This window comes from Halocatena pleomorpha, assembly GCF_003862495.1.
Lineage (GTDB): Archaea > Halobacteriota > Halobacteria > Halobacteriales > Haloarculaceae > Halocatena > Halocatena pleomorpha.
Map to the genome: position 1 here is coordinate 1 of NZ_RRCH01000031.1, position 56,474 is coordinate 56,474.

General features: G+C 58.8%; 59 protein-coding genes and 1 other RNA gene (1 of these 60 running past the window's edge). 24 read left to right on the forward strand and 36 right to left on the reverse strand.

Annotated elements, in window-relative coordinates:
• Nucleotides 1–483: 483 nt before the first annotated feature.
• The 3 genes from EIK79_RS14155 to EIK79_RS14165 form a co-directional block, all read right to left on the reverse strand.
• Nucleotides 484–1,374 carry an SDR family oxidoreductase gene (locus tag EIK79_RS14155; protein WP_124955798.1) on the reverse strand — a complete coding sequence of 297 codons (891 nt, stop codon included), beginning with the start codon at nt 1,372–1,374 and terminating at the stop codon, nt 484–486.
• The gene (locus tag EIK79_RS14160; protein WP_124955800.1) at nt 1,371–1,796 is read right to left on the reverse strand and encodes a DUF5791 family protein; all 426 of its coding nucleotides are present in this window, start codon (nt 1,794–1,796) and stop codon (nt 1,371–1,373) included. The genes EIK79_RS14155 and EIK79_RS14160 overlap by 4 nt, the downstream gene beginning before the upstream one ends.
• A 66-nt stretch (nt 1,797–1,862) precedes the next feature.
• Nucleotides 1,863–2,948 carry an NAD-dependent epimerase/dehydratase family protein gene (locus tag EIK79_RS14165; protein WP_124955802.1) on the reverse strand — a complete coding sequence of 362 codons (1,086 nt, stop codon included), beginning with the start codon at nt 2,946–2,948 and terminating at the stop codon, nt 1,863–1,865.
• Nucleotides 2,949–3,009: 61 nt separating this feature from the next.
• On the opposite strand from EIK79_RS14165, the gene EIK79_RS14170 reads away from it, so the two are divergent.
• Genes EIK79_RS14170 through EIK79_RS14180 form a run of 3 tightly spaced genes read left to right on the forward strand, consistent with a single transcriptional unit; the run spans nt 3,010 to nt 5,641 of the window.
• Nucleotides 3,010–3,918, forward strand: coding sequence for a UbiA prenyltransferase family protein (locus tag EIK79_RS14170; RefSeq protein WP_124955804.1), 909 nt, complete (start codon nt 3,010–3,012; stop codon nt 3,916–3,918).
• Complete coding sequence (locus tag EIK79_RS14175) at nt 3,918–4,610, forward strand: PHP domain-containing protein (RefSeq protein ID WP_124955806.1); 693 nt, start codon at nt 3,918–3,920, stop codon at nt 4,608–4,610. Before EIK79_RS14170 ends, EIK79_RS14175 begins: the two co-directional genes overlap by 1 nt.
• The gene (locus tag EIK79_RS14180) at nt 4,607–5,641 is read left to right on the forward strand and encodes a lysylphosphatidylglycerol synthase transmembrane domain-containing protein (protein WP_124955808.1); all 1,035 of its coding nucleotides are present in this window, start codon (nt 4,607–4,609) and stop codon (nt 5,639–5,641) included. Before EIK79_RS14175 ends, EIK79_RS14180 begins: the two co-directional genes overlap by 4 nt.
• 5 nt (nt 5,642–5,646) lie before the next feature.
• Here the strand turns inward: EIK79_RS14180 and EIK79_RS14185 are convergent, their stop codons facing one another.
• The 4 genes from EIK79_RS14185 to EIK79_RS14195 form a co-directional block, all read right to left on the reverse strand.
• Nucleotides 5,647–7,482 carry a hypothetical protein gene (locus EIK79_RS14185; RefSeq protein WP_124955810.1) on the reverse strand — a complete coding sequence of 612 codons (1,836 nt, stop codon included), beginning with the start codon at nt 7,480–7,482 and terminating at the stop codon, nt 5,647–5,649.
• Nucleotides 7,483–7,573: 91 nt separating this feature from the next.
• Entirely contained in the window at nt 7,574–8,917 is a 1,344-nt protein-coding gene (locus EIK79_RS14190; RefSeq protein WP_124955812.1) for an alkaline phosphatase family protein, read from the reverse strand.
• Nucleotides 8,918–8,965: 48 nt separating this feature from the next.
• A complete protein-coding gene (locus tag EIK79_RS19055; protein WP_267900543.1) occupies nt 8,966–9,088 on the reverse strand; it encodes a hypothetical protein in 123 nt (40 codons plus the stop codon).
• A gap of 105 nt (nt 9,089–9,193) precedes the next feature.
• On the reverse strand, nt 9,194–9,727 hold the full coding sequence (locus EIK79_RS14195; protein ID WP_124955814.1) for an inorganic diphosphatase: 534 nt from the start codon (nt 9,725–9,727) through the stop codon (nt 9,194–9,196).
• Nucleotides 9,728–9,949: 222 nt separating this feature from the next.
• On the opposite strand from EIK79_RS14195, the gene EIK79_RS14200 reads away from it, so the two are divergent.
• Nucleotides 9,950–10,315, forward strand: coding sequence for a PadR family transcriptional regulator (locus EIK79_RS14200; protein ID WP_124955816.1), 366 nt, complete (start codon nt 9,950–9,952; stop codon nt 10,313–10,315).
• Between the two features lie 13 nt (nt 10,316–10,328).
• Here EIK79_RS14200 and EIK79_RS14205 read toward each other — a convergent pair whose 3' ends face one another.
• Entirely contained in the window at nt 10,329–10,853 is a 525-nt protein-coding gene (locus EIK79_RS14205; protein WP_124955818.1) for a DUF7108 family protein, read from the reverse strand.
• Nucleotides 10,843–11,439 carry a ribonuclease HI gene (rnhA, locus tag EIK79_RS14210; RefSeq protein ID WP_124955820.1) on the reverse strand — a complete coding sequence of 199 codons (597 nt, stop codon included), beginning with the start codon at nt 11,437–11,439 and terminating at the stop codon, nt 10,843–10,845. Before rnhA ends, EIK79_RS14205 begins: the two co-directional genes overlap by 11 nt.
• Nucleotides 11,440–11,605: 166 nt before the next feature.
• Here rnhA and EIK79_RS14215 point away from each other — a divergent pair, with 166 nt between their 5' ends.
• Nucleotides 11,606–12,562, forward strand: a complete 957-nt coding sequence (locus tag EIK79_RS14215) for a transcription initiation factor IIB (protein ID WP_124955822.1) — start codon at nt 11,606–11,608, stop codon at nt 12,560–12,562.
• Nucleotides 12,563–12,723: 161 nt separating this feature from the next.
• Nucleotides 12,724–13,989: a DNA repair protein NreA gene (gene nreA / locus EIK79_RS14220; protein WP_124955824.1), complete on the forward strand. Its 1,266-nt coding sequence runs from the start codon at nt 12,724–12,726 to the stop codon at nt 13,987–13,989.
• Nucleotides 13,990–14,001: 12 nt separating this feature from the next.
• Here the strand turns inward: nreA and EIK79_RS14225 are convergent, their stop codons facing one another.
• On the reverse strand, nt 14,002–14,298 hold the full coding sequence (locus tag EIK79_RS14225) for a DUF5789 family protein (RefSeq protein WP_124955826.1): 297 nt from the start codon (nt 14,296–14,298) through the stop codon (nt 14,002–14,004).
• 185 nt (nt 14,299–14,483) lie between these two features.
• Here EIK79_RS14225 and EIK79_RS14230 point away from each other — a divergent pair, with 185 nt between their 5' ends.
• From EIK79_RS14230 to EIK79_RS14260, 7 genes are all read left to right on the forward strand, one after another.
• The gene (locus EIK79_RS14230; protein ID WP_124955828.1) at nt 14,484–15,077 is read left to right on the forward strand and encodes a DUF7437 domain-containing protein; all 594 of its coding nucleotides are present in this window, start codon (nt 14,484–14,486) and stop codon (nt 15,075–15,077) included.
• 5 nt (nt 15,078–15,082) lie between these two features.
• Nucleotides 15,083–15,565, forward strand: coding sequence for a hypothetical protein (locus EIK79_RS18515; protein ID WP_221621761.1), 483 nt, complete (start codon nt 15,083–15,085; stop codon nt 15,563–15,565).
• A complete protein-coding gene (locus tag EIK79_RS14240) occupies nt 15,562–15,999 on the forward strand; it encodes a DUF5788 family protein (protein ID WP_124955830.1) in 438 nt (145 codons plus the stop codon). The genes EIK79_RS18515 and EIK79_RS14240 overlap by 4 nt, the downstream gene beginning before the upstream one ends.
• On the forward strand, nt 15,996–17,744 hold the full coding sequence (polX, locus tag EIK79_RS14245; RefSeq protein WP_124956029.1) for a DNA polymerase/3'-5' exonuclease PolX: 1,749 nt from the start codon (nt 15,996–15,998) through the stop codon (nt 17,742–17,744). Before EIK79_RS14240 ends, polX begins: the two co-directional genes overlap by 4 nt.
• Complete coding sequence (locus EIK79_RS14250) at nt 17,741–18,178, forward strand: Mut7-C RNAse domain-containing protein (protein ID WP_124955832.1); 438 nt, start codon at nt 17,741–17,743, stop codon at nt 18,176–18,178. Before polX ends, EIK79_RS14250 begins: the two co-directional genes overlap by 4 nt.
• 220 nt (nt 18,179–18,398) lie before the next feature.
• Nucleotides 18,399–18,812 (forward strand): hypothetical protein, encoded by a 414-nt coding sequence (locus EIK79_RS14255; protein WP_124955834.1) that lies wholly within the window; start codon nt 18,399–18,401, stop codon nt 18,810–18,812.
• Between the two features lie 391 nt (nt 18,813–19,203).
• A complete protein-coding gene (locus tag EIK79_RS14260) occupies nt 19,204–20,235 on the forward strand; it encodes a hypothetical protein (RefSeq protein WP_124955836.1) in 1,032 nt (343 codons plus the stop codon).
• Between the two features lie 11 nt (nt 20,236–20,246).
• Here the strand turns inward: EIK79_RS14260 and EIK79_RS14265 are convergent, their stop codons facing one another.
• Nucleotides 20,247–21,014, reverse strand: coding sequence for a CPBP family intramembrane glutamic endopeptidase (locus EIK79_RS14265; protein ID WP_124955838.1), 768 nt, complete (start codon nt 21,012–21,014; stop codon nt 20,247–20,249).
• Between the two features lies 1 nt (nt 21,015).
• Nucleotides 21,016–23,043, reverse strand: coding sequence for an ATP-dependent protease LonB (lonB, locus tag EIK79_RS14270; RefSeq protein WP_124955840.1), 2,028 nt, complete (start codon nt 23,041–23,043; stop codon nt 21,016–21,018).
• A 164-nt stretch (nt 23,044–23,207) separates the two neighbouring features.
• On the opposite strand from lonB, the gene EIK79_RS14275 reads away from it, so the two are divergent.
• Both EIK79_RS14275 and EIK79_RS14280 read left to right on the forward strand, forming a co-directional pair.
• Nucleotides 23,208–23,723, forward strand: coding sequence for a nicotinamide-nucleotide adenylyltransferase (locus EIK79_RS14275; RefSeq protein WP_124955842.1), 516 nt, complete (start codon nt 23,208–23,210; stop codon nt 23,721–23,723).
• Nucleotides 23,724–23,793: 70 nt separating this feature from the next.
• A complete protein-coding gene (locus EIK79_RS14280) occupies nt 23,794–24,573 on the forward strand; it encodes an SAM hydrolase/SAM-dependent halogenase family protein (protein ID WP_124955844.1) in 780 nt (259 codons plus the stop codon).
• Nucleotides 24,574–24,591: 18 nt separating this feature from the next.
• Here the strand turns inward: EIK79_RS14280 and thsA are convergent, their stop codons facing one another.
• The 3 genes from thsA to EIK79_RS14295 form a co-directional block, all read right to left on the reverse strand.
• A complete protein-coding gene (gene thsA, locus EIK79_RS14285) occupies nt 24,592–26,163 on the reverse strand; it encodes a thermosome subunit alpha (RefSeq protein WP_233738184.1) in 1,572 nt (523 codons plus the stop codon).
• A 145-nt stretch (nt 26,164–26,308) separates the two neighbouring features.
• Complete coding sequence (locus EIK79_RS14290) at nt 26,309–27,307, reverse strand: glycosyltransferase family 2 protein (RefSeq protein WP_124955846.1); 999 nt, start codon at nt 27,305–27,307, stop codon at nt 26,309–26,311.
• Between the two features lie 131 nt (nt 27,308–27,438).
• Nucleotides 27,439–28,146: a class I SAM-dependent methyltransferase gene (locus tag EIK79_RS14295; RefSeq protein ID WP_124955848.1), complete on the reverse strand. Its 708-nt coding sequence runs from the start codon at nt 28,144–28,146 to the stop codon at nt 27,439–27,441.
• Nucleotides 28,147–28,573: 427 nt separating this feature from the next.
• On the opposite strand from EIK79_RS14295, the gene EIK79_RS14300 reads away from it, so the two are divergent.
• The 3 genes from EIK79_RS14300 to EIK79_RS14310 all read left to right on the forward strand — a co-directional run bounded on the left by EIK79_RS14300 (nt 28,574) and on the right by EIK79_RS14310 (nt 30,516).
• On the forward strand, nt 28,574–28,846 hold the full coding sequence (locus EIK79_RS14300; protein WP_124955850.1) for a MarR family transcriptional regulator: 273 nt from the start codon (nt 28,574–28,576) through the stop codon (nt 28,844–28,846).
• Nucleotides 28,847–28,988: 142 nt separating this feature from the next.
• The gene (locus EIK79_RS14305) at nt 28,989–29,771 is read left to right on the forward strand and encodes an MBL fold metallo-hydrolase (protein ID WP_124955852.1); all 783 of its coding nucleotides are present in this window, start codon (nt 28,989–28,991) and stop codon (nt 29,769–29,771) included.
• Nucleotides 29,772–29,817: 46 nt separating this feature from the next.
• Nucleotides 29,818–30,516, forward strand: a complete 699-nt coding sequence (locus EIK79_RS14310; protein WP_124955854.1) for a YkgJ family cysteine cluster protein — start codon at nt 29,818–29,820, stop codon at nt 30,514–30,516.
• A 15-nt stretch (nt 30,517–30,531) separates the two neighbouring features.
• Here EIK79_RS14310 and EIK79_RS14315 read toward each other — a convergent pair whose 3' ends face one another.
• Complete coding sequence (locus tag EIK79_RS14315; RefSeq protein WP_124955856.1) at nt 30,532–31,287, reverse strand: protein sorting system archaetidylserine synthase; 756 nt, start codon at nt 31,285–31,287, stop codon at nt 30,532–30,534.
• A 177-nt stretch (nt 31,288–31,464) separates the two neighbouring features.
• On the opposite strand from EIK79_RS14315, the gene EIK79_RS14320 reads away from it, so the two are divergent.
• Together EIK79_RS14320 and EIK79_RS14325 are read left to right on the forward strand one after the other, a co-directional pair.
• Nucleotides 31,465–31,851 carry a TRAM domain-containing protein gene (locus tag EIK79_RS14320; protein WP_124955858.1) on the forward strand — a complete coding sequence of 129 codons (387 nt, stop codon included), beginning with the start codon at nt 31,465–31,467 and terminating at the stop codon, nt 31,849–31,851.
• Between the two features lie 239 nt (nt 31,852–32,090).
• Nucleotides 32,091–32,360, forward strand: coding sequence for a DUF7123 family protein (locus EIK79_RS14325; protein WP_124955860.1), 270 nt, complete (start codon nt 32,091–32,093; stop codon nt 32,358–32,360).
• 10 nt (nt 32,361–32,370) lie between these two features.
• On the opposite strand, the gene EIK79_RS14330 is transcribed toward EIK79_RS14325, so the two are convergent.
• From EIK79_RS14330 to EIK79_RS14390, 13 genes are all read right to left on the reverse strand, one after another.
• A complete protein-coding gene (locus tag EIK79_RS14330; RefSeq protein ID WP_124955862.1) occupies nt 32,371–32,994 on the reverse strand; it encodes a winged helix-turn-helix transcriptional regulator in 624 nt (207 codons plus the stop codon).
• 91 nt (nt 32,995–33,085) lie between these two features.
• Nucleotides 33,086–34,216, reverse strand: a complete 1,131-nt coding sequence (locus EIK79_RS14335) for an SPFH domain-containing protein (protein ID WP_124955864.1) — start codon at nt 34,214–34,216, stop codon at nt 33,086–33,088.
• 181 nt (nt 34,217–34,397) lie between these two features.
• Nucleotides 34,398–34,979, reverse strand: coding sequence for an NfeD family protein (locus EIK79_RS14340; RefSeq protein WP_124955866.1), 582 nt, complete (start codon nt 34,977–34,979; stop codon nt 34,398–34,400).
• 43 nt (nt 34,980–35,022) lie between these two features.
• Nucleotides 35,023–35,223: a DUF7312 domain-containing protein gene (locus tag EIK79_RS14345; RefSeq protein ID WP_233738177.1), complete on the reverse strand. Its 201-nt coding sequence runs from the start codon at nt 35,221–35,223 to the stop codon at nt 35,023–35,025.
• A 56-nt stretch (nt 35,224–35,279) separates the two neighbouring features.
• Complete coding sequence (gene metG, locus EIK79_RS14350; RefSeq protein WP_124955870.1) at nt 35,280–37,346, reverse strand: methionine--tRNA ligase; 2,067 nt, start codon at nt 37,344–37,346, stop codon at nt 35,280–35,282.
• Nucleotides 37,347–37,476: 130 nt separating this feature from the next.
• A complete protein-coding gene (locus EIK79_RS14355) occupies nt 37,477–38,046 on the reverse strand; it encodes a YqaA family protein (RefSeq protein WP_233738179.1) in 570 nt (189 codons plus the stop codon).
• Between the two features lie 43 nt (nt 38,047–38,089).
• A complete protein-coding gene (locus EIK79_RS14360) occupies nt 38,090–39,277 on the reverse strand; it encodes a matrixin family metalloprotease (protein ID WP_124955874.1) in 1,188 nt (395 codons plus the stop codon).
• A gap of 135 nt (nt 39,278–39,412) precedes the next feature.
• An RNA gene (gene rnpB / locus EIK79_RS14365) (RNase P RNA component) lies at nt 39,413–39,724 on the reverse strand.
• A gap of 107 nt (nt 39,725–39,831) precedes the next feature.
• On the reverse strand, nt 39,832–40,641 hold the full coding sequence (locus EIK79_RS14370; RefSeq protein ID WP_124955876.1) for a hypothetical protein: 810 nt from the start codon (nt 40,639–40,641) through the stop codon (nt 39,832–39,834).
• 157 nt (nt 40,642–40,798) lie between these two features.
• Nucleotides 40,799–41,935 carry a nicotinate phosphoribosyltransferase gene (locus EIK79_RS14375; protein WP_124955878.1) on the reverse strand — a complete coding sequence of 379 codons (1,137 nt, stop codon included), beginning with the start codon at nt 41,933–41,935 and terminating at the stop codon, nt 40,799–40,801.
• 82 nt (nt 41,936–42,017) lie between these two features.
• A complete protein-coding gene (arcD, locus tag EIK79_RS14380; RefSeq protein WP_124955880.1) occupies nt 42,018–43,490 on the reverse strand; it encodes an arginine/ornithine antiporter ArcD in 1,473 nt (490 codons plus the stop codon).
• Nucleotides 43,491–43,619: 129 nt separating this feature from the next.
• Nucleotides 43,620–44,933 (reverse strand): Hvo_1808 family surface protein, encoded by a 1,314-nt coding sequence (locus tag EIK79_RS14385; protein ID WP_124955882.1) that lies wholly within the window; start codon nt 44,931–44,933, stop codon nt 43,620–43,622.
• Nucleotides 44,902–46,359, reverse strand: coding sequence for an Hvo_1808 family surface protein (locus EIK79_RS14390; protein ID WP_124955884.1), 1,458 nt, complete (start codon nt 46,357–46,359; stop codon nt 44,902–44,904). Before EIK79_RS14390 ends, EIK79_RS14385 begins: the two co-directional genes overlap by 32 nt.
• A 73-nt stretch (nt 46,360–46,432) precedes the next feature.
• Between EIK79_RS14390 and EIK79_RS14395 the strand changes: the two genes are divergently transcribed.
• Nucleotides 46,433–47,005 (forward strand): cysteine hydrolase family protein, encoded by a 573-nt coding sequence (locus EIK79_RS14395; protein ID WP_124955886.1) that lies wholly within the window; start codon nt 46,433–46,435, stop codon nt 47,003–47,005.
• Between the two features lie 164 nt (nt 47,006–47,169).
• Here the strand turns inward: EIK79_RS14395 and EIK79_RS14400 are convergent, their stop codons facing one another.
• On the reverse strand, nt 47,170–47,616 hold the full coding sequence (locus tag EIK79_RS14400; protein ID WP_124955888.1) for a PaaI family thioesterase: 447 nt from the start codon (nt 47,614–47,616) through the stop codon (nt 47,170–47,172).
• Nucleotides 47,617–47,767: 151 nt separating this feature from the next.
• On the opposite strand from EIK79_RS14400, the gene EIK79_RS14405 reads away from it, so the two are divergent.
• A complete protein-coding gene (locus EIK79_RS14405) occupies nt 47,768–48,781 on the forward strand; it encodes a zinc-dependent alcohol dehydrogenase family protein (protein WP_124955890.1) in 1,014 nt (337 codons plus the stop codon).
• A gap of 9 nt (nt 48,782–48,790) precedes the next feature.
• Here EIK79_RS14405 and EIK79_RS14410 read toward each other — a convergent pair whose 3' ends face one another.
• Nucleotides 48,791–49,654, reverse strand: coding sequence for a hypothetical protein (locus EIK79_RS14410; protein WP_124955892.1), 864 nt, complete (start codon nt 49,652–49,654; stop codon nt 48,791–48,793).
• Nucleotides 49,655–49,707: 53 nt separating this feature from the next.
• Here EIK79_RS14410 and EIK79_RS14415 point away from each other — a divergent pair, with 53 nt between their 5' ends.
• Complete coding sequence (locus tag EIK79_RS14415; protein WP_124955894.1) at nt 49,708–50,379, forward strand: lipoyl protein ligase domain-containing protein; 672 nt, start codon at nt 49,708–49,710, stop codon at nt 50,377–50,379.
• Between the two features lie 61 nt (nt 50,380–50,440).
• Complete coding sequence (locus EIK79_RS14420) at nt 50,441–51,709, forward strand: dihydroorotase (protein ID WP_124955896.1); 1,269 nt, start codon at nt 50,441–50,443, stop codon at nt 51,707–51,709.
• 14 nt (nt 51,710–51,723) lie between these two features.
• On the opposite strand, the gene EIK79_RS14425 is transcribed toward EIK79_RS14420, so the two are convergent.
• The 5 genes from EIK79_RS14425 to EIK79_RS14445 form a co-directional block, all read right to left on the reverse strand.
• Nucleotides 51,724–52,107: a DUF7268 family protein gene (locus EIK79_RS14425; RefSeq protein ID WP_124955898.1), complete on the reverse strand. Its 384-nt coding sequence runs from the start codon at nt 52,105–52,107 to the stop codon at nt 51,724–51,726.
• A 6-nt stretch (nt 52,108–52,113) separates the two neighbouring features.
• Entirely contained in the window at nt 52,114–53,064 is a 951-nt protein-coding gene (locus EIK79_RS14430; protein WP_124955900.1) for an ABC transporter permease, read from the reverse strand.
• Between the two features lie 2 nt (nt 53,065–53,066).
• On the reverse strand, nt 53,067–54,110 hold the full coding sequence (locus EIK79_RS14435; protein WP_124955902.1) for an ABC transporter permease: 1,044 nt from the start codon (nt 54,108–54,110) through the stop codon (nt 53,067–53,069).
• 210 nt (nt 54,111–54,320) lie between these two features.
• Nucleotides 54,321–55,976 carry an ABC transporter substrate-binding protein gene (locus tag EIK79_RS14440; protein ID WP_124955904.1) on the reverse strand — a complete coding sequence of 552 codons (1,656 nt, stop codon included), beginning with the start codon at nt 55,974–55,976 and terminating at the stop codon, nt 54,321–54,323.
• Between the two features lie 53 nt (nt 55,977–56,029).
• Nucleotides 56,030–56,474, reverse strand: the 3' portion of a protein-coding gene (locus EIK79_RS14445; protein ID WP_394337785.1) for a dipeptide ABC transporter ATP-binding protein. The gene runs 2,339 nt beyond the window's last position; only the last 445 of its 2,784 coding nucleotides appear in the window; the start codon falls outside the window, past its right edge; the stop codon is at nt 56,030–56,032.

The window sequence follows — 56,474 nt, forward strand, 5'->3', positions numbered from 1 at the left end:
TTTTTTGCGGGAGTGGTGGCCGACGGCCACCCGCACGGAAAAAAGGTGGGTCATCGCCACCACCGCCCCAACGGGCAACCGATCCGATGGTCGAGGCGGGTACGGACTGGCCGCCCACAGCGGGGACATCGCTGACGCTGTTTAGTTTTCTGATACGATTCGACACCGTTACATGTCTCTGCTTCGTTCCCAATCATGGGTTTCTCTGTCGTGAGAACCCTAGCGTCGGGTGCTGGTTTCACCCGGCGCGTTCAACACGAACGCACACGCCCCACGGCGCACGCAAGCGTTCTCATTTACTCTTCGTTACCCCTTCACACATAAAGGTACTGATGGAATGAAAATGTTATATCACACTAACAATTAATCCCGTCGGCAGTTGCGTGATGGATTGTGGTGAACACTGAGATCGGACTGACATCCTCGTTTGTCATTGCCACCCTCATCATCTCTCTTCAACTCCAATGAACCATCAGTAACGGTTCAATTTTCGTCCCGATACCGTTCGATCGCGTCCCGATAGCCCTCTCGGTACGTGGGATACGCAAACTCATACCCCAGCTCCCGAACCAGATCGTTCGAGCAGCGTTTGCTCGTTTCGAGACGACGCTTCGCGGGCGTCGAAAGATCCGCATCAGCCAAGCGCTCGGCTTTGGTGCGCGTGGGAGGCTGTTTGACGCCACACTGGTCTGCGAGCCACGCCGAAAATTCCCATTTGTCAGCCGGCTCGTCGTCGACCGCGAGCAACGTCTCGGGCGTCTCTTCGGTGAGCGCGAACCGAACGATCCCGGCCGCGTCGTCGCGGTGGATCATGTTCAGATAGCCTTCCGTGACCGGACCGTCGAGATACCGGTCGAGGCGGTACCGGTCGGGACCGTACAATCCGGCGAACCTGACGACGGTGCCCTCGATCCCGTGCTCGGCAGCGTGTTCGCGCGCAATCTGCTCTGCATTTGCAAGCACACGGGTTTTTTCGGTCGTCGGTTCGACCGGCGTGGTTTCGTCCACCCACTCGCCATCGTGGTCACCGTACACACTAGTGCTCGACGTGTACACCAACTGCTCGGGCGGATGCTCGCGCGCGCTGAAGTGCTCGATGACCGTCTCCAGTCCCGCAACGTACACAGAACGGGCGGCGGCCGCGTCCCGCCCGCCGGAGCTGGCACTAAAGACGAGGGCGTCCACGTCCGGCACGGCCGCGAGCGCGTCGGAGTCGGTGATGTCGGCCTGAACTGCCTGCGCGCCCGTCGCCTCAATCGCCTCAATACCCTGCTCACTACGACGAACCCCGATCACGTCCCTCGAGGAGTCGGCTGTGAGCCGGCGACACAGTTCGAGACCAACGTAGCCACAGCCCAGCACGGCGACTTTCATGCTTTGCGTGCCTCAATCGTCCCATAGAGGAGCGCGAATTCCCCGAGCGTCATGGGGATTCGTCCCTCGACTTTCTGTTGGATCGCGCGCGCCTCGATCTGGCCGTCGATCTGGCTTTCGAGCGTTTCCACGTCCAACACCGCCGTCGTCATTCCCATGAGAAGCGCGTCCTGTACCTCCGCCTCGATCGTTTCAGCGTCGGGCGCGTCATCGCGCAGCGCAAACACGGCCGCCGCCTCCGATAGGGGAATCTCGTCCGCGTCGGCGGTGATCGCGTTGATCCGCTCGCGGTCGATTCCTGTGCGCTCGGCTGCCGTCTCCGCGCCGATCGAGTCAATGATCTCCGCAAGCGTCGATTCGTACTCGCGTCTGAGCGCTGCTGGAGACAGCGATCCGGGATCTTGCACGATGTCCTGAATCATGACCGGACGTACACACCCCCGGTAAGTGTGTTTGTTGTTCGAAGCGATCGCAGTGCGAGTCAGGGATCAAAACGCCTGAAACACCTGCTTGACCAGCGTGAGCGCGCCTTGATCCCACGCGACGCGGTGGTCAACCCCTGTGTCGGTCGTGTCGGTGGCTTCGTACTGATCGAGATACCAGTCGTACGTGTCGATCAACGCCTCAGTGTTCGAATACTCCGGCACCCAGCCGAGATCACGGAGCTTCTCGACCGATACGTATGAATCGTGGTGTGCCGTCTCGTAGATCCACGGGTACAACGGTGAGAGATTCAGCTCGTTCAACAACCGAAGCGCAGCGACAGTCAACAATGCGGGGGTTCCGACCACGCGTTTGTCAGTACCGGCGTGATCGATGAGCGCTTGAAAATCCGATTTCATCGTGTCGTACTCCGTCGCACCGACGTTGAACGTGTCATCGACGCGCTCAGCGTCGGCTGTCGCCAGGAGTTCGATGGCTCGCACGAGATCGTGAACGTGTAACAGTTGATACTCGTTGTGTCCCCACCCTACGAGAGGGATGTTTGCTCCGTCTTCGACCCAATCGAACAGCACCTGAAACACGCCGAGACGCTGGGGACCGATGAACGTCTTGGGCCGAAGGATCGGAACACACAGCCCCCGACGACGGAAATCCCCACACAGCTTCTCGGCTTGTACCTTCGCGTTCCCGTACGGACCGACGCCGTCGAGCGGTGAGGACTCAGTGATCGGGTGTTCCTCGTGAACGCCGTACACGGCCGTGGAGGAGATGTACACCACCCGATCGATCCCTGCCTCTTGGGCCGCCCACAGCACCGATCGCGTGCCATCAATGGTGACCGCACGGATCGTGTCCGCGTCCCACAACGGCAAGGCCGCCGCCGCGTGAACGACAACATCCGGTTCGACTCGATCGATCACTGAACGAACCGCGTCCTCGTCTCGAACATCGCCCTCAACATACTCGATATCAGATACGTCGTCCGATTCAACGAACGGAACGCGGTCGAATGCCACGACATCCCAACCGTTATCATCAAAATATTGGCACGTGTGGAGTCCTAGGAAACCAGTTCCGCCAGTGATCAATACCGAATCATGTGATTGATCCGTTTCAGTGTCCGTTCCCATAGAATATGGAATTTGCGCCGTGGCCCTTTTTGATTGTGGCCTGCGTAATTCGCTGTCATCAATGTCCAATCGATCGATCACATCCCAATCAGCGAACACGATACGGGGGTTGCTCCGCGAGCTTCGACCCCATCAATGGTACAAGCAGAGCGTTCTGTTGTTGGGATTACTGTTCTCGCGCAATCTGTTTTCGATCCCAGCGTGGTGGAGCGTCCTGAGTGCGGTCGTGGCGTTTACCGCGGTGGCTGGGGCCGTGTACGTGATCAATGACATCTGTGATCGAGAGGAGGACCGCAACCACCCTGAAAAGCGACACCGGCCGATTGCGAGCGGACAGCTCTCGGTTCCGGTTGCAGGGACGTTTGCAGTCGGATTGTTGGTCGGAGGGCTACTCGTCGGATACATCATCAACGGGCTGGTGCTGCTCGTGCTCATTGGGTATCTCGGGCAAAATATAGTCTATTCGGTGTTTCTCAAGGAGGTGGTGCTGGTTGACGTGCTCACGGTCGGCATCGGGTTCGTCCTGCGGGCAGCAGCGGGCGTCGTCGCTATCGGCGTGTATCTCAGTCCGTGGCTCATCCTCTGTACGTTCCTGTTGGCGCTCGTTCTCGCCGTCGGGAAACGCCGCCACGAACTCGAAACCGTGTCGAATCCTGATTCGACCCGAGAGTCACTGAGGATGTACACGGACGAGGAACTCGACCAGTTACTGGTCGTGACAATGGCGGTGTTGTTGATGACGTACGCGTTGTACACGTTTTTCCACGCCGAAACGCCGATGATGTTCGCGCTGCCGTTCGTCTTTTATGGCGTGTTTCGGTACCACCACCTCACCCACACGACGGCGGTCGCTGGTCGGCCGGAGTATCTACTGACCGATCGCCCGATGTTTGTCACGCTGTTGGTGTGGTTGCTCATCACTGTTGGCGTGTTGTATCAGATACCGGTTTACATCATGGGGCTGCTCTAATGACGCGCAGGTACGATCTGCAGGTACACACGGACGCCTCACCCTGTTCGAACGCGACACCGCAGGCCGTGGTTGAGGCGGCTGTCAACCGCGGACTCGACGGGATCGCCGTGACGAATCACGATACACTCGAAGGCGTCAGCGCTGTGCAAGCAGCAGCACCGTCAGCGCTGAGGGTGATCCCCGGTGTCGAAGTGACGACGAGCCAAGGCCATCTCCTCGCGTTGGGGGTGAAGACTCCACCAGCCCCAGACGATCCGCTCCCCGTCATTGAGCGCGTCCACGAACAGGGCGGCGTGGCAGTCCTCTCACACCCCTTCGATCGACTCCGAGAAGCGTACACCACTGATCTCGACGCCATCGCTGCCGCTGTCGATGCGGTTGAGGCCACCAACTCCCGTTGTCTCCTGTCGTGGGATAACGGTCGGGCACAGACGTTTGCCCAGACCCACGGGCTGCCGAGAACCGGCGGGAGCGACGCCCACTTTCCGATGGAGATCGGTCGTGCACACACCGCGATTGACGGCGACCGGCCGCTCCTTGCGGCGATCAGAGATGGTTCCACGACAGCCCTCTCACCGCAGGGCCACGGCGGATACGCCTCGGGACACGTCGCAACAAAGCTACACCGACTCCGGATCTCGGTAGATCGAACGATCGGATTCGCAACCCACCGTGAGCACGAACGATGAACCGGATCGTCCGCTACTGGATTGGTGTTATCTCCGACCATGGGGTGTGGTTGACGGCGGTCGGGACGCTCGTCGTGTTTTTCGTGCTGTTCCTGTTTGGGGACGCGAATGCAGTCGTGATGGCGCTTCTTGACGTGGATCTGGGCGCAGTGAGCGCGATGCTCGGGCTCGTGGTCATGGGCTACGGCGTCCGGTTTCTGAAATGGGAGTACTACCTCCGCACGCTCGGGATCGATATTTCGATCCGGGAGAGCGCGCTCGTGTTCTTCAGCGGATTGATGCTCGTCGTTACACCCGGAAAGGTGGGTGAGGTATGGAAAGCGTGGTTCCTCCGGGATCTCGAAGGAATCGCTGTGAGCCGGACTGTACCGGCGGTTGGAGCGGAACGGGTTACGGATCTCCTTGCGCTGAGTAGCTTCGCCGCGCTGGCCGTCCTGTTGTACCAGCGTTCGGTCGTCGTGTTGGTCGGGCTCGTCGCTATCGTTCTCGGGGGACTTGTGGTCCTCCAATGGCGGCGGCTCTGTCTGACAGTGCTGTCGCGGTGTCAGGAGTTGCCAGTTGTCGGCTCGTACGTGGCGGAGCTGACGGCGCTGTACGAGCGGACGTACGCGTTGTTCCGGCCGCGACCACTGGGGATCGCAATGGGGTTGAGTCTACTGGCGTGGGGGCTAGAAGGACTGGCGTTTTGGATCCTCCTTGAAGGATTCGGCGTCAGCGCCGGCCCGATACTCGGCCTTGCCGTCTTCGGACTCGGTTCGGTCGTTGGGGCGGCGAGTTTCCTTCCCGGTGGTGTCGGAGCCACCGAAACCAGTATGGTCAGCACTCTCCTTGCCGTCGGTTACGAGCGACCGATCGCCGTCGGCTCGACAGTCCTTGTGCGCGTCGGAACGCTGTGGTTCGGCGCGCTCATCGGTGGGGTCGTCTTTACGGCCCACCGACTGTGGACCGAACGGCACACGGACACCGATCCCACACCGAATCCGAGTCCGAACGCTACTCACCCGGACGATCCAGCCGACCGAAACGAGTGAGCCGTTCATACCAGAACGCGTCCGGTCTCGTTGTTCCGGCCGTGATCGTTCATCCGGTGTTCGATCGAGTGTGGAGCACGACGGGCAGACCCGTTCAGTTGGTAGTGAACCCGTGCGATCACGGTCGCGGAGTTGCTGGTGGTAGTGACGGAAGCCGCGTCCGGAACGTCCTGAAGCCGGATCGGGTACTCACTGTGCACAGTTAGCTCCCGCTCAGGATACAGCAGTTTGAGCCACGACCGGGTAGCCTGTGCGCCAGGGTACACGATCGATTTTACCTGGGGGAACGACTCGTCCTGTTCTGCGATCCCGCTTGGAAGTCCTTCTACCCGGAGGGTTGTGGGTTCGTTTCGGTCTGTGAGTTCCGTCGCGAGTCCGTTGAACACCATCCGGTTCACAGCTCCCGTCGTCTCCCACCCATCATAGGAATGAAAGAGTGGCGAGACAGCAACCTGCGGAACGAGGAGCAACAGAACGGTGCCGACGAGCACGGCGTCGGCGCTGAGCGTTCGGTCGCCGTCCCGGACCGCGCGGAGCGCACTGACAAAGACCACCGCGAGGATCGCCATCGCGGGAACGATCGAAACGTACCCCGTTCGGAGTAGATACCGGCCGTCCTGAATGTACACCACCAGCGGAACAGCAAGCCACGCAACGAAAAACGAGAGTGTCGAGAGATCTATCCGGTCTCTCGTTGTGGGGTGTGCACCGATCGCCCACAGCGCGCCGAGCAGCCCCGTCACAGTTAGCAGCAAACCGGTGGCGGTGTGCAGTCGGGAATACGCCAACGGCGTGAGTTGCGGTAGCAGCTCAACGAGCGGACCGAGCGCAGTCTCGCCGGCGAACAGCACAGCACCGATCAGGACACACCCAGCCACAAAGGGAACGGCGAGTGAAATCCTTCCCGCGCCACCGTGATCGTTGACAATCGACGCGACGGCGCCGAGAAGGATGAACGCGAGAAGACCGCCCATGAGGAGCGCTACTCCGGTCCACAGCCACCCGACGGCGAGATCATTACCGAGGACATCTATCGGATACGCGATCGAAACGAGATACGACGCCACGACACCACCCACGTCCGCGAACTCTCCGCTAGTGTCGTGGTACCCGCCAATGCCCCCCAACACGACGATTCGGACAGCGAGATACGCGACCGTTATGAGAGCGAACGGAACGGTGGCCCGAACCGATCGCCACAGCGTCTCGTATGGATCGCCGTCGTACCCCTGAAGCGCCACCCAAGCGAACACCAACGCGGGAGCGACGAGTGCTGGCTCTTTGGACCCGAGTGCAAGCACGTACGCGACCAGCGATCCACCAGCGTACAAGGACGACGACCGCCGTGTCGTCTCGGGACGTTGACTTTTGACGAACAGCGATAACGTGCCGAGCAGAAAGAGCAACATGAGGATGTCGTGGCGGCGAGGAGTCGCCGGTACGATCTCGACCGCGAGAGGATGGAGCGCGAACAAGACAGCGGTGAACTCCCCGATCACCGTATCATCGGTCAACTCCCCGATGACGACCGCAACAGCCACCACTGCGATCCCTTGGAGCAAGAGATTCGTGAGATGATACCCGAACGGATCGACGCCCCATATCCAGTAGTCGAACGAGTACGTGAGGCTCGCAACCGGTCGGTAGAACAGTCCGATCTCCGGGAATGCCGTTTCGTGCATCAACGGCTGTGTGAATATCTCGTACAGGTCGCTCCAGTTTCGGATCCGACTTGAGAGGATCAGCTTCGGGGCGTCGACCGCCACGAACCAGTATCCGAGCGATCCGATGTAGGTGACGATCGCTAATAAAAAGATCCCGACCCGGCGCGAGTGGTGCATCTACCACGTTTTCATCGCTATCACGGTTAAATCCGTATGATGACTTTCGAATACGAGCTAGAAACGGCGATCTACGGCTGCAAATCGACGTTCAAACGAGGCTTGCGCCGTCGAACGTGGTTCGGTCGTACTCGATCTCCATCAGGTCGAGCACGGTTGGCGCGATGTCGAACAGGTCGACATCGTTGATGCGCGCAGTGGGATCATCGACGAACAGACACGCGTTTTCGAAGCTGTGCATCCCGTTTCGGGGACCCACATCGAAGACATCGCTGTCGTCTTTGAAGCCGGCTTTGAGATCGAAGCCGTGGTTCGGAATCACAACGACATCCGGCGCGATGTCGTCGTGGTCGCCACGGAACGCGTCGTCATTAGTAACGACACGGTCCGCGACAGGAGTTCCGTCAGGGCCTTCAAGACCCTCGATCATGTCGATAAGTTCCTCACGAGTCTCCTCGTACTCCGATTCAGGGACGCTCCCGCGAGGTTCGCGCCCTTCGAGATTGATGTACAATCGGCCCGGAATGAGCGAGTAGGCCCGCGTCTCGTCTGTGATATCCGACAGCTCGCTGTGATCGTCAGTGCGGTAATCGAGCCATCCCTGCTCACGCAGCCACGTGTTGAGGTGAACCTCATAATCCTCACTCGTGAACCCGTGGTCGCTTGCGACGACCATCGTCGTGTTGTCGTCGAGGAGTTCGCGGAGCCGACCGATGTACTCATCGACCTTCCGGTAAAACTCCATGAACGCTTCGCGGTTCTCCCCGTCCTGCTCGTAATCTTTGAACAGGAAGTGGTTGACCCGATCAGTGGTCATGAACACCCCAAAGAAGAGATCCCAGTCATCCTCCTCGATGTACTGCTTGAACGCCTCGAAGCGCGCATCGATGGTCTCGTGGGCGTCTTCCATGAACTCGGTTTTGTCGTCCTGGTGGCCGAGCTTCGCGTTGACATCGATGCGGTAGTCCAGTTCCTCCAACGACTGACTGAGATCGTCGGGCGTAGCGGCTTTCCCGACGCTGGGAGAGAGAAAGCCAGATACCATCCGTTGGACGTTTCGCTGCGGTGGAAACGTGACCGGGACGTTCATCACGGTCGCGTCCCGGTCGGCAGACGTAACGCGGTCCCACAGCCGGGTCGCTTGAACGTCTCGACCCATCGGAACGTACGTCTCGTACGATCCCACTTCTCGGTCCTGAAAGCCGTACACACCGGTCTCGCCGGGGTTGACGCCCGTCGTCAGCGACGGCCAGCACGCACTCGACTCAGGGGGAACGATGCTGTCGATCGGTCCCGCTGCGCCGTCGTTCGCCATCGCCGTCAGATTCGGAAAATCATCCGGATTGTCAGCGATGAGGCTGTACGGCACGCCGTCGATACCGATGAACGCAACCCGTGGTCCGTCGTCGCCACGAAGTCGATCGAACAGTCCCATACCGCCGTCTGCGTGAGGAACACACAAGAACCTTCTTTTCCCCGTCGGTTACGCCCCTAATGACCGCCCGGCGGGTGTCGATTCCTCGCTCACCTCACGCTCAGAATCGGCGTCGACGTTCTCCGGAACGACGGTCAAGTGGTCGATGCCGATGGGTACACGCCGTTTCATTCCATCTACGCATACGGACTGAGAGAACAAGTAATTACTCATGATCATAATGCATGGCGTCGAACGTCTGTATGCCTAGGAGACATTCGTCCTCCCAGACGATGGTTACGCGAACTGTTCCTGGTAGAGTTCCTGGGCGTGTTCGATCGCGTCCAGAGCGGCCTGTTTATCCTCCCAGCCGAGCGTTTCGACTTCTTTCCCTTCTTCGAGGTTCTTATACGTCGAGAAGAACTCGTCGATCTCGTCTCGGGTTTGTTGGGGGATGTCTTCGAGCGTTTGGACGTGGTCGTATCGGGGGTCTTCCGTCGGCACCGCGATGACCTTGTCGTCCTGTTCGCCGTCGTCGTCCATCTTCATGAGCGCGACCGGACGGGCCTCGATCACACAGCCGGGGAACGTCGCGTCTTCGACGAGAACGAGCACGTCGAAGGGGTCCTCGTCGTCGTAGTACGAACGCGGAATGAACCCATAATCGGACGGGTAGTGCACGTTACTGTGGAGCACACGGTCGAGCACGACACCCGGAACGTCCTTGTCGTACTCGTATTTGTTCCGTTCGCCTTTCAGGCACTCGATCACCGCGTAAATCGTTTCTGGCGGATTCGGTCCGGTTTCGAGATCCTCCCACAGGTTCGTCATCGCCCACACTGGGGAGGGTGACCCAAAAATTTCTTTCGACATACGCTTCATTCGCGGCATAATATGTAATGCTTTTTTAGACAGAAAGAATCCATTATCACTTAATAGTATCGGGCATGACCGGTAGTTTATACAAACAATATCCGTGCAGTGACGTGGCTGCACAAATACTCGATTGATGGTTGAAAAGTTTTAAATAGAGTGGTGACATTTGTATAGGTCATGTCAGAGGCACAGTCAGTCTCCGGCGTATCGCGCATCGAACGCGACCTGACCGCATTTCAGCAGAACATCCTCGTGATACTCTCCGAGGAAGCACGGTATGGGCTTGCGATCAAGCGCGAACTAGAGCAGTATTACGGTTCGGAAGTCAATCACGGGCGACTGTATCCGAACCTGGACGATCTGGTAGAAATGGGTTTAGTCGAGAAAAGCGAACTCGACAAACGCACGAACCAGTACGCGTTGACCCAGACCGGTCACGACGCCGTCATCGATCAGCTGTCGTGGGTGTTCTCCCGATTCGCCACGACAAAAAGCCGTGCCGACGAGATTCGGGCACTCGTCGACGAAGCACAACAGGAGTAGATCGAATCGGCGCTTACTCTCGGGCAAGATCGAGCGCCAGATCTACTGATTTCTCGATGACCGCACGCTGTTTTTTTGTGGGCCAGACGTTACGTGGATAGTACTCAGTGAGGAACTCCTCACGCATGGCTTCCGTGGCGTGTTCGATCGCCATCGCGTAGTGGTTGCTCATGAATTCTGAGAACGCCGCGGCGTTAGCGCCGTGGCTGTCGCCGTATCGTTCAGTGACGCGGGCCGCAACATCGCGGTTGTGTTGGTGGACTTCCTCCCACTCGTCGGTCGCTGGGGCTTCGAGCGGTCGTTCGATCGCGCGGTCGGTGTCGTCGATGCGCTCGGTTTGGACCGTTCCGTCCGCAACCCAGTCATCGGGAAAGCAGACGAGCGTCGCGTCTGGTTCGCGCTCACGAGCAATGTAGCCGTGGCGCGCTAAGAGATCGTCACGCGTTGTCCGCGCGGCATCAGCTTCGTCCGAATCGATGGCTGCGCGCGCTAGGCGGGTCAGCCGCTCTGCCTCATCAGCAATATCGTCAGGAAGCATCGTCGAGTGCCTCGTTGACGAGCGCGTCGGCACGCTCATTGACCTCCCGAGGAACGTGGGAGAGAGACCAGTCATCGAACGCTTCGAGCAGCTCACGCGCACGAACCCGTCGTTCCCGCAACCCCGGATCGTTTACCGACCACTGACCGGTCACTTGTTTCACCACCAGCTCGGAATCACCCCGAATCTCGGCCGTGTCGAAACCGTAGTCGGCGGCGACGTCGACCGCTCGGATGAGCGCGTCGTATTCGGCACGGTTGTTAGTGGTCTCTCCGATGCGTTCACCACCCTCCGAAACGATACCCTCGCTCGTAAGGATCACCCATCCGATCGCCGCGGGACCGGGATTGCCGCGCGCTCCCCCATCGAAGTACACGTGTGCCCGACCGCCCGTTTCACGTAGCACCGCGACTAACCGTTCCGGGGATGACCCCTGTATGAGAACTTTCTCCTCGTAGGCGACAGCAGTCGCGCCCTCGGACTCGGCCCGCCAGCACTCGTGGTCGGTGTTGCCCGACTCGACAGCGATACCCGCCGCCTGAAGACGCTCGCGGGCAACGCTGGGGTCACACTCGATGACCGGCATACGTTCGGATCACCATGGAACTGATAAGTGGCTTCCGATCGCTAGGATCGGGCGACGGCTGACTGCACCCTCCTCACGTGTATCATTTTTGGAGCAGAGAGAGGCGGCAGATAATTCCGTGTTGCGGAAGATCTAAGTGCGCTGACCGAGGTAGTATAAAAATGCGATGACACGGTCCACCCGTACGCGGGAGCGCGAGCAGGAAACGGAACACGAAACAGAACGCACGCGAGAATGTCCCGAATGCGGGTCCGACCACCTGGTCAAGAGTTCGGATCGTGGTGAACTCATTTGTGATGATTGTGGACTCGTCATCGAAGAGGAGAAGATCGATCCCGGTCCGGAGTGGCGTGCATTCAACCACCAAGAGCGTCAGAAGAAATCCCGCGTTGGTGCGCCGACGACCCAAACGATGCACGACAAGGGGTTGACGACCACCATCGACTGGAAAGACAAAGACGCCTACGGGCGATCGATTTCCTCGAAAAAGCGCAGCCAAATGCATCGCTTGCGCAAGTGGCAAGAGCGCATCCGAACCAAGGACGCGGGGGAGCGAAACCTGCAGTTCGCGCTCTCGGAGATCGACCGCATGGCGAGCGCACTCGGCGTTCCACGGTCAGTTCGAGAGGTCGCGTCTGTCATCTATCGGCGCGCGTTGAAAGACGATCTCATCCGTGGACGGTCGATCGAGGGCGTCGCTACCTCCGCGTTGTACGCGGCTTGTCGCAAAGAGGGAATCCCTCGGAGCCTTGAGGAGATATCGGAGGTGTCTCGCGTCGAGCGCAAAGAGATCGGACGCACGTACCGGTACATTTCCCAAGAACTCGCGTTGGAGATGGAACCAGTCGATCCGAAGAAGTACGTCCCCCGGTTTTGCTCGGAACTCGATCTCTCTGAAGAGGTCAAAGCAAAAGCAAACGAGATCATCACTACCACCGCAGAGGAAGGATTACTGTCGGGAAAATCCCCGACAGGATACGCCGCCGCAGCGATCTATGCTGCCTCTCTGCTCTGTAACGAGAAGAAAACCCAGCGTGAAGTTGCCGATGTCGCACAAGTGACGGAGGTAACGATTCGCAATCGATACCAAGAGCAGATCGAAGCGATGGGAATCCACAGCTAATCACCGAGGACGGTTACACCGTGACCACGAGACACCCACAATCACTGCGCTCCCGCACTCGTACTCGTACTCGTGGAACATCCAGTGGTTCACACTGGGCTGTGATGTCACCCATTCCGTTTTGCTGAAGGTTCAAGCCGGACCAGCACCTAAAACGAGTGATGCGGCTTGAGGAGTTCATCGAGGGGATCGAACGCGATGAGGAGCAGCACAAGCGCCAGCTGGCACAGGAAAAGTCCTACGCCATCACGGAGTATCTCGCGGATGTCGAACAGCAGATCAACGAGACAGTTCAGGGTGATTCGTTGTTCGGAAGCACTGCCCCGTCGATTTTCGTCGGCCGATCGGGCTATCCACGCGTCTCTGCTGGGGTGTTGGCTCCGGTCGCGTCGGACGCCCCTGCTACCGATTACGTCACGAGCGGAGAGTGGTACCGACAAGGGGTGACGATCGACGACGTGTTCCAGACCCGAGCCGGACTGCTCAACTCCACACAGCCGACGGACATCCACGTGGCCGACGAATGGGACGGGTTCACGGGTGTTCGCAGAGAAGTAGCCATCGCAGATCGTCCAGTCGACGTGGAGGTCGATCTTGAGAACACGCCCTCACTCGACATGGCTGTCGATCGCGTAGCGACGCCACACGGGCCGCGAGCGCACGCGAGTGACGCCCAACTCACGGAGAACCCTCACGTCCCGCGTGCGGTCGAGAAGACGCTTTCAGACGACGACTGGCGGGCAGAGGGGGCGATGACGTATCTGTACAACCGTGGATTCGACGTGTACGATATCAACACCATCCTGTCGGCGGGTGCGCTCGGGCAGCGGCGCAACCGTACACTGGTTCCGACGCGGTGGTCGATCACCGCTGTCGATGACACTGTCTCCCAGTTCCTACGCGGATCGCTCCGAAACGCCCCAACCATCGACACGGTGGAGGTACGACGCGAGACGTATCTCGGTAACGAGTTTTGGGTGCTTCTCGCCCCCGGAAACTGGGAGTTCGAACTCGTGGAGATGAAATCACCGGGGAGCGTCTGGAATCCCGGCCGTGAGGGCTACTGGATCGCAAGCGATTATGAGGGCTTTGGGGGACGAACGCAGTACGTCGAAGAGACCGCCGGTGCGTACTACGCCGCCCGCCTCGCGGTGCTCGAACACCTCATAGAGCGCGATCGCCAAGCAAAGGCGCTCGTCCTCCGGGATGTCACGGACGACTACTGGGGTCCGGTCGGCGTCTGGCTGATCCGGGAGACTGTCCGAGACGCGCTTTCGAACGCACCGGCCACGGCGGAATCGTTCCACCGGGCCATCGGCCAGTTGCGAGAACAGTTACCGATCGGGGGCCCAGAACTACGCCGCAACTCCGAACTGGTCGCAGGCGTTCAGTCGGATCTCTCTGCGTTTCTCGACCGAAACCGATGAATCGACTGCTGTCTACGCTTCGTCAGTATTGTCTGTCGGCACCGGTCCGGTACCGATCACCGAACGAACAGCGCTCGTGAGGTCTTGCTCCCGTGGGAAGTACGTTTCGTCGGATTCTTCGAGTATGTCGGATAGCTCGCGTGGACCGTCGGGCGTGCGGATGACGGCGTCGCCTTCACGCTGAACGACGTCGCTTTTCGGGATGGCATAATGCAACCGCGACGTGATGCGCGCGAGCGGTGCACCCTCGACCGGCTCACCCGCCCCGAGTTCTACGACCGGCCCGGACTCCTCGTCCTCTTCAGCCATGGACGATCATCCGGCCGGTTTCGGATTAACCCTGTCGGTTGCTTTCGATCGAACAGTCGGAGACGCTCTTCTGTCGGACAGCGAAACGGATATGAGCAATCCGACAGGATGATCGTCTCGTCTTCCGAGTCGACACAAGAGCGGTGTCCAAAACGTTATTATCCAATACACGAATTATGTATTGTATGTCGGCAGCAAACGGCGATCCTGAACGTGCCATCGATGGGATCATTTCGGTCGCTCATCTGTTAGAAGAGCCGCGACTTGCTCGTCTCTATACCTATATCCTCTGCAACGAGGACGTGACGATCGATGAGATCACAGAGAGCATGGGGATCCCACGCACGACGGTCTATTCCGATACGGGATCGCTCGTTGAGCTCGGCGTCCTTACCCGTGATGAGACGCAAAAAACCCATACCTATACCGCAGTTCCGATCACCCTTACAGCGGCTCTCGATGGCGATGAGTACACGGTCACACCGACGCTTATCGAAGCCATCGGTCGGGCACCGAACGATCAGGATCTATCTCTCCTGATCGAAAAACATGGCGTCAGTAAACTTGCTGGTGCGTTAACATACGTTATTCCGTACGTCGAGGGGGGGATGACTGAACGGCTTGCCGCTCGTGAGCTTGGTCTCCATCCCGCATTCGGAATTGCAGTGCTCCACGCGCTCCGAGCGGTCGTCCTCGACATGCGAGAGCATGATCCGTATTTCGAGCAGATTCGCAACGCTCGGGAGCGACCGCTGGGAGAGTCCGAGGAGTCGACGTGATCCAGATGGAAGAAAGTCAGCGCCAGAATGCAGTCTGGATCGCGGATTCTGGACTTTTCATTGCCTGCGGACGCCAGCAAAATGGGAAATACATTGCACTCGCCCGCTTTGCAACCACAAACGGAATTACGTTTCTCATCCCGCAGCGGATCCATAACGAACTCGGTGGGGCACCGGAGATCAGTACCCCTGGACAGACGCCCGTCAATAGCGCTATCGATGCGGGTTGGGTGGCAGTTGCTGATCGGATCGACTACACGACTCCTGCAGTCGCTACCGTGATGGACGATGTGCGCCGCTACAACTCAGCAGTTTCGATCGATCCGGTCACAGAATTCGTCACAATCCTCCGCGCCACACTGTCGAGCGATGTTACGGAGCGTTCCCGTTCGGATCTCACCGTCGATCGGTATCGTCACGTTTCGCACTTCATAATGCACCGACTCCACACGATTCTTTTGTATCTCAGGGACGAACCATCGGTATGAAACCGTACGAGCGAAAGCAACTCAAAGAACGGATCGAGCGCGAGAGCGCAACGGTCGGCGCGTCGATTCCGGAGACGATCGACGTGCAAGGCGAAGAGATCGCACTGCAGGAGTTCATCTTCGAAACCAAGCGACGGAACACCATCCCACCAGATGACCGAGAGCGAGTCGATCAGTTGAAGAAGAACCTCCGGCGCGAACGCCGTCAACGCGTCCAGCGCGTCGAAGACGGCGACATCGACTACGAAACCGGCGAGCGGTTGGTCGAGAGCATCATCGGTATCGACCGGGCGTTGTCGGCGCTCGAAGGCCTCGAACCGGTCGATATCGAACAGGAAATCGCAACGAAAGAGGCTGCCGACAGAAAGCGATGGTCGAACTTCCTGAAACGAGCGCTTGGAAAGGAGGACAGCGGTGCACGGGGGCGACGATGACGATCCGCAACGAGGAACTCGCAGCGCAGTTCGATGAACTCGCTGATCTCCTTGAAGCCCAAGACGTGGAGTACAAACCGATCGCCTACCGTCGTGCAGCGGATAACATCCGAGAGTACCCCGAGAACGTCGCCACACTCGCCACACAAGAGGGCACAAACGCTGTTGAACGGATCGATCGCGTCGGCAAAGCCATCGCTTCGAAGGTCGTAGAATACGCCGAGACCGGTGAAATAGACGAATTGGCGGAGAAACGAGCAGAGCTGCCGGTGGACATGGCGGCGTTGACGAGCGTCGAAGGTGTCGGCCCAAAAACCGTTGGCCGCCTGTACGAGGCGCTTGACGTGCGCACGCTCGATGATCTCGAAACGGCAGCGAAAAACGAGAAAATCCAAACGGTGTCGGGATTCGGTCCCAAAACTGAGTCGAACATCCTCGACAACATCGACTTTGCCCGCCAGTCTCAGGACCGCCAGCTCCTCAGCGACGCCGCGCCGATCGGGGCGGCGATCGTCGATTATCTCACACAGACGGTCGCAGTCCAACGCTGTGAAGTGGCGGGATCGTTGCGGCGGTGGCGGCCCACGATCGGTGATGTTGATACGCTCGTTGCGAGCACAGATCCCCAAGCAGTGGTCGACGCATTCACCGACTGGCCCGACACGGGACGGGTGATCGAGGCTGGGACAGGCAAAGCCAGCGTCAGAACCAACGATGTCCGCGTCGATCTCCGCGTCGTCGATCCGTCGGAGTTCGGGGCTGCCCTTCAGTATTTCACCGGGAGCAAGGACCACAACGTCGAGCTTCGCAACCGCGCGATCGAGCGCGACTTGAAGGTGAACGAGTACGGCGTCTTTGACATCTCCGAGACGGACGATCCGGACGCCGGTCAACGCGTCGGTGACCGGATCGGCGGCGCGACCGAAACGGACGTGTACGACGCACTCGATCTCCCGCCGATCCCCCCAGAACTGCGGGAAGGGCGCGGAGAGATTGACGCGGCGGCAGCAAACGAACTGCCGGATCTCGTGACACTCGATGCGATCCGTGGCGATCTCCACCTCCACACCGACTGGTCCGATGGACGAAACAGCATCGAGGAGATGGTCGAGGCGGCAACTAACCGAGGATACGAATACGTCTGTATTACTGATCACGCCAAGGGACCCGGAATGGTCGGTGGCGTCGGACTCACGGACGATCAACTCGAAACACAACTCTCGGAACTCCGTGCGGTCGGAGACGACGCAGAGATCGACGTGTTCGCTGGCGTCGAAGCAAACATCGGTCCAGACGGTCGTCTTTCTGTGGCTGACGCGGTGCTCGAACAACTCGACTGTGTCGTTGCCTCACCCCACGCCGCACTCGATGGCGACGGTACCGATCGGCTCATCGCGGCCGCCGAACACCCTGCGGTCGACATCGTCGGTCATCCAACCGGTCGCCAACTCAATCAGAGATCCGGACTCGACATCGACGTGCCAGCACTGGCTGACGCGGCCGCGAAAGCCGGAACGGCAGTAGAAATCAACGCAAACCCCCGTCGGCTCGATCTCCACGGGAGTGCGGTGCAAGCCGCGCTCGAACAGGGTGCGACAATCACGATCGATACCGACGCTCACGGACCGGAAAGCTACGACTACCTCCGGTATGGGGTTCATACCGCCCGGCGCGGGTGGGCCGAACCGAGTGATGTGCTCACCACCTGGCCCACGGCGGATGTTCGAGCGTTTCTCGACGCATGAATCAACGACGGCTTCTCCTCGATGTGATGTGTGGCGGACTGCGGAGCTACCTCCGGATGTGTGGCTACGACACCGTGTACGCGCTCGACCGAGGGATCGAAGCCGACGACCGACTGCTCGCTGTCGTCCAAACGGAAGACCGCACACTCATCACCCGCGATCGGCAGCTTGCGACGCGAGCCAACACCGCAATCCTCCTCACGAGTACGAACACGAAAGAACAACTCCGAACGTTGCAAAGCGCCGGAATCGGACTCACACTCACCGAGCCGACGCGCTGTAGCCGGTGTAACGGCCGTCTTGAACCTGCGTCTGGCCCACGGCCGGACGATGTCCCGACCGATCGACGCGTCTGGCGGTGTGAAAACTGCGGACAGTGGTTTTGGAAAGGAAGTCATTGGGACCACGTTCAGACGACGCTCCGATCCGTGTGACGCAACGGATATATTTCAACATATCTGCTATGATCAAAATGTATTATTTTATACTTCTATCATCGAATATTGGAGTTACACCGGATAAGAGCAGCCGATAGTCTCGAACCACCAATGAATACGTCGGCTATGATATGTCTATCTAATACGATAGGTCTGGATCAAATGGATACTTGACTGTAGATAAGGTATATACTCACTCACCTATCAGTCTCGATTGATGCCCATTCGAAGGATCTCCCTCAGAGGATTTTTGTTCGGGAGGTCGTGGGACCGCTCTCGGCGTATACTTCTGACAGGGATCGTCGTCTCGATCGTTCTCGGGGTGATCGGAACAGTGGTCCCATTAGGGGTTCTCGTCTTTGTCCGGTCGGATATCGCTGGTTGGGTTGCGATCCTCGTCCTCCTTGGAACGGCAGGTGGGCTTGCGTACACCAACGCTGGCTACGTAGTGGTGGTAGTGATTCAACTCCTCTTGTTGGTCGGACTGTTTACCAGCGGTGGAGTCGCAACGTTTCCCGGTACGGATACTGTCGAATATCTCCAACTTTTGATCTGGTTTTCGGTCGTGTTTGCTCTCGTTTCCGGTTCTATCGGATACATGATCGGTTGGCTCCTGCGGACCGTTCGGTAGACCGGTCTCACACTCCGAGAGCTTCTATGAGATTATCATACCATATGCTGATCATTACATTATTATCTTGAAATATATCACCAGAATCGACACAGCTGAGAATATGTGATATTGTATATGTGTATTAGTCGTCCTCCATCTCTACTATATTACTGTATGACCGGTACGCCGTCCCGGACATAGGAGTGAAATTAACCACGTACTGTTATATCGCACCCCGAACGTATAATGAAGCTTCAACAATCTATTTTACGAATGTGAAGGTATACTGATTTGGATGATGTTAGATGACAACGATCGTCCATCGACCGATAAGATCCATACTGAGACTCGTCCAGGAATGAGTCGTCGTCGTTTATTATCTTCTCTTCTTGGGCTCGGATTCACACAGATGTCTGCCAAATACATCACACGGGAGGACATTGATGGGGCGGCCTCGGACGAGGTACCGATCGTAATCGGGATGCACAGTGATGATCCGATGGGCGAACAAACAGCGTATAAACGGTACGTACCCGCCGATTGGTACAACGATTACCGTCACGCAACGCGGATGAAACACCGAATAGAGCGATCACTCGGAACGCTGCCGGGGGTCGTCAGCATCGGTGTCAGTCCAGGAGAAGTGGGTGGAGACAACTCTCGGCTGGTCGTTCGATTACAGGACGGCGATGTCCGGACCACCATGGGAGAGGTTCCAACCCATGTCGAGGGCGTCGAAATCGATGTTGAGTCGGTTTCGGGGTTTGAACCGATCGGCTGTACCGACACCCTTCAAAACTGGAGTTCGTCCACCGCAACGATTCGGGGTGGGTATGAGGTACGGGGAAACTCCAACGCGCCGATCGGTTCCGTTGGTGCTCCTGCGTTCAAAGACGGCAATCGATATCTCGCTACGTGCCAGCACATCTTTTCGGGTAGCGACGCGACAGGGGAAACACTCAAACATCCCAACGGAACGTCCCTCGGTACGGTGAGACATACCAAATGCAACGAGGACTACGCCATGGTCGAACTCAACCGTGGATACCGAATCAAACGCGCCATTCGGTATTCGGGGTACAACGGCATCAGTGGGCATTTCTCGTACGACGGATTGGGCTACCTCAAGAGTCGCGGAGTGAATACACAAAAAGTGGGCAGAACGACGTGCCGAACCAGTTTTGCCAAGATACAAACCACCGCTGAAACGATCTACACCGCCCCCGGGTGTCTTCCGAAACCGTATTCGGTGTTTCACGAGGATAATAGCTCAGGGAACGACCTGAAACGGGGCGATAGCGGTTCGATTAGTTTTTATGAATCACCAAACAATTCGAACAGATGTTGGTTGGTTAGCTTCATAAATTATGAAGATGGGAAAACGAACGACGTGTTCGGGATCGGCATCTACCGACTCGCAGACTTCGGATACAATTTTTGATCGCCGTTCGGTCAGCCCCATTCGATCCCCAGCATTCCGCTGATGAGGAATTCGAGCGCGTTAACGAGGTAATGGGCGATAATAACGACGAGAAGGCTGTTCGTGAGAACGAAGACGACGGCCAACGCGAAGCCAAGGACACCGGTAACGAGGACACCGATGCGACCCTGTGCGCCGTGTCCGACCGCAAACGCGATTGAGGACCCGCCAGCGAGGAGCCACGGCGAAATTGAAAACCCCGTACTGAGAGCGCCGATCAGCGCACCCCGGAACAGTAGTTCTTCGAAGCCGGCGATGATGGGAAGAACACCACCTAACAGGATGACCCAGCCCGTCGTTGTTTCCGGGGTGAGATGCTCCCGGAGGCGCTGGTCGTAGTCGTGACCGAGCGCCGTTGCGACCACAGCACCGAGTGCGTTGATGGCGTACAGACCGATCCCCGTGGCGATCCCGACGCCCACTGCGACGCCACCGACGCTCCCAGGGTCGGCGGTGTCAATACCGATGGCCGCCATCGGAACCGCCGTGAACCCCACCGCAGCGAAAAGTAGCACGCCGAACAACCCTTGTGACAGTCCGACGTTGAGCAACACAGTCACGGGGGAGAGCCGTTCCGTTGAGGACGGCACCCGCTCTGGCGTCGAATTGGTGTTCGGGATCTGCTCTGAGGATAGATCGTCGGAAAATCCACTGACGGTATCCTGTGAAAGACGAGCAAGCGCTAGCAACAGTCCGAGGACGACGCCAGTAACACCGGCAAACGCCGTCCAGTCGGTCACGTTACTGTGGGCTTGGGCTACTCGGTCCGGCCGTCGATCCGGAGTCGAGCGCCTGTCCAGTAATACTCTTGAGACGGTCGACGAGCGAATCTTTCTCCGGTTCTCCGACGAGTGCGATGTCGAGGACTTCGCTGATGTGAGAGACGGGAACGATATCGACCATCTCTTCGTACTCGTCTTCGATCATCACGTCCTGTTCGTTGGCGGCAGGAATGATCACCGTATCGAGCCCGGATTTGGCCGCGGCTTCGATCTTGTGGGTAACGCCGCCGACGGGGAGCACGTCACCGCGAACCGATAGCGATCCGGTCATCGCAACGCTCTGATCGACGGGGATGTCTTCGAGCGCGCTGATGACGGCCGCCGCCATGGTAACGCTCGCTGAATCGCCTTCGACGCCCTCGTAGGACTGGACGTACTGGATGTGGATGTCCTTCTGGGTGATGTCCTCGTCTGAGAACTTCTTGATGATGGCTGAGACGTTTTGGACAGCCTCCTGAGCGATGTCTTGGAGGTTACCCGTGGCGATCACCTCACCGGGACCCTGAGACGGCGCGATTTCGGCCATCACAGGCATTACGATGCCCGAATCCTCGCCCATCACCGCAAGCCCGTTGACACGGCCACCGACATCGCCGTGGGCAACGGTCATGTCGTAATCCTTGCGCTTCTCGATGTAGTCATCTGCGAGCTGTTGCTCGATCGAGCGCGAGCGTCCTTTCGCTTCGAGGACGTGGTCCCGCTTCGTTAGATCTGCGTCGGAAGCGCGGGCGATGTCACCGGCGACCCGGATGAGTCCGCCCAGCGTCCGGAGTTCGAGCGTCAGGTGGCCTTTCCGGCCAGCCCGGCGCTGTGCTTCGAGGATGACTTCTTCAGCGGCTTCGCGGGTGAAGTGGGGCAATCGGCCGTCCTTTTGGACTTCTTGGGCGATAAAGCGGACGTACTTGCGGCGCATCTCGGGGGTGTCCTCGATGGTGTCGTCCATGTACACCTCGTACCCATACCCTTTGATCCGGTTTCTGAGTGCGGGGTGCATGTTCTCCATCGCGTCGAGGTTGCCGGCAGCGACCATGATGAAGTCCGTGGGGACGGGTTCGGTCTGCACCATCGCGCCCGAGGAGCGGTCGGATTGGCCCGTGATCGAGAACTCGCCCTCCTGAATCGCGGTCATCAGCTTCTGCTGGGACCGGATGTCGAGGGTGTTGATCTCGTCGACGAACAGCACGCCCTTGTTGGATTTGTGGATCGCACCGGGTTCGACGCGGTCGTGGCTCGGCGTCTCCATGCCACCGGACTGGAACGGATCGTGACGAACGTCACCGAGCAGCGCCCCGGCGTGGGCACCCGTCGCGTCCTCAAACGGAGCAGTCTGCTTGTCGGCATTGTTCACGAGCAGATTGGGGATCATCGCGTCGCTTCCCCGATTGCTGTACCGGAAGATGAAATAGATGACCCCAGCAGCAAGAATGCCGAGCAGGAACATGCCCCGGATGAGCGCGTAGCCGAAAATGACCACGATGAGAATCCACATGAGGAACGACCGCATCTGGTTGTGCTTTCTGGCCTCCTCTTTGTGGGCGTCAATGATCTGTTCGCCCTTGCCTGCCGGTACCGTCCGGATTTTCGGTTCGTTCCCGTCGTCGGGGTTGTGATACACCAGAATGTCCTGAAGCTCTTCTCGTGGAAGGAGCTGGCTCATCGCCTTGGCCAACATCGACTTGCCCGTCCCGGGTGACCCGATCATCATCACGTGACGGCGCTGCTTAGCCGCCTTCAAGACGATGTCGCGGGCGCGATCCTGCCCGATCACCTGGTCGACAAGCCGGTCGGGCACCTCAATGCCGGCGGTCGTGTCGATCGTCAGTCCGCCGAGGAGATCACCCGTCGCTTCGTCGTTGATTTTGTCGTCATCGATCTGCTCCTCTCCGAGTTCTGTAACGGTCTCGGTGGAGCGTTCTCCCGACGTGGACAGCGAATCGTCTGCCCCCTCCTGTCCCGGGAGAGCCTCGTCTGGGTTGTTGTCGCTCATAGAACCGTGCTCTCACCGTATACGATGAGATGTTTACTGATATACTTTCTCCCCTAGATACCGAAACCAGTGCCTGAAACCGCAAGCAAGGAGCTAACATGACAGTAGATAGACCACAATCTGTAGACCACTGGCCTTATTACAAAACCGGTAAAGATCTATGTATGCGTGGGTTCTTCATTGGGCGGTTTCAGCCCTTCCACGAGGGACACCAGACGATGGTCGAGCAGATCGCCCAGGAGGTGGACGAACTCGTGCTTGGCATCGGGAGCGCGGATCAATCACACACGATGAACGACCCGTTCACACCCGGTGAGCGCATCATGATGATCACCAAGACGCTCGAATCGCTCGATCTCACTACCTACGCTGTCCCGATCGAGGATTTGAACCGCAACGCCGTGTGGGTTAGTCACGTGCAGAGCATGTCTCCGCATTTCGATGTGGCGTATTCGAACAATCCGCTTGTCGTCCGACTGTTCGAAGAGGCTGGTGTGGAGGTCCAATCAACGCCGATGATCAGGCGCGAGGAATTCGAAGGCTCTCAAGTCCGGGGTCGAATGCGCCGTGGTGAGGAGTGGAAACACCTCGTTCCTGATCCAGCGGTCGAAATCATCGAGGAGATCGACGGCGTCAGCCGGATCCAACAGATCAGCGACTCCGACGCAAACGGAGCCTGATCTCGTTTTAACGGACTTTCAACGGACGTTCGAGCGGGCGACACTTATCGTCGGACGGTCAACGTGACGTATGATCACGCTCGCGTCGGATTTCGGCGTTCCGTACCCTGCTGCGATGCGGGGCGTCATCGCCAGCGACTGTGATGCTCGGATGATCGACATCACCCACCAATTTCCCAGACAAGACGTACGAACAGCGGCGTTTTGGCTCCGGGAGGTGCTTCCGTACTATCCGCCGGCCGTCCACTGCGCGGTCGTCGATCCGGGCGTCGGCACCGACCGTTCGGCGCTCGTCGTCCGCGCGGGCGAGCACGCGCTCGTCGGTCCGGACAACGGTCTGTTGCTGCCGGCCGCCCGTCAGCTAGCCGACACCGTGGAGGTGTTCGAATGGGCCTACGACGATCCCGGTAGCGCGACGTTTCACGGACGGGACGTGTTCGCACCAGCAGCGGCAACGGTTCACGACAGCGGCGTCGCTGCGATCGACGCACTCGATCGCGCGACACGAGCAGAGGAACACGTCGATCGTTCGTTTCCTGAACCGACGATCGAGGAGTCGAACGCGCGCGCAGTCGGGGAGGTACTCGTCGTGGATGGCTTTGGCAACGCGATCACGAACGTTCCCGGTACCGTCTGTGAGTCGGCAATGGGCGGCGTGATCCGCGTGAACGACGAGCGTGTGCCCGTCGAACGATCGTACGCCACGCGCGATCCGGGCGACCGGCTGGTCACCGTCGGGAGCCACGGCAACCTCGAACTCGCAGTGAATCAGGGGCGAGGCGAGAACGCCTTCGGCGTCACCACCGGCACGACCATCAAATTCGAATGGGAAATCGATGAGAAAGCGTAGAAAAACCGCGTAGCGTCGTTAGCTCGCAGAGATCACGTCGTCGATACGAGTGATCATCGTCGCGGCTTCAGTGGCGCTCTCGACGGCTTCGCGTTTGACCGCGGCTGGGTCGAGGATGCCGGCTTCGAGGGGATCTGCGACGCGGCCAGTCTGGCCTTCAGCGATGATGCCGGCAGTGCCCTCGCTGTCGTAGGTCGACCGGAGTTCGACCAGCGCGTCGATCGGATCCATTCCGGCGTTGGTCGCGAGCGTGCGCGGGAGCACATCAAGCGCGTCAGCGAACGCCTCGACAGCCAACTGTTTGCGGCCCGTGATCGAAGCTGCCTCTTCGCGGATGCCGTCCGCGATAGCGATCTCAGTCGCGCCCGCACCGGGAACGACACCGCCCTGTTCGATCGCGGCAGTGACGACATCGAGCCCATCGGAGAGCGCGCGTTCGAGCTCGTCAGCGACGTGCTCGGTGCCACCACGGACGAAGACGGTAACTGATTCCGCCTTGCTGCCGCCCTCGATGAACGCGAGTTCCTCGTCTCCGAACTTTTCGACGCGAACGAGTTCGGCGTGGCCGAAGTCGTCGGCTTCAAGATCGTCGACCGTTCCGACGAATCGGGCAGCCGTCGCTTGAGAGATCGCTTCGGCCTCGTCGTCGTCGACGCTATCGAACGCGAGCACGCCTTCGTTTGCGAGCGCGGAGGCGACGCGATCATCGACATCGCCAGTGACGAACGCCACATCGATGCCGCTGTCGACGAGCGAGTCGGCGTACGTTTGGAGTTCGCTCTCTTCAGCGTCAAGAGCGGCGTTGAGTTGATCGACGCTGGTGACGTTGTACTCGGCGTCGATGTTGCTCTCGCTCACTTCGAGGTCGAGATCGAGCACCGCGATGTCGGCCGACTCGACGCGACGGGGCATGTTCTCGTGAAGCGGTTCCTCCTCGGAGATGATCCCTTCGACGAGTTCCGTCGCTGAGGAAGAAGCCCCGGTCTGGGTTCGAACCCGAACGCTGTCCCGATCGACGTTATCGGATTCGACGCGGCGGATGGCTTCGACGACGGTTTCTGCGAGCGGGCGAGCACCGATGTCACCGGTCCCTTTGCCGGTCATGCTCGTCACGGCAACATTCTCAAGAAGGTCGTCGTCAACGGATCCTTCAACCACTCGCTCGTCGATCGTCTCCTGAGCGATGCGTGCGGCCTCGTGGTACCCCTCGACGATCGAGGTGGGGTGCACGTCGTCATCGAGAAGGTCCTCCGCCCGAGAGAGCAACTCTCCGGCGAGTACAGCGGCAGTTGTCGTTCCGTCGCCGACTTCCTCTTCCTGTGTGGTCGAGACCTCGACGATCATCTGCGCAGCAGGGTGCTCGATGTCCATCTCCTCCAAGATGGTCGCGCCGTCGTTCGTGATGACGACATCGCCCGAGTCGGAGACGAGCATCTTGTCCATCCCACGCGGTCCGAGCGTCGACTGAACCGAGTTACTCACTGCCTTGCCAGCAGTGATGTTCGAGGACTGTGCGTCCTCTCCTTGGGTGCGTTCGGTGTCCTCTGCCAGTATGAACATCGGTTGGCCTCGTTGGGCGGGTTGTGACATAATCATAGAGACATGGATTGCGATTCTATATAATTGTTTCTGTCTCGGTCGACGGAATCGGGTAACGAAACGTCGTGACGAATGTTATCACTGGTAGTGATGTCGTTTTATTCGACGTGTAGATCGCCTGCCACAGCGTGGTGGACTACTCCCGTCGGTCGTACACGGCGACGGCGCGGTCAGCACGCGTCGAGACGCCGTTCGGATTGCGTTGTGACGAGCGATCACGAAACCGAGCGACGAGACCGTCTTTTAACCCGCAAGCCGCGCCGGTTACGATGTTCCGGCCGTTCGTGAGCCAGTCAGATGGGCGTGTGTCACCGCGCGCGATGGAGGTGAGCGCGGTTTTGATATCAGCAGTCGCGTGGCGTATAACGCGCCAGAGCGACCGGAGTCCGTAGTTTTTCACCAACCGATAGGTAAGCGATCGATACCGCCAGTCCCACTCCCGTGTGCCCACACCAGTGGCGTGACAACGGGGACGGAATCCGGGGGTGTCTGCCGTGTGATTCTCCGTGGTGTGTCGCGGATGAGCGATTTGTCGAACGCTGAAAGCCGGGTCCCACACCACGTCGTAGCCGAGGCGTGCAAGGCGATGAGCACAGTCCCGAGCGCTTCCGACGGAGAGCGACTCGTCAAAGCCATCGATGGCTTCGAGCGCGTCCCGGCGAAACGCGACGTTTCCACCGTCGAAGTACGTCACTCGCGCTCCGTCGATCGTCCGGTGATCGACGGTGTCCGAACGCATCCCACCCCGACGAGCCCGATGAACCGGTCCCGTGATGACGGCGGGCAACGGTGGCCCGTGACCACTGGCGCGGTGGGCTGTAGCGACGCGATTGAACGCGGTTCGGATCGCGTCGATCCAGTGTTCCTCGATAATCAACCAGTAGTCGAGAAAAGCGATGACAGTGCCACTAGCGCGGTCGATGCCCGCGTTTCTTGCTACATTGATGTTCCGCTCACCGATCTCTACAAGCACGTCAACATCATCACGACGACGGACCATCCCGGTCGTCCCGTCCACGCTTGGTCCGTTGGCGACAATGATCTCGGCCGACGACACGTGTTCCGAAAGCGCATCGAGACATCGCACGAGGTGTTCGCGGCCGTTGAGTGTAGGCACGACCACCGAAAGTTCCATATCGAGGGCTACTAACCGCCGGGCGATAAAACGATTGGGTGAACGCGCACGGATCGAGTCCGGATAGCGGACGACAGGATGAGGCGGGACGTAGACACTGACTACGGAACGATCAAGAGATCCACAGAACGTTATCCGACCGTGGTGTTCCAGTACGACACCGACGCGAGGAGTTCCCCGACCGACGTTTCCCCGATGGTCGTGTCGGCCTCCCGGAAGCTCGACGCGATCTCGTCTGGGATCTGGCGATAAAAGCCGTACGGGAGGATGAAATCGTGTGCCTCATCGATGAGTGTGAGATCCGCGCCCCTGAGAAGACGATCGACTTCGGATTCTGAATAGAGCCGCGACCCCATCGGAAGCAACCAGTTGTAAACTGTGCGCGTGCTGTAGCGGTTGAAGGTGTCGAAAAAGACCTGATCGCGGGAAACGCGACTCATCTCTCGCAGGAACGATGCCGGTGTCTCCGCGAGATGGAAAAATCGGATCGCAAACACCGCATCGAAATGGTTGTCGGGAAACGGGAGTCGAGCGGCGTCGCCCCGAAGGAACTCGATGGCGTCCCCGACACCGTTGTTTCTGACTTTCTCCCGACCTTGTTGGAGCATGGCCTCGGAGATGTCGAGTCCCGTGACTTCTCCGCCGTGACCCGCGAGCATCGTTGTGAATCGACCGGTTCCACAAGCGATTTCGAGAATCCGCTTGTCCTCGACGGGTGATACGGCGTCGAGAACGGCCTGTTTCTCTCGCTTGTCGATAAGGCGTCCACCGCGGGAAAACCGCTTTGTGTCGTAATCCTCGGCGATATCTTTCGCCTGATACCACTCCTGGCCCTTCACACTACCCCCAACAATTCATTCTGGAAATAAAACGATACTGGATTAGCGCGCATAGTGTCAGCACACCACGTTTATGGCTGCTCTCACAGGACACGAACGACCGCGGTGTTCTATGAGAGGGTGTGTCGGCAGGTGGACAACCGTTTTCTCGTCAAAAATAATATAAGACTGCTCGAAGGACAGCATCAGGCGACTACGAGATCGGTCGTAAAAAAGACACTGGGGACAGAAAATGGCGTGTGAGGCGGTCAGTGACGGATTGTCACGTGCGAAGCGGTGTCAAATCTCGGTCTACTTGCTCGTGTAGGTTGCGGCAATACCTGTCTGAAATCTATGTATAAGGGTGACAATCACACATTGGAGTATTCGTATTGTTTTGTGGGGGTTATAGCGAAGATTTACAATCTCGTTCCTCCGAGAGCCGGATATGAGTACGAATGCGGAGAATCAACCAGCGGAAACCTTTCTCACTGATCCGGACTTTCGGGACCGGTTGCGTGATCTCCCGCCAAGCGCAAAACTCGTTGCGAAAGTGCTAGACGACGAATCGCCGCTCTCCCAAGGACAGCTCGCCAAAGAGTCGTTGCTTCCGGATCGAACTGTCCGATACGCGCTGAACCGACTGGAGGAGGCCGATCTCGTGGAGTCCCGATACAGCTTCCACGACGCGCGAAAGCAAGTGTACTTCCTTATTGACTGACGGACTCGTTCTCGTAGGGTGTTGACCAACTGATACAGATCCTCTGAGGATTACCCATATCTATCCCCTGTAGTTGTCGTTTCAACATCTGTAGACGGTTGGCGTCCGTGAACCCTTTCTCAGTAGTGGCGTAGAGAGCAGTATGGACGTTTTTCGCGTGCCGGTGTCGAACACGGTGGTCGAGACGCCGGGAGAATCGACGAACGCCTACATAGTGGGTACAGACAGTGCGTTGCTGGTAGATCCGGGAGGGGAAAGCGATGAACTCGACGCGGCCATTGCCGACCGTGCCGTCGATCACATCGCAGTCACCCACCACCATCCAGACCACGTCGCTGGTATCAGCCGGTACGCCGCGGAAACCGGAGCGACAGTGTGGGCACGCCGAGGACGGGAGCAGTCGTTTCGGGCTGCGACGGGGGTCGTCCCTGATCGGACGCTTCGCTGCGGTACGGCCATCGAAACCGACGCTGGCCACGTTCGAGTGCTCGAAACCCCCGGTCATGCTCCCGAACACGTCTCATTTGCGGCAGGTGACAGCCACCTCGTCGGTGATCTGGCGGTGGCGTCGGGCAGTGTCGTCGTCGGTGCACCCGAGGGGGACATGCGAGCCTATCTGGGATCGTTGCGACGCGTCTACGTCCGTGCTCCCGCAACGTTGTATCCCGGCCACGGCTCCGTGATCGACGCGCCACAGGCGACCGTCCGACGGCTCATCGACCACCGGCGTGAGCGCGAGCACAGCGTTCTCAGTGCTGTCGAAGCCGGCGCGGCGTCACTCCCAGAGATCACTGACGCCGCGTACGAGAAAGACGTGTCTGATGTCCGTCGGCTGGCGGAGGCGACAGTCAAAGCGCATCTCGAAAAGCTCGCTGTCGAAAAGCAGGTCGTCTGGGATGGCACACACGCATCGGTCCCGGAGTGAGACCGCCGAAGAACGATCTTTTTTCCATGGCGAAACAACGGGTGGTATGGACGATTCGGGACCGACAAACGCCGACAGTCCGCCCGATCTCGAACGCGAACTTGCGCGTGCACGCACGCTCGACACGGAGGCTGTGGCCGACGCCATCGAATCTATCGGTTTTTCGTGTACGCGGTGTGGGGCGTGTTGCACCGCCCACGGAGTGGGTGAGGACCGCGAGGACCACACCGCCACTGTCTTCCCCGATGAAGTCCGGGAGCTACAGGACACGACCGGCGGTGAATGGCGCGATGTCGCTCGCCCGATCCCGTACGGTCTGACGGACGGTTCCGACGGACTGGAAGGCGAGACGTTCGAGTGGGCGCTCCAAACCGACGGCTGTGGTGACTGTGCGTTTTATGCCGAAGACGAGAACGGCACCGGTGCGTGTACTGTCCACGCTGACCGGCCGCTTATCTGCCAGACGTATCCGTTCAGCCTCGCACTCGGCGGAACGAGCCGACCGATGGGTGACCCCGTCGAACAGGAAGGACTCGTTCGCGCCCACGACTGTGAGGGTCTCGGACGGGAGATCAGCCGTACGGACGCCGAGGCGCTCGCTGTCACGTTAAAACAGCGCGCTATCCGGGAGATTGAAGAAACCATCGCTGTCAGTGAGTCCTACGAACCCACAGCCCCTGACCGGGGTGAGATCGTCGTTCACGATTCGGAGGGTGCCAAACACCCAGACGGAACACCGTTGTGACGCTCAGTCACTGGTTCACTTCGCTATCCCCCGACTGCGATACGAGACAGGACCTAACACGAGATACGCGAACGCGGCGAGAAGCAACACGCGAGCGAACCACGGCCGAAGTCCTGCCGGCGCGATGACGACGGTCGCCTGAACGGTTCCGGCGCTGAGCGCATCGCGCGCACGCAATCCCGGGTACGGTGTTCGCACCAGCATCAGATACGACAATACACCCATCATCGCCAGCAACAGGACGGTGCTGTCAAAACCGGCGAGATACGCGACGGCGAGAATCGTCGCCGCGAGCGTGTTCGGAACGCCGCCTCGGAACGAATCGGCGGTGTCTGCGACCGTATACACCGCCGTTCGAAGGATCGACGACACCACGAACGCTGTCGTGATGACGGCCACACCCACAAACCGGAGCGTTAACACCGGACCTGCCCCGGTTCCGTTCCATTCCATCCACGCGACGCCGAAGACGAACACCGCCGGTGCGACGCCAAAGGAAACGACATCCGCGATCGAATCCATCAACGCGCCCACTGCCGACCCGGATCCACGACGGGCGAGCACACCGTCCAATCCATCAGCGATGGCCCCGAGAAGGATCAGTCGAGCCGTCAGTCCCACTCCGACGGAGTACCCGAACACCGACGTGAGAGACGATCCCCCGGCCACGATCGACAGTGGAACCGTGAGGATCGCCCAAAACCCGGATACGACGTTCAGCACCGTCACTCTATCAGCGGCTCCCAACTGACAGAGCGGATGGAGTCGCACACTATCGATGGCTGCTACCGCATAATATACTTTCCGCAATCATACATAGAAATAATACAATGATGATACTATTTTGTTGTGATATTATGTATCGATTCGTTTTCGTAGCGAGAGATGTCGTTCTGAGGCGATACCTTCTTTACTCAGTGCCCGTGACATCGCGTTCAGAGGTTTATCATGGAAATCTCAGAAAAGCTCCTGTGTCTGTTTAGTGCCGAGGTGTCTACCAACGGCGAAACGTACACCGTCGAGATTCCTCGGCGCGAGATCGAAACTGGTTCGGTCGAGCCGGGGGAGACCTACCGTGTTGCGCTTATTTCGGCGGATGAGGACCGACCATCATCGACAGCCACGTCTCCAGTGTCGGACCAACCGCAGCCGCCAGTCGAGACCGGTGAGATCCGGTACGTCGAAATCGAAGATCTGGGCAAACAGGGCGACGGTATCGCGCGCGTCGAGCGGGGATACGTAATCATCGTTCCCGACTCGGAAGTCGGTGAACGGGTAAAAGTGGAGATTACAGAAGTCAAACCGAACTTCGCTGTCGGAGAGATAATCAAGTGATCGGTGGTACGCTGTCGGTCCTCACGCATAGGGGTCCGAGCTGCTGGTCAGTCTGTGGTTTCCCATTTCGACCGCCCCGTGTTTCGAAAACGAATCTCAGGGGGGCTGTTTCCCGGCCGTACCAGGCCCCCAGGCATAGCCGTCATTAGCAAGGCGTTGTTCGAAGGAAACCGCCATACGGAACGGTGTTACCCCACTGTACCAAACTCACTATATGTCGGTCTCTCTTGGGTCAATGCATGAGTGCCAGCACTCCATCAGCAGTAGACCTGACGGAGAAACAACAACGAATTTTGCACTATCTCCGAGAGAACGCAGCGACGAAAACGTATTTCAAATCCCGGCTCATCGGTAATGCGCTTGGTTTGAGTGCCAAGGAAGTCGGAGCAAACATGCAATCGGTTCAAGAGGCAACGCTCGATCTCACGATCGAAAAATGGGGCTATTCGTCGGGAACAACGTGGAAAGTAACGATGTCAACGACCCACCCTACGGCCGCTCAGGGCTGAGTGACGACTGTTATGAGGAATCCGGCGGATCGTACTGGATCAGCGAGTCTGCATCCACAGCGAGAGCGATCGCGTCCTCACCGAATGAATCGGCGTACTGAACAAGGAGCGTGAGCATGGTTTCGGGGCGTTCGACGGTGTAGCCGTTCTTACGCGACAGCAAGGCGGCGGATTCGAGTTCTTTGGCGTACTTGCTCACCGTCGGCCGCGAGACATCAAGTGTGTGTGCGATGTCGCTCGCGGTTGCGTCGGGATCACGAAGGAGGACAATGAGCATCCCGCGGGCTGTCTCTCGCCGGAGATACCCTAATGCGACTTTTTCGTACTCACTGAACCGATCGGCCTCGACGTACCGACGATACTCCCCATCCCTGAAGCTCTCGATGGCGTGTGAATCGACGAGGCGTCGAAGGTGGTGTTGGGTCTCACCAGTGCCCAGCGAGAGATCGTCACGGATCTTCGAAAAGTGTGCACCGGGCGTAGTCGAGAGATAACCGACGATGGCGTCGTGAGCATCGCTCGACGAACTGGTGTCGACGAGCCGCGAGAGTGGACCAGCAGCCCCCAACGCCGCAAACCGCCGGAGGGTCGCCCGTTTCTCCGTATCGACCGACTCACTCGACTCATCAACCATTACGTACCTATTGAAGTCGCTATGTAAAATAACTTGTCGGTTCGTGGTGGTCAACAAAGGGGTTGACCAAGCGATCGTTTACGCTCGGGCGTCAGCTCTTTTCAGACTCCAATTCAACCTCAGCGTCGGAGTCCATCCCCTCGATCACTTCGTTGGAATCCTTGATGTCAGGCGTGTCCTCGCCTTCCCTGATAGCCTCCGCTTCTTCATCGATGTCGTCGAGGTCCATCTCGGCAGTCTCGTCGAGTTGTCCGATGATCTCCTCGATGTCGTCGAGACCGAGTAGCTCGCGGGTTTCGGTATCGAAGTCGAGGCTGTCGAGTTCGGTGGCGTCCTCAGCCACATCGCTGCCCGAAAGGTGCTTGCCGTATCGACCGACTAGTGAAGTCAGCTCTTGGGGCAGGAGGTAGGTGGTAGATTCGCTTTGACCGATCTCCGCGAGCGTCTGCATGCCTTTGTCGATAACGGCGCGCTCGCCCATCGATTCGGCGGATTTCGCCCGGAGCACCGTCGACAGCGCGTCACCTTGGGCTTCCAAGATCTGGGCTTGCTTTTCACCTTGGGCGTGAATGATGTTCGACTGCTTATCACCTTGCGCGGTCTCGATGGCGCTGCGTCGTTCACCCTGCGCTTCGAGGATCATCGCGCGGCGACGCCGTTCGGCGGAGGTCTGCTGTTCCATGGCCTGTTGGACCTCCGGACTCGGGTTCACTTCACGCACCTCGACGCTATCGACGCTCACGCCCCACTCGTCGGTCGGTTCGTCGAGTTCCTGCCGGATGCGCTTGTTGATTTGATTACGTTTGCTCAGCGTCTCGTCGAGATCCATCTCCCCGATCACCGCACGCAACGTCGTCTGTGCGAGATTCGATACTGCGCGCTTGTAATCATCGACTTCCAGATACGCCCGCTCCGCGTCCATCACCTTGATGAACACGACAGCGTCGGCCGTGACCGGCGAGTTGTCCCGCGTGTACACCTCTTGGCGGGGAACGTCCAACGTCTGGACCCGCATGTCGAACGTGTATGTCTCTGAAACGAAGGGAGGAATGATGTTAAGACCCTGACCCAACAGCTTTCGATACTCACCGAACACCGTCAGCGCACGTTTCTCGTAGGGCTTTACGATCTCGACCGACTGGGCAACGGCAAAGATCAGAATCAACAGCAGCGCTAAAATGACGATCGATACGACGCTTGCCTGTAATGGGAGGGCAAACATGCAAAGAACTTGGGATAGTACCACTAAAAGTGTTTCCGTTATAAGATGAATTATCTATAGAATTTCAACCAGAGAAACAATATCGTCGGGGAACGCTACGGTTCGTTCAGCTTGCAGCGCAATCTATTTCAACACGACAGACAGCTGCTAAAACGAGCCCACTACTAGTGAAGCGAGATCACTACGACGCAGTGTCGGGTTCGCGTTCGTCGTTTCGAGGTTCGGAATCCAGATTGAGTTCCCGATCAATCTCGTCTTCGATGACCGAGAGGGCTTCGACGGTGATGACGTTCCCGCCGCCGGGATCGATGACGATGACTTCCTCTCCGGGGGGGATCTCACCGCCGAGCGTTCTGGCTTGGTAGTTCGGATTAAAGCCGCCGTTGTCGAGTTTCACCACTCCATTCGAGGAAGTGACGTGTTCAGTAACGCGACCAGTTTTTCCTTTGAGCGTATCCGAATCGCTCGTGCGGCCGCTTCCCTTTCCCCCGTAAATATCCAGTTGTTGGTAGAGATACAACGACAGTCCCCCGGAGATGAGGACAGTAAGAACCATCCCGATCAACATCGGGATCATCGCAACGAACCCACTCAGCGCAATCCCGACGATTCCAGCGGCCAAGAGGGCGATACCGACGACGATAAAGTGAGCGCCGGGCGCGAGTGCTTCGGCTATCAGGAGTCCGGCACCGGCGAGCAACAGCAACACCGGCAACGTAAGTGAAACCCCCTCGACAATGGGCTGTAAGACGATCGCCTCCATGCGTGATGTTTGGTCTGTCGATATGTTAACCCTTCGGGAGAACTCAAATGAATCCAGCCAGCATCAACAATAACACAGCCGTCACGAGTGCGCCGAGCGTGACGAACACTGTGCCTTCGATCGACGGCGAGCCGGGCTCGGGGTCTGCAGACCGGAGGGCTTCGATCTCCTCGCCGATCGGATCGGGCGTCCCATTCTCCCCGACCTCATCGACGGCGAATCGATACTCCCGTTCATCATCCATACTAGGGGTACTTTCTGATCTCATAAGTCGGTACCGAACGACCCCTGATCGAAGCCTCACTTGATCGACGTTCCGGGCGGTGTCTCGCCGTGCGTGGTGAGGAGATCCGCCTTCTCACCGGCGGCCAACACCATCCCATTGCTCTCGACACCGAACAGCTCGGCTTTCTCTAGATTGGCAAGCAACACGACGCGGGTTCCAGGGAGACTCTCGGTGTCGTGGAGCTGGCGGAGTCCAGCGACCACCTGCCGCGTCTCGTGACCGATGTCGACCGCAAGCTTCACGAGCTTGTCCGCCCCTTCGATCGGTTCCGCGTCCGTAATGCGACCGACACGGAGATCGAGCGCTTGGAACTCCTCGAAGCTGATCCGGTCGTCGGCAAGCGGTTCGAGCGCTGTGGCATCGGCATCGGAACCGTCGTCTCCGTCAGTGGCGTCGTCTGCCTCCTGCGTTTGTCGGTCTTCGAGCCGTTGGGTGAGCGTTTCGACCTGCTCGTCTTCGATCGACTCGAACAGCTCGGTCGGCTCATCGAACTGGTCTGGCGGTGCTGCAAGCGCCGTGTCGAGCGTGGCGTCGTGAACGCTTCCCGACTGTTCGAGCTGTGACCAGATCCGTGCCGCGGCGTTGGGCGCAGTCGGTTCGAGAAGCACGGCGATCGCTTTGGCGAGCTGGACACAGCCACGAATGACCGTTGCGGCCTGTTCGGGATCCTCATCGGTGAGCTTCCACGGTTCGTTACGCTGGATGTACTCGTTCCCAAAGCGCGCAAGCTCGATCGGGACGGTTCCGATCTCTCGGATCGAGTAGTCGTTAACACCTTCCTCGAACGACGCGAGCGCCGTTTCAATGCGGTCAGCGACCGGCTGCGGGCACGGAACGTCAGGCGTCCCGTCGTAGTTCCGGTGGGCGAACAACAACGACCGGTAGATGAAGTTACCGAGCGTGCCGAGCAGTTCGCTGTTCACGCGCTCTTGGAACCGGTCCCACGAGAAATCGAGATCCTGCTGGAAACCGCTGTGAGTCGTGATGTAATACCGGAGGAGGTCGGGATCGAACCCTTCATCCAGATATTCACGCGCCCACACCGCTCGGTTGCGACTCGTAGAGAAGCCTTCGCCGTTCAGCGTGACGAATCCTGACGCCATCACCGCACGCGGTTCCGTATAGTCGACGGCGTGGAGCATCGCGGGCCAGAAAACAGTGTGGTGCTGGATGATGTCCGGCCCGATGACGTGGACGATTTCACCGTCTTCTTTCCACGCGGACTCCCAGTCATAAACGTCCGCCCCGACGCGGTCGGTGTACTGCTTCGTGGAGGCGATGTACTCGATCGGGGCGTCCACCCACACGTACAACACGAGATCTGTTTCCTCGTCTGGATAGTCGATCCCCCAGTCGAGATCACGGGTGATACACCAGTCTTCGAGTTCCCCCTCGATCCACTCTCTCGGCTGGTTTCGTGCGTTGTCAGTACCTTCAAGCCGGTCGATGAACGCCTGAAGATACTCCTGTAGCTCTGACAGTCGGAAAAACTTGTGCTCGCGGGTGCGATACTCCGCTGGATTTCCGGTGATGACGCTGGTGGGTTCTTCGATCTCCCCCGGTTCGAGGTGGCGACCACACCCTTCATCACACTCGTCACCGCGAGCGGTCGCACCACAGTACGGACACGTCCCTTCGACGTACCGGTCGGGGAGTGGTTGTTCTTCGATCGGATCCCACGCGACCTCGATGGCCCTCTCAGTGACGTATCCTCTCTCATCTAGGGTGTGGACGATCTCTTTGGTGAGTTCGATGTTCGTCGGCTGATGGGTATGGCCGTAGTTGTCGAACTCGATGTTGAATCGTTCGAACGTCTCCTCATACTGCTCGTGATACCGGAGCGCGAACTCCTCGGGCGGAACGCCCTCCTGTTCGGCTTCGACAGCGATCGGCGTTCCGTGCATGTCCGAGCCACACACGTACGCTGTTTGCTGTCCGAGCGTTTCGAGCGAGCGAGCGAACACGTCGGCGCTGAGGTTGCCCCGCAGGTGACCGATGTGGAGATCACCGTTTGCATACGGCAACCCACACGTCACGACTGCTGGTCGATCCGTCGGAAACGAAGTGCGGGATTGGCTCATACCGTGTGCAACCGTCCAAACGGTGTAAGTCCGCCGATCTCAGCCAACGCCACCGCCGTTTCGGTGCCGGCTGTCACGAGGGTCATACACCTGATGACCGACGAGACACGTCGAGGACCACCGAACCGTCTTAAAAAACCAAAAATACGATCTCAATCCCAGCGAGCCAGATGACAAGTCTGCCGACGCTTCCGATGAACGTTGCCGCGGCGAACTTGAGATAGTTCTGCTCAATCACAGTGAACGCGTAGATCGAGAGGGTGTCTGGAAAGCCGGGGACACAGAGTGCAGCGGCTAGCCCGAGATACCCGTACTGTTGGGCGATCTGAACCGTTTTTCGCTGCGAGATTCGGACGATATCGATACCGGTACGCTCCACCGCGCGTATTACAGGCCCGGAATGGATCGTCTTGTCACCGATAGTGAGTGCGAAGACGCTCCCGAGCGCTTTACCAATACTGCTCACGACCACGATGAGCGCCATCGTTATCCATTCGGGAACACCCAGGTTGAGTGGTGCAGCGAGCACGACCTCACTGGGAAAGGGGAGCACAACCGCGATGAGAAACGAGTAGATGAAGATGAGTATCAGTCCAAACGGACCGACAGCGTGTTTGACTGCGCGCTTCAGTTCCCACGATCCGTTCTCCACCAGTAAGGGAAACAGGGGGGATAACGGATCCGCCAGCTCTGGGATCACAGAAATGACTTCAAAGTATTCGTTCCTAAGTGTTCCGAGTGAGTTATGTCCACCAGCGGGATCTGCGTTCTTCTTTTGACGTAGTGCTTCGAAGCGGAGCGGGGAAGTCGCTCATCTTATCGAATCCGAACGCGTTCTCTCCCAGCCGATTCCCGACATGCCACGCGATGGTCTTGGTGTCGAGATCAGTGAGCACAATCCGGACGTGGTGGTACTGTTCTAAGGTGTCGTCGTTGTCCGGATCGTACCCCGATGGGATGCTACACGATCCGGTGTTGAGATCTGAACACGGTGACTTGTCCGAGAACTGGATCCGGATGTCAGCGGTACTCGGGTCGGAAACACGCTTGAACGAAACCCGATCAGGAACGGTGCCACCAGCCCCTTGCTCGTAGTATTTGAGCGCGGCGTCGATCTGTGCGTTGACAGCATTGCGCTTTTGGGGAGGAATGTTCGAATCGTCGACGGCGACGGTGAGTGTAGAGTGATCCCACGGAAGCGCGCGTTCGGTCACGTTAGGCTGTGGAAGCGTGGTCAGATCGGACTTCGCAGCCATGATCTTTTTGGGTCGGTCATCGTGATCCAACCCGAGGGTGTGTCCGAGTTCGTGAATGAGAAGCTGTCTCGTCGAATCGTCCGTGTATCCACCCTTGATCTGTACGTTCACGGGACGGCTAATGTCATTCGGTGAGGTGATGTAAGGGGCACAGCCCTCAACCCGCTCTTTGACACCGCATTTCTTGATGGATGAAACGAACGACACGGTGATGTCTGACTGTTGTGTATTATCTGTTAGTTTGTAATCTATCTGGTACCCAGCGTACTGCTGACTGTTTTGTTCCCAGTACGCCAACGCGTCTGCGACGAGCGGTCTGAGTTCGCGGTTAGTGTTTAGATCGCTCCGAACTGCGACCGTCAGCGTCCGTTTCTGCCACGGATTGTCTGCTGATGGGGTTGTGACTCCGTTGTTGCCTGAAGCGGTATCCCCGCCGTTCGGAGTGTTTGTGGTGGTCTCGTTCGAAGGCGTCTCGTCGTTTGCTGCCGACGATCCGGTGTCCGGACTGGCGTTCGACTGCCCGGACGGCGTCTCAACCTCCGTATCCGTCTGCATCGTCCCATTCCTATCTGTTGATATTTTCTGTGGATCCGACGTGTTCGTTCCAAACGGTCCACTCGCACAGCCGGCGAGTACGACCATGGCGAGCATAAAAATGATGAGGCGTCGAGTCATCTGTATTACGATCGGACACCGGGAAAAAGACATTTTTGGTTATGATTACACAACTGGTAACCAGGTCATATCTGATGGAAATTCATATTCATTTGTATATCTATTATGGTACGCGGAAGAGAATATCGGGATTGTGGCTGTGGGCCGTAAGCCCCCTTCTGTTCTATCCGGCATTCGGCTAAGCGCCCGCGCCGTGTGTCCGAGCTACCATTCGATCGCGGGCTTGCACCGGTGAGGGTTCGCCGTTCCATCCGTTCTCCACCATCAATCCTCGGTGGGTTAACGTGCTCTCGTTACCTTGAGCGTCGCGCACCTCATCGGTTCAGTGGAGGGGTCTCGTTTCTGTTCCAGAGCCGACGGTCTCCCGCCCCGGGTTTGCACCCGGTCACCTGCCCGGACGGTGGGGGGACTTTCCTCACATCGTGCGGAAGCCGGGCACCCACTGCCACAACGAGGATAGATAACGATACGGGGTAAGTCGTTCGGTCATCGGTCGACGAAACCGCGCTGTGTGCCACTCACTCGGGGCACTTCCAACCGCCCGTCAACTACAATTAATTTTTTTCAGTTTGGTTGTCAAGAGGCACATCTTTGGTCGATTCGGCTTGGTGTTCAACGATGAACGGGGATGTGCCACAGATATTAGATTCCACCTCTGGATACTCACCGACGCGGTCGGCGTGGTCTTGGTACGCCTCTGTAGACGCGAGGGTTACGAGATACGCGCCGCCATCGTCTTCCTCGGGCGGCTCATGTCCGAATTCTCTAGCAACTTGGTTCCACCAGATGTCAAGCACTGCGTAGTGCGATTCCTCTTCGTCTTCGTACACGAGGTGGGCCAGATCATCCGCCACCATCCCTTCGAGATTGTTCAGCAGGTCGTCATCAGTCTGTAGCAACTGCTGGACTTCCTCGTTCGTGAAGTCGAACTCCTCACCGGCGGCAGTCTCAGCTGAACGCTCGTCTCGGTCGTACTCGCCACGGAGATGTGGCGGAACCAAAAACTGCGGGCGATCGAACGAGTAAATTATTTGTGCTGTAATAGCAAACAGAAGCGCCGGAGCCATCATCGCAACGCCACCGCCCATGAGCTGCTCCGATACTGTAGACAATCCTACTGAATCTAACACGCCACTCGCACCGGTCAAAAACCCGAACATTGCTAGACAGAAGAACGACGCTCCGATCGTCGGAAAATTTCTGTCGGTCACCTCGAAATCAACGATGTGGTGAGAGCGCGTGCGGATGGGTATCGGCGGAGCAGCTTTCTCTTCGTTCCAGACAGCTTGAATCCGAACGGGAAACCAGAGCACTGCAAGAGATCCAATCAATAGTACAATCGCTGAACCAATCAAGCTCGCCATCAACCACGCTGTTACGTCATACAAAGTTATAATTTACGTTGTATACCAAGTGCTTTCCACAGCAGTCCGTCGGAGGGAGCACACGACGCAGGAGCACCGTACCACTAATCGTTACGACGTTATCCAGCGACCACTACCCCGTGGTCGCTCGGAGGGATCAGTCGCCGGTACCAAACCCTACGCGTTCGGCGTCGGCTAGCGCTCGCTCAGTGGCTTCATCGATATCGAACTCTCGGACGATCTCGCCGTCTCGAATGAGGGGTTCGAGCAACGGTTCGCCCGTTCCCGAATCCGACGCGGGCCGGACACGGTGACCGCCTTCTTCGGTTCGGTACACGTCCTTTTCGCCGGATAGCTTCCCGCGTTTGGCGATGGGTTCGCCGTCGATCTCGACGATGTCCAGCGCGAAGTCTATCGGGTCCGCGTTGCTGACGTAGCCACCGACGCCGAAGCCATCAGCGACATCCCGTAGCGCTCGGAGGTCCGTTGGTTCGATCCCTCCGCTGAGGAACAGATCGACATCCTCGAACCCGTCGGCGTCGAGTCGCCACCGAACTTCCCGAGCGATGTGGCGGAAGTCCCCCCGTCGGGAGCTGGGTGTATCGATCCGAACACCGTCGAGATCGATCGCCTCAGCCGCCCTGAGCACCTCGTCAGTCTCATCGGAGAAGGTGTCACACAGCGCGATCCGAGGCACGTCTTCACCGACGGCCGAATCGAACGCCGTCCACGCCGCTTCCTGTTCGCCTGCTCCGAAACAGAGCACGAGCGCGTGGGGCATCGTTCCGCTGGCTTCTTTCCCGAGAAGCTCGCCAGCAGCGACGTGTGAGAAGCCATCAAACCCCGCGACGAGTGCGCCACGTTCGACGACCGCCGCCATTGAAGGGTGGACGTGACGCGCGCCGAAGCTCAGCAGTTGGGAATCGGGGGCTACACGCCGGGCATGAAGCGCATTCGTTGCGATGCCACTCGCGTGAGAGAGAAAGCCGAGCAGTGCGGTTTCGAGCCGCGCGAATTCGGTGTACCGGCCTTCGATTCGCATGACAGGGCCGCCGTCGAACAGTTGGCCCTCCGGAAGCGCGTCAACGTCGATCGGTCGATCAGAGAGGAGTTCCGCCGCGTCCTCGACGCCGGTAAACAGCTCGAAGTTCCCAGTCGGGAACTGATCGGCCGTGACCTCCGCGACCACGTGCGGATCCACGTCGGCGTCAGTCAACGTCGTGAGCGTCCGGTCGAAATAGGCGTCCGTCGCCCGACCCTCGCGGATCGCAGACGGGGGGACGATGTCGAACATACTCGCCCTTCTCGTGGCAACGCGAAAAAGCAGCCTGATTCACTGTGCGGAGAGTTCGGCCAGTGTCGATAGAGACCGGAGATCAGTCGTCGTCGGCTGTCGTGGCGTCGGTGGTGCTTCCGGCATCCGCTTCCGCCGGTGGCTGTGTGCTGTGCATCCGCCACCCGGTAACACCCATAACGAGCAGTATCACCGGCGAGAGGAATCCGAGGAAGTAGTACGGCGCGTACGCGAGCGTCGGAACGCCGAGCACGCCGGCCATGTAGACGCCGCCGGCGTTCCACGGGATCAACGCGCTGGTAACAGTACCACTTGACTCGACGGCACGCGAGAGATTCCGTGACTCAAGATCGAAGTCATCGTACAGTCCCCGCAGCGTCATGCCGGGTACGACGATACTCATGTACTGCTCGGCAGCAAGCGCGTTCATCGCTACGGCCGAGATGGCGGTGCCAGCGGTTAACCCGGCGACGCTTTCGATCATTCGGCCGATGTGGTGTGCGAGCACCGCGAGCACGCCTGTCCGTTCCAACAGTCCTCCGAGCGCAAGCGCCGCGACGACGATCGTGATCGTCCACGTCGATCCCATGAGACCGCCGCTGGCGAGCAGTTCGTTAACCAGTTCAGCACCCGTCTGGGGATCAGTTCCGGACTGGGCGATCTCCCACGCCGCCGTGAACGAGACACCTTGAACGAGGATCGTCGTTCCCACGCCGAAGAACACGCCTGAGACGAGCGATGGAAGCGCTGGCACGCCCGCGAGCGCAAGCCCAAACGCCACGAACAGCGGGAGAAACACGACCGGATGCAACGAATATGAGCCTGCGATCGCGGTTTGGATCGTCTCGATCCGTCCGGCGGGGATGGATCCCTGCGCAGCGAGTCCGAGAGACGCGTAGGCGAGCAGAGAGATCCCGAACGCCAGCGTTGTCCCGGTGCGCATGGTTCGGACGTGTGTCATCAGATCGGTGTTTGTCACCGCAGCCGCGAGATTCGTCGTGTCCGACAGCGGCGAGAGCTTATCACCGGTGTACGCCCCTGTAAGGAGCGCTCCAGCAGCCATTGCGAGAGGAACCCCAAGCCCTTGAGCGATTCCCATGAACGCAACGCCAATCGTTCCGGCCGTCGTCCACGAGGAACCGACAGCGAACGCCACCACCAGCCCTAACACGGCGGTTGCGGGAAGGAACACTGACGGCGATAGGAGATCTAAGCCGTAGTAGATCAGCGCCGGGATCGTCCCTGCCGACATCCATGTGGCGATCAGGGTGTAGATCACAAACAGGATGAGTATCGCCTGCATCCCCATCCGGAGTGCGTCGACGAGTCCCTCATACTGTGTCTCCCACGGTACGCCACTCCAGTACCGACCGACCAATCCAGTCAGAACGATCGCCCATAACAACGGAAGATGTGGATCAAGATCTAACAGCACCGCCCCCACGCTCAAGAAGACGAGCATACCGATCACTGGAATCAGCGCCTGAAACAGGGTCGGCCGCCGTTCCGGCGGCAGATCGTCGTAACTCAACGGTTCGAACGAAAGGGATGCCATTACCCCCGATATCACTTCGAGGAATTTGAACCTGTATATTCATTACTCCCAGGTATGTGGGAGATCGTCACTCAGACAGCTGATGTGTCATTGCTGGCGTGATGGATCGGGAAGCGATCGCGACCCAGGTTACGGGCGGTGAATTCGATCGAGTTCGTCGGTTGTGGGCGCGTTCACGATCGTTACAGTGCTGCCATCGCGGGTTACACGGAACGCGTCAGCGTAGGGATTGGATTCGGGAAGACGGTGTGTTCCATCGACGGCGCTGGCGTTGTGTCGTTCGAGAAGCCGTTCGTAGCCGTCAACGAACTGTTTTGCGTCTCGTTCGGTGTCCCACTTCGTTTTCCAGACGTAGCCGTTCTGTCCATCCGTGTTGTTGTAAGGAACGAGTCGGTCACCAGCCCAACCGGCAGACAGCGGATGCGAGTAGTTCTCCCGACCGTTCTGCGGGGCTGGAATGACGCCGTTGGTCCGAAACATCGTGTATATCGACACTTCTCCGACCGTCTCTTCTTGGGGAGAGCCAGCGAACCGCTGCCAGTTCCCGGTTGATCGATCAGTTATTCGAACGGATTCGGGACGCTCATCCGGGTATCGCGCCGGATGAATGATCTGCTCAGTGCTTTCAGGAAACGATTCGTAGGCGTCGTTGACCGTCTCCCATCCGCCGCGCTCGGAGAGCGCTCGGATAAACGCCGGGCCTTGGATGTACGGCATGCTGATCGTCGTGTACACGCCTTGATTCCGGTCGGCGTTGTCAGCGGACTGTCCCGGCTGTGGGAGACACGACCACGACCCGCCACACCGGTGGCGATACTCATACTCGACTGCGTTCGCGTCACCTTCGACCAGTCCGTTGGCTGCAAGCTGTGCGTCCCGTGTCTCCGTGCGAACATTCAGAGTAAGCTGTTGGTCCTGAAGAGCGTGTGTGAGTTCGTGCGCAAGGGTGTAGGGATCGATACGAGGGGTATTGCTGTCGCTTACGATGACGATATCTCCCTCAGAGTAATACCCAAGCACCGAGCCACGGTACACGTCTGAGACGGCTTCAGTCGCGTTCGTCGGTTCGTCAACGAGAAACAGCGCCTCCCACACCTGTTCGGTCCACTCAGTCGCGTTCGTCGATGAAAGCCCGAACTGTTTGCGTTGCTCGCGGTACGCAGCGCGGGAGATAACACGGACAGAAACATCGCGGTCGAATTCCAATCCCCGAATCACCTCGATACGGGCCATCGTTCGATGAACGACGCTCGCGCGTTCAGACTCGTTGAGACCGTCATCGGTCGTCACGTCCAGTTCGTCGGTCGCGCTGTATCCGCCTTCGCGTCCGATCGCATCTTCTGTCCCAAACGGCATCGAACAGCCAGCTGTCACGGTAAGTGACGCGAGTACGAGGAGGGCTATCCGCCGCTCATCCATTAGACGCCCCCGATCGAACGTCACTGAGATCGTCGGTCGTGGGCGCGTTCACGATGTGGACCGTCGAATCGGTTACCGTTACCGAGAACGCATCCGCAAAGGGACCGCTCTCGATGACCCACGTTCCGTTACCGGTTTTCGTCCCGCCCCAGTGGCTGAGAAGCGCCCGGTATGCGTCTGCAAACTCCGAGGCGTTCTGTGAGGAGTCCCACTGTATCTTCCACACGTAGCCAGTTTTGCCGTTTTTCTCGTACACGTGAAGCCGATCGCCGTTCCATCCTGTCGTGGCCGAGAGACCGTAGTCGAGTGAGTTCGAACTGCCATCACCACCGGTGTTCAAAATCGCGTTCCGAGAAACGACTTCAGATCGGTTGTACGAATCGAACGCGGTTTGAGCGAACATTACGGTCAGCGCCGACTGTCCGAGAACGGCGTGGTCCGGGCGTGTCTCGCCTCGTTTTTCAGGATTCAGACTGACTCGTTCCCAGCCGTTTCGGTTGTGGTCTGCGAGGGACACAGACGCCGGCTGGTCAGTGCCAGACTTCTCGGGATGGATCACCTGCTCGGTCGTCGTGGGAGGTTCCGAAAACAGCGTATCGATCCGGTCCCATCCGCCCTGGCGCTGATTGGTGGCGACGAATTCCAACCCCTCCGCATACGGGAAGTAATCGAGCAGATAGATGCCCCAGTTGTTCGGTGGCGATGACGTTCCGCCCGAGTCGGAATTCGGGAGGCAGTCCCACTCGCTACCACAAAGCGACATGTATCGTTGTTGGACGAGGTTCGCCTCGCCTTCGATCAGTCCGTTGACCGCGTTGTACTTGTCTCGCGTCGTTTTGTTGTACGAGGAGAGATTGAACTGTTGGTCTTGGAGGGCGTGTGTGAGTTCGTGGGCCAGCGTTCGTTCACCGTCGAGCGTTGGCGTTTCGCTGTCGCTCACGATGACGATCGACTTCTCGTCGTGGCTGTAGTAGCCCAGAACGTTTTCCCCGCGGCTGGTGCTCTGTGTGTTGAGTGAATCAGTTCTCTCCCCGACGAGAAACATCGCCTCGAATTTCGCGTTGTCGAACTGTCGGAACGACGCCGAGACGTTTGCGGTTTCCTGTCCCTGTTTGAACTCGGATCTCGACTGGATCTCGACTGAAACGTTCTCTTTAAACTCCGTTCCGCGAACGAGTTCCACACGAGCCATGGCCCTTGAAACGACGGCCTCCCGTTCGCTTTTGTTGAGACCGTCGGCGGCGTCGATTGACAGCGTTTGATTGTGGGTATAGCCGTTCTGCCGGCCGATATCTGGGTTGTCCGCCCCATCAGACGCGGTCAGATTAGCCGACTCGATCTGGTTTTCGGGTGCTGTTTTAGTCGGAGACGAATCTGTTCCAAGGGTCGGCATAGAGCCACACCCAGCGAGAACGACCATAACGAGGAGCACCACCGGACGGAATCGCATATCTAACCGTGAGTCGCAATCGGGAAAAACACCACGGAAGAAACGTTTTGACTCCCGATCGTCAACGTATACCATGCAGTTCGATCCCGAGACGACCGCTGTGGTCGTTATCGACATGCAAAACGGCTTCTGTCACCCAGAGGGGAGTCTGTACGCTCCTGACAGCGAGGCGGCCATCGGTCCCGTTCGTGAAGTCATCGAACTGGCGCGCACTGTTGGCGCACAGGTGATTTACACCCGTGATGTCCACCCAGAGGGGCAGTTTGATGACACCCACTACTACGATGAATTCGACCGGTGGGGCGAGCACGTGCTCGAAGGAACGTGGGAGACCGAGATTGTCGAGGGACTGCCCGTCGAATCTGATGATCACGTCGTCACGAAACACACCTACGACGCGTTCTACCGCACTGATCTCGAAGGGTTTCTGGACACCCACGGCATTCGTGATCTGCTCATCTGCGGGACGCTCGCCAACGTCTGTGTGCTGCACACCGCCGGCAGTGCCGGTCTTCGGGATTTCCGTCCTGTCATCGTCGAGAACGCGGTCGGCGTCATCGAAGACGAGCACCGCGAGTACGCACTCGAACACACCGACTGGCTGTTCGGGGAAATCAGACCGATCGAGGCGATCCAATTCGCGTGACGCTGTTGAGCAAAACTGCCTGTCTGGCTGGGTCAGTCGGATCGCCCACCCAAAGCGAAACGCAAGTTCGTTCCGCTTCGGTACGCTTCGGTACGCTTCGGTACGCTTCGTATCGATGCTTCGGGTCCTCGAACGAGAGTCAATGAGCAGGCGTCGCCGGCGGTCTACTCCTGAAACAGCCGGTACGCGCCTTGTCCGACGGCGACGGGTTGGATGTCGCCATCCTGTGTCTCGCTTTCGACGGTCACTCGGCTGATCCCGACGCTGTTGCCAGCCCGGACGACTTCAGCGCGGGCGGTGAGATCGCCAGCGGCCCGTCGGAGGTAGTTGACGTTGAGGTTGATCGTCGCCACCTCGCCACCGAGCGGGTTTTCGAGATGCGGACGGAGCGCCACGCCCCCGGCGGTGTCGACGAGCGTGGCCGCGATCCCGCCGTGCATCGTCGGCGGGTCGGTCGGGTTGGTGAGTTTCTCATCGAATGGGATGGTGAGCGTCATGCCGTCGAACGTGAAATCATCGACCGTCACGCCGAGCCACGAGAGATAGCCGTGGTTCTGATCAATGAACTGCTGTACCAGCGCCACGGCATCGTCCGGAAAGTCCTCGGACATGCCCCTGCTCACGTGTGGGGAGGCTTGTACTCACCGATCACTGCCGAAATTGACGGCGGAAACGACTGTCCATTCTTGTTTCTCGTTTGAGGCGATCTCGGGAACGACCCAAGGATGGAAGTAACAACGCATCAAACTCCTGAGTAGAACGATGAAAGCGTACGAAGTCCAAGAAACCGATCCCGACTACGAGGGAATCGTCCAGACTGAGCGCGAGCAGCCCACGCCGGCCGCTGATGCGGCACTCGTCCGCATTCATGCCTGCTCGATCAACTACCGCGATCTCGCCATTGCGAACGCCGAGCTCGCCTATCCCGGTGCGGAGTTGCCGGTGATTCCGCTGTCCGACGGCGCTGGCGAAGTCGTTGCAGTCGGATCAGAGGTCTCGCAGCTCTCCGTTGGCGATCGCGTCGCAACGCCGTTCGCACCCGACTGGATCGATGGCGAGGGCACACCCGAACGGCTCGCCCGCTCGACGGGTGGAACGATCGACGGCGCGCTGACGGAGTACGCGACGTTCCCTGCTGAGAGCCTCCCGCAGCTTCCTCCGCATTTCTCCTACGAACAGGGGGCAACGCTCTCCTGTGCGGGGCTGACAGCGTGGCGGGCGCTCGTCGAGGACGGCGGTCTCAGTGCGGGGGAAACCGTGCTCGCACTCGGGACGGGCGGCGTCTCGACGTTCGCGTTGCAGTTCGCCACGATGCACGGTGCCACCGCTGTCGTCACCTCCTCAAGCGACAAGAAGCTCGAACGAGCCAGCGAACTCGGTGCTGAAGAGACAATCAACTACGAATCGACGCCCGAATGGGGTGCGGTCGTCCACCAGCACACCGGCGGCGTCGACCACGTCGTAGAAGTCGGCGGAGCAGGAACGTTGGCGCAGTCGTTACAAGCGGCCGACGCCAACGGCCACGTCCACCTCATCGGCGTGCTCAGTGGTTCTGAGGGAAAGGTTGATCCCGCCCCCATGCTTCATAAATCGCTCACTGTCACCGGGGTGACCGTCGGAAGTCGAGCGATGTTCGACCGGATGAACGACGCCATTGCCACGACGGGGATGGAGCCGGTCATCGATCGCGTATTCGACTTCGACGATGTCCGGGCGGCCTACCGGTACGTCGACCGCGGCGAACACCACGGGAAGGTCGTCATCTCGGTCGAATGAGCGTCGGTCTCAGTCGCGTTGGACAGTGACAGTGATGTGCTCGCCCACGTCGAACCGGACGTTGGGACAGATCAGCTTCACGCCGAACGAATCGCGGGCCAGAAAGAACGACAACCCCGTGATCGGCGTTCCGTTGGCTGTGATCTCGATACTGTCCCACTGCACATCCCGGCCGTCGGCGCGACCGATGGGTGTTCCAGCCAGCGCGACGTTCTCAGTCGTCCCAGCCTGAGCCGCTCCATCCACGGCGAGCCACCCACCACCCGGGTAGTGGGGACACCCGCCGTCAAGCACCCCTGAACTGGCGGAACTCCCGTTAGCTACGTCGGTAGCTACTCCCACAAAGCACGCACCCGGATCGGGGTGTTCGGGTTGGTCGAGAACGACGTACGTCTCCCCGCGCTCAACGACGCGACCGGTGCCGTCCCACGCGAGTGCACGGAGGGGAACGTCTACCTCGATCGAAAGCGATCCCGACGCCCGGTAGGGATCGGCGTCGGACGGACGAAAGCCCAGATGGATGTGGTTGTCGACCCACGGATCGAAAAATCCGGTCCAAACGAACGTGCCGATCGGATCACCAACGGCGACGGAGTCGCCCGGTTCGACCGTCGGATCAACGTGGAGCAGTCGGGCGATCGACGCGCCCGTGTCGAGGAGTAGCAGGTGATCATGGGCCGCGGCGGACGCCGTCTCTGGAGCGCGGACGCGCTGTGTATCGAACACCGTTCCCGCCACGGGGCTGTGCGCAATCGTTTCGTCCGGCTCAGGGTAGAGATCGATCGCACACCCGCTGTCGTGAGCGGTGTACGGCGAGTTGTACAACGAGAACCGCTGATATTCCCCTAGCACATCACCAGAGAGGGTCGGCATACGTTGTGAGCTTCGAGCGCGAACCTTTAGCCCCGTCGCTCAAAGAACCCTGTATGCGCGTGCTCCGCGGTCGCGGCGAGACGATCGAGGACGATCGTTCGTACACTCGTGAGCTACTCCAAACCACGCGTGAAACCGGCGAATCGGGCGTTCGGGTGTGGCGACCACACCGGCAGATCGCGTTCGGTCGGCGCGACACGCACGAAAACGGGTACGAAGCCGCCCGAGTGACCGCAAGCGACCACGGCTATCCACCGACAGAACGCCCGGTCGGTGGGCGGGCAGTCGCCTACACGGGATCGACAGTCGCGTTCGCGCGCTCTAAACGGATCGACGACATTCGAACTGGGTTACAATCACGGTACTCAGCCGTGACGACTGACATTCAGGTGGCGCTGTCTCGGGTGGGCGTCACCGCAGCACCCGGCGAGCCAGACGACTCGTTCTGTCCGGGAAGCCACTCGCTCCAAGCGACCGGAAAAATCGTCGGAATCGCCCAACGCGTTCGAAAGGACGCCGCGCTCGTTTCAGGGATCGTTATCGTCCGTGACCACGCCGCGATCGCAGCGGTGCTCGGAGACGTGTACGACGCGCTCGGACTGCCGTTCGCTCCCGACAGCGTCGGCAGCGTTGCCCGTGCAGGCGGTCCGAGCGATCCGCAGGCCGTCATCCACGAGATCGAACAGGCGCTTGCCGGCGACGATCCCACGATCGAACAGATATGAGCGTGGTGGGCCGATCGGAACCGATCGCTGCAGTGAAGTCGTTCATGGGGGTATCGGGCGTATGCTCATCGAAACCGCCACGCTCGCTGATGGTCGCGTCCGGGACGTTCGTGTCACAGACGGACAGATCGAGACGGTGGATCCGGCGCTATCCCCACGCTCCGAGGAGACTGTTCGGAACGCGGAGGAGAAGCTCCTGTTGCCAGGGATGATCGACACCCACGTCCATTTCCGTCAACCGGGGGCAGCCCACAAAGAAACGTGGACAACCGGGAGCAAAAGCGCAGCTGCGGGTGGTGTAACGACCGTGGTCGATCAACCGAACACCGATCCGCCGACGACGACCCCACAAGCGTTTGAAGAGAAACATGAACTCGCGCAGGCGTCGTACGTCGATTTCGGACTCAACGGCGGCGTGACACCGGACTGGTCGCCCGCGCTCCTCGAAAAACCGCTGTTTGCGCTGGGCGAGGTGTTTTTGGCGGATTCGACCGGAAACATGGGCATCGACACCGAGCTCTTCGAGAACGCCCTCGAACGAGCCACCGAACACGGCGTTCACGTCACTGTCCACGCCGAGGACGCGACGCAGTTCGATGAATCCGCCCGAAACCGATCCGATGCCGACGCATGGAGCGCCTACCGAACGCCCGACGCCGAAGTCACAGCCGTTGAGCGTGCGTGTGACATCGGGACCGCTCTCGACACCCAGATCCACATCGCCCACACCAGCACTCCGGCAGGCATTGATCGCGCAACCACAGCGGGAATGACGTGCGAAGTGACACCCCACCACCTGTTTCTCAGTCGGGACGATCTCGACGAACTGGGCACGTTCGGCCGGATGAACCCCCCTCTCCGGAACGAAGACCGCCGGCAGGCGGTGTACGACCGGGTAGCCGACGGCACCGTTGACCTGATCGCCACCGACCACGCACCCCACACGCGAGCCGAGAAGAATACCGGTGTCTGGGACGCCCCGAGCGGTGTCCCCGGCGTGGAAACCGCGTTGCCCCTCCTTCTCGAAGAAGCCCGCGCGGGTCGCCTCGGCTACGATCGGGTGCGCGATCTCACCGCCACGAATCCGGCGCGGCTGTTCGAATTGCCACGAAAGGGACGGATCAAGGCGGGACGGGACGCCGATCTCGTGCTCGTTGATCCGGACGAGTCGCGGACGATTACAGCCGATAACCTCCACTCGAACTGTGAGTGGACCCCCTTCGAAGGCCGACGAGGCGTCTTCCCCGAATGGACGATGGTCCGTGGCGAGATCGTCTACGAAAACGGCGAGTTCGGAGAGCGAGTCGGACAGAACGTCCGCGACCAGTAGAATCGCTTCGACACTTACACCCAAAGGATCGACGACACCGCGATCACGCCGACCATTCCGCCGAAGCCGAAGCCGCCGATCCGGGCCATCGCTCGCCGGGAGTCGTCCTCCGACCAGTTGGTTCCGGTGTCAAGATACCGTTGTGCGTTTTCGACGCTTGAACCTGCGAGCACCGAACCGGACCAGCCCAACAGCCCGAACCCGAAACAGAGCGCTCCGAGCGAAAACGCTTGTGTGCTCACAACAGCCAGACCGGACGGCGTGACGAGCAGGAGGACCACAACCCCGAGGACAGCGAGCACACCGCCCCCGAGGGCAGCCGAGCCGACCAGACGGACGCGATCGCGTATCCACGACCACAGCGGCCCGTTCGAACGTAACCGAGGGGTTCGGTCCATCGATACTCAGTCGATGGCGTCGCGCATCCGGGGATCGAGCGCGTCGCGCATACCGTCACCCAACAGGTTGAACCCGAGAACGGTCAGCGCGAGGAACAGACCGGGGAAGAACGCCCACCACCACGCGCTGTGGAGTCCGTATTCGACGCCGTTCGAGAGCATCCATCCCCATGACGGTGTGCCGGCCTCGGCTCCGAAGCCCAAAAACGACAGCGCCGCGAGATCGATGATCGCCAGCCCGAAGTTGAGCGTGCTCTGGACGGTGACCGGCGCGAGACAGTTCGGGATGACGTGGCGCACAAGCACCCGGAAATCGGTTGCGCCGAGCGCAACCGTGGCGTCGATGTACTCGTCTTCCATCACCTTGAGCGCAGCACCCCGGACGACACGAGCGAATCGCGGGGTGTACACGAGTACCAGCGCGATCACGGCGTTTTGGAGACCGGTACCGAAGATGGCGACCAGTGCGAGCGCCAGCAGCAACGACGGAAACGCGAGCAGCACGTCCATCGTCCGCATGATGACGTTATCGACGATGTCGCCGTAGTACGCGGCGAGGATCCCCAATCCAACACCAAGGACCGTCGACGCGCCGACGGTAACGGTACCCCACTTCAGCGCGAGCCATGCGCCGTACATCACGCGCGGGAAAATGCTCCGGGCCTGCCCGTCCAATCCGAACGGATACCGCAGGCTGGGCGGGGCTTCAGCCATATCTGAATTGCCACTGAGATTCGAGAGTGTGATCGCTTCGTACTGGCCGTCAGTCAACGGCGGGAGACCGCCGATGAACACCCGAGCGTAGATTGCGAGACCGGCGATCGTAGCGATGATGAGCAATCCCACGATCGCCAGCCGATTCGATGCGAGCTCCGAGAGAAACTGTGAGTCACGAATCCGGGCCAACAGACCGCGAATCCCTCGTTTCCGTCCGTTCGCGTGTGTGTGTGTGCTCATTGTTACTGTTGGATGCGTGGGTCGAGATAGGAGTACGTGATGTCGACACCGAGGTTAACGAGTGTGAAAAGCAGGGCAAACACCAACACAGTACCCTGCACGACAGGATAGTCGCCGACATCAATCGCGTCGACGAGGATCATACCGATCCCTTCGATACCAAACACTGTCTCGGTCAACACCGCGCCGCCGAGCAACGTCCCGAACTGGATTCCAATCACCGTGATCACCGGGATGAACGCGTTCTTTAGCCCGTGTTTCAGGAACGTTATCCGTTCACCCTGCCCTTTAGCGCGGGCCGTCCGGATGTAATCCTGCCGGACGACTTCAAGCATAGACGACCGCATCATCCGGGAAATCAATGCCATCGAGTAGAACCCGATGACCGACGCCGGAAGCACGAGGTGTCTTACAGCAGACACGAACGCGTCGTACCGGGCGAGTAACAGCGTGTCAAGGGTGATCAATCCCGTGCGCGGGAGTTCGTGTCCGAAGAAGAGCCACGTATCACTGAGGAAATACTGCTGAGCGATCCGACCGTTCGTTGGGAAGATTCCGAGCGTCACTGAAAACAGGATGATGACGATCGGTCCGCTCCAGAAGATCGGGACGCTGATCCCGGTCAATGCACCGATTCTCGTGATGTGGTCCGTGATCGAATCCTGTTTGATGGCGCTAATAACACCGAGCGGGAGACCGAGCAGGATGCCGATCAGCTGACCGTACACCGCGAGTTCGATCGTGGTCGGGATGCTGTTTTTTAGTATCGACGCCACAGACTGATTCGGTCGAAGTACGTACGACTCACCGAGCTTGAGCTGTGCCGTATCGGCCAAAAACCGACCGTACTGGACCCAAATGGGATCGCTGAGTCCTATCTCCTGCCGTACCATTTCTACCTGTTCCTGACTGGCACGCTGTCCGGCCATCACTCGCGCCGGATCGCCGGGGCTGATATGGAGCACGGCGAAAACGAGCGTGGCAACCCCAAGCAGGACTGGAACCAGCAGCAGGAGCCGCTTTACAACGAACCATTTCGAAGCCATCTACCTGTAGGCGGAGGCGAGTGTTGAAAAAACCCACTATTTCCGTCCAATCAGACGGAAGTATTACACGAACCCGTGAAGAAAGTACACGGTTGTAGCCGTAGGATCGACCACCGCAGACGCGTTCGACAGGCGATAGCCGCCGACGGATACGCCACTCGAAACAGCTATATGATAGATTACTGTTAATAAGTTGACCGAACAGAATCGCTATTCGACGGAGACAGTTCGGAGGAACGGTCCACCGACAGCCGACACGTTGTAGTCGGAGACACTATTTGAGACGCCACGCAGCACGTTCGTGTGATCAAGGAACACCCACGGCGCTTCATCGTGGGCGAGTTTGCCAGCTTCCCTGTACAGCCCTTCTCGTTCTTGAACGCTGCCAGTAATGGACCGGGCCTCTTCAACCGACGACATGAACTCCTGGTTGGCCCACCCACTCGCGTTTGTGGTTTGGTAGCCGTCGGTGTCGAAGCTCACCCAATCTTGACCGTCCGGACTCTCTACGGCGGGGTGAAGCAAGGGATAATAGAAGTTGTCCGGATCGCCGTTGTCGGTGTTCCAACCCAGGAAACAGGCGTCGTGTTTGCCCGTCTGGGTGTATTCCAGATACGGTTCCCACGACATCTGGCTGATTTCCGCGTTGATCCCGACTGCGCTGAGGTCCGATTTGACCTGTTCTGCGGTCTGTATCGGTGAGGGGATGTACGGCCGAGGGTTTTTGAACACCGCAAGCTCCATATTGAATCCGTTGCCGTGGCCAGCCTCTTTTAACAACGTCTTTGCCTGCTGTGGATCGTGGGGGTACGGATCGATGTTCTCATTGTAGCCCATCACCGACTCCGGGATCGGCTGGCTTGACTGGGTTGCGAGCCCTGAGAAGATCTCCTCGACGATGACTTTCGTATTGATGGCGTAGTTCATCGCCTTTCTGACACTTTTCTTCCGGAACGGTTTCATCCGTTCCATGTTGAGCGCGAGATAGCCGACGTTGAGACCGACTTTCTGCTGCACGGACACACCGTCGTTGTTTTCGATCCGACTGACTCCGTCCGGGTCGATCCCATCGATGATGTGAGTCTTCCCGCTGATGAGTTGAGACACCCGCGTCGAGTTCTCACCGACAGTACTGAAAATGACCTTACTGACTTCTGGCCCGTCGTTCCAGTAGTTTTCGTTGGCTCGTAAACGGATCTGTCGGCCGTTCTGTTCGTACTGATCCAACGTGAACGGTCCGGTGCCGATCGCCGTTGTGCTGAAGTCGGTCCCGCTCTCGATTTCCGATTTCGGAAGGACGCCGCCAGCGAATATTGCGAGATTCCGAAAGAACGGTGCGAACTTCTTTGTCAACTCGATTTCGAGTTCGTAGTCGCCAACGACCGACACCGACTTGATCTGCCCGAACACGATGTTCGAATACGCTGATACGTTCTTCTTTCCGATGTAATGTTTGTACTCTGGATCGGTGAGTCGACGGTAAGTTGCCTCGAAATCCTGCGCGGTGAACTCGTCTCCGTTGTGGAACTTTACGCCCTCGCGCAACGTGAGTGAGGCCGTTGTTCCGTCGAGAGTGTACTCTTTCGCTAGACTGCCCGTGATCTGGTTCTGTCCCGGTTTGAAATCGATGAGCTTGTCGTAGATCTGATTTGTGACTTTTACGTCCTCGCCGCTCGTTGTAACGTGAATATCGAGCGTCGAATTTCTAGCACCCCGACTGTACATGAGCGTTCCCGAAGGACCGTCACCGCCGCCAGAACTGGTGTCTTTGGGCGAGCCGGTACAGCCAGCCACGGACACGGTCGCCATCGTGGCTCCCGCTGCCTTTAGAAACGTTCGCCGACTATGAGTGCCATCCGTTTCCATACACACACAGGGTGAATGGCCAGATATAAGTCTACCGAATTAAACAATAGAATTTAACGTTGTGTTGTGTCTGGTTGATTATACAAGTGACAAGCCGCGGGGTGTGGCTCTTTTTGAAGAACAGGTTGGGTTCGCTCACATACACTTTCGAAGCGCTGCCTGAGCACATTCTGGGCTTCTGGCCATTTTCCATCGTCGATGAGATCGATGGCCCACGCGATGGTCATCCGATTCTCGCCCGTCAGATCACCATCAAATATGAGATCGACAAGCTGTTGTGCCGAAGCGTTCTCCGTTGCGTTCGATCTCTCGGCTGCTTCGACGCTGGTCCCACCGTCGGTGACGAACCCTTCTTCCTGGATTGCGTCGAGATCGACCGCTTTCTCTTCGACGCGCTGTCGGAAGTGCATTACTTCTCGGTAGGTCTCCTGATCGATTTCGATGCTCTCAGGAGGAATGACAGAGGGACAGCGCGTCCGGAACGAACAGCCGGACGGC

Coding starts and splice junctions, on each gene's coding strand:
- EIK79_RS14155 (WP_124955798.1), bottom strand. CDS start 1,374: ATGAAAGTCGCCGTGCTGGGCTGTGGCTACGTTGGTCTCGAACTGTGT.
- EIK79_RS14160 (WP_124955800.1), bottom strand. CDS start 1,796: ATGATTCAGGACATCGTGCAAGATCCCGGATCGCTGTCTCCAGCAGCG.
- EIK79_RS14165 (WP_124955802.1), bottom strand. CDS start 2,948: ATGGGAACGGACACTGAAACGGATCAATCACATGATTCGGTATTGATC.
- EIK79_RS14170 (WP_124955804.1), top strand. CDS start 3,010: ATGTCCAATCGATCGATCACATCCCAATCAGCGAACACGATACGGGGG.
- EIK79_RS14175 (WP_124955806.1), top strand. CDS start 3,918: ATGACGCGCAGGTACGATCTGCAGGTACACACGGACGCCTCACCCTGT.
- EIK79_RS14180 (WP_124955808.1), top strand. CDS start 4,607: ATGAACCGGATCGTCCGCTACTGGATTGGTGTTATCTCCGACCATGGG.
- EIK79_RS14185 (WP_124955810.1), bottom strand. CDS start 7,482: ATGCACCACTCGCGCCGGGTCGGGATCTTTTTATTAGCGATCGTCACC.
- EIK79_RS14190 (WP_124955812.1), bottom strand. CDS start 8,917: ATGGGACTGTTCGATCGACTTCGTGGCGACGACGGACCACGGGTTGCG.
- EIK79_RS19055 (WP_267900543.1), bottom strand. CDS start 9,088: ATGAAACGGCGTGTACCCATCGGCATCGACCACTTGACCGTCGTTCCG.
- EIK79_RS14195 (WP_124955814.1), bottom strand. CDS start 9,727: ATGACGAACCTGTGGGAGGATCTCGAAACCGGACCGAATCCGCCAGAA.
- EIK79_RS14200 (WP_124955816.1), top strand. CDS start 9,950: ATGTCAGAGGCACAGTCAGTCTCCGGCGTATCGCGCATCGAACGCGAC.
- EIK79_RS14205 (WP_124955818.1), bottom strand. CDS start 10,853: ATGCTTCCTGACGATATTGCTGATGAGGCAGAGCGGCTGACCCGCCTA.
- rnhA (WP_124955820.1), bottom strand. CDS start 11,439: ATGCCGGTCATCGAGTGTGACCCCAGCGTTGCCCGCGAGCGTCTTCAG.
- EIK79_RS14215 (WP_124955822.1), top strand. CDS start 11,606: ATGACACGGTCCACCCGTACGCGGGAGCGCGAGCAGGAAACGGAACAC.
- nreA (WP_124955824.1), top strand. CDS start 12,724: ATGCGGCTTGAGGAGTTCATCGAGGGGATCGAACGCGATGAGGAGCAG.
- EIK79_RS14225 (WP_124955826.1), bottom strand. CDS start 14,298: ATGGCTGAAGAGGACGAGGAGTCCGGGCCGGTCGTAGAACTCGGGGCG.
- EIK79_RS14230 (WP_124955828.1), top strand. CDS start 14,484: ATGTCGGCAGCAAACGGCGATCCTGAACGTGCCATCGATGGGATCATT.
- EIK79_RS18515 (WP_221621761.1), top strand. CDS start 15,083: ATGGAAGAAAGTCAGCGCCAGAATGCAGTCTGGATCGCGGATTCTGGA.
- EIK79_RS14240 (WP_124955830.1), top strand. CDS start 15,562: ATGAAACCGTACGAGCGAAAGCAACTCAAAGAACGGATCGAGCGCGAG.
- polX (WP_124956029.1), top strand. CDS start 15,996: ATGACGATCCGCAACGAGGAACTCGCAGCGCAGTTCGATGAACTCGCT.
- EIK79_RS14250 (WP_124955832.1), top strand. CDS start 17,741: ATGAATCAACGACGGCTTCTCCTCGATGTGATGTGTGGCGGACTGCGG.
- EIK79_RS14255 (WP_124955834.1), top strand. CDS start 18,399: ATGCCCATTCGAAGGATCTCCCTCAGAGGATTTTTGTTCGGGAGGTCG.
- EIK79_RS14260 (WP_124955836.1), top strand. CDS start 19,204: ATGTCTGCCAAATACATCACACGGGAGGACATTGATGGGGCGGCCTCG.
- lonB (WP_124955840.1), bottom strand. CDS start 23,043: ATGAGCGACAACAACCCAGACGAGGCTCTCCCGGGACAGGAGGGGGCA.
- EIK79_RS14275 (WP_124955842.1), top strand. CDS start 23,208: ATGCGTGGGTTCTTCATTGGGCGGTTTCAGCCCTTCCACGAGGGACAC.
- EIK79_RS14280 (WP_124955844.1), top strand. CDS start 23,794: ATGATCACGCTCGCGTCGGATTTCGGCGTTCCGTACCCTGCTGCGATG.
- thsA (WP_233738184.1), bottom strand. CDS start 26,163: ATGTCACAACCCGCCCAACGAGGCCAACCGATGTTCATACTGGCAGAG.
- EIK79_RS14290 (WP_124955846.1), bottom strand. CDS start 27,307: ATGGAACTTTCGGTGGTCGTGCCTACACTCAACGGCCGCGAACACCTC.
- EIK79_RS14300 (WP_124955850.1), top strand. CDS start 28,574: ATGAGTACGAATGCGGAGAATCAACCAGCGGAAACCTTTCTCACTGAT.
- EIK79_RS14305 (WP_124955852.1), top strand. CDS start 28,989: ATGGACGTTTTTCGCGTGCCGGTGTCGAACACGGTGGTCGAGACGCCG.
- EIK79_RS14310 (WP_124955854.1), top strand. CDS start 29,818: ATGGACGATTCGGGACCGACAAACGCCGACAGTCCGCCCGATCTCGAA.
- EIK79_RS14320 (WP_124955858.1), top strand. CDS start 31,465: ATGGAAATCTCAGAAAAGCTCCTGTGTCTGTTTAGTGCCGAGGTGTCT.
- EIK79_RS14325 (WP_124955860.1), top strand. CDS start 32,091: ATGAGTGCCAGCACTCCATCAGCAGTAGACCTGACGGAGAAACAACAA.
- EIK79_RS14330 (WP_124955862.1), bottom strand. CDS start 32,994: ATGGTTGATGAGTCGAGTGAGTCGGTCGATACGGAGAAACGGGCGACC.
- EIK79_RS14335 (WP_124955864.1), bottom strand. CDS start 34,216: ATGTTTGCCCTCCCATTACAGGCAAGCGTCGTATCGATCGTCATTTTA.
- EIK79_RS14340 (WP_124955866.1), bottom strand. CDS start 34,979: ATGGAGGCGATCGTCTTACAGCCCATTGTCGAGGGGGTTTCACTTACG.
- EIK79_RS14345 (WP_233738177.1), bottom strand. CDS start 35,223: ATGGATGATGAACGGGAGTATCGATTCGCCGTCGATGAGGTCGGGGAG.
- metG (WP_124955870.1), bottom strand. CDS start 37,346: ATGAGCCAATCCCGCACTTCGTTTCCGACGGATCGACCAGCAGTCGTG.
- EIK79_RS14360 (WP_124955874.1), bottom strand. CDS start 39,277: ATGACTCGACGCCTCATCATTTTTATGCTCGCCATGGTCGTACTCGCC.
- EIK79_RS14370 (WP_124955876.1), bottom strand. CDS start 40,641: ATGGCGAGCTTGATTGGTTCAGCGATTGTACTATTGATTGGATCTCTT.
- EIK79_RS14375 (WP_124955878.1), bottom strand. CDS start 41,935: ATGTTCGACATCGTCCCCCCGTCTGCGATCCGCGAGGGTCGGGCGACG.
- arcD (WP_124955880.1), bottom strand. CDS start 43,490: ATGGCATCCCTTTCGTTCGAACCGTTGAGTTACGACGATCTGCCGCCG.
- EIK79_RS14390 (WP_124955884.1), bottom strand. CDS start 46,359: ATGCGATTCCGTCCGGTGGTGCTCCTCGTTATGGTCGTTCTCGCTGGG.
- EIK79_RS14395 (WP_124955886.1), top strand. CDS start 46,433: ATGCAGTTCGATCCCGAGACGACCGCTGTGGTCGTTATCGACATGCAA.
- EIK79_RS14400 (WP_124955888.1), bottom strand. CDS start 47,616: ATGTCCGAGGACTTTCCGGACGATGCCGTGGCGCTGGTACAGCAGTTC.
- EIK79_RS14405 (WP_124955890.1), top strand. CDS start 47,768: ATGAAAGCGTACGAAGTCCAAGAAACCGATCCCGACTACGAGGGAATC.
- EIK79_RS14410 (WP_124955892.1), bottom strand. CDS start 49,654: ATGCCGACCCTCTCTGGTGATGTGCTAGGGGAATATCAGCGGTTCTCG.
- EIK79_RS14415 (WP_124955894.1), top strand. CDS start 49,708: ATGCGCGTGCTCCGCGGTCGCGGCGAGACGATCGAGGACGATCGTTCG.
- EIK79_RS14420 (WP_124955896.1), top strand. CDS start 50,441: ATGCTCATCGAAACCGCCACGCTCGCTGATGGTCGCGTCCGGGACGTT.
- EIK79_RS14425 (WP_124955898.1), bottom strand. CDS start 52,107: ATGGACCGAACCCCTCGGTTACGTTCGAACGGGCCGCTGTGGTCGTGG.
- EIK79_RS14430 (WP_124955900.1), bottom strand. CDS start 53,064: ATGAGCACACACACACACGCGAACGGACGGAAACGAGGGATTCGCGGT.
- EIK79_RS14435 (WP_124955902.1), bottom strand. CDS start 54,110: ATGGCTTCGAAATGGTTCGTTGTAAAGCGGCTCCTGCTGCTGGTTCCA.
- EIK79_RS14440 (WP_124955904.1), bottom strand. CDS start 55,976: ATGGAAACGGATGGCACTCATAGTCGGCGAACGTTTCTAAAGGCAGCG.